Genomic DNA, 57,671 nt, shown 5'->3' on the forward strand with positions numbered 1-57,671 from the left:
CGCGGCCCTGGAAGAAACCGGCGATGTCGGCCAGGACGACATCGACGCGCTGCTGGCCGCCGACGCCGCCACGGCGCCTGCCGGCAAGCGCCTGCCCATGGAAGAATTCGGCAGCGTGCCGAAAAACAACGACCCGGTGACCCTCGACGGCCCCAACCTGGATGTGATTCTCGACATCCCCGTGTCGATTTCCATGGAAGTGGGCAGCACCGAAATCAATATCCGCAACCTGCTGCAACTCAACCAGGGCTCGGTGATCGAGCTCGACCGCCTGGCCGGCGAGCCATTGGACGTGCTGGTCAACGGCACCCTGATTGCCCATGGCGAGGTGGTGGTGGTCAACGAGAAGTTCGGCATCCGCCTGACCGACGTGATCAGCCCGAGCGAACGCATCAAGAAGTTGCGCTGAGATGAAATACTCGATGGCGGGACTGTTGCTGGCGCTGCCATTGAGCGCCCTGGCGGTGGAGCCGGTCGCGCAGGCGGCTGCGGCCCCGGCGGTCGGCAGCGTCGGCGGGCAACTGACGCAGCTGGTGCTGGGCCTGTTACTGGTGATCGGCCTGATCTTTGTGCTGGCCTGGCTGATGCGCCGCGTACAGCGCATCGGCCCGGGCAATGGCCAGGTGATCGAGCTGGTCGGTTCGCGCGCCCTCGGCCCGCGGGACCGGCTGGTGCTGGTGCAGGTCGGCGAAGAGCAGATCCTGCTGGGCATCACCCCCGGCCGCATCACCCCGCTGCATGTACTCAAGACTCCGGTGGACGCGGCCAAGACCGAGACCGCCACGCCAGAATTCGCCCAGCGCCTGATGGAGTTGCTGGGCAAGGATCAGAAGGATAAGAAGTAATGCGCGTTTTGTTGACGCTCATGCTGTTGCTGGCCGCGCCGATGGCCCTGGGCGCCGACCCGTTGTCGATCCCGGCGATCACCCTGGGCACCAACGCGGCGGGCGCGCAGGAATATTCGGTCAGTTTGCAGATCCTGCTGATCATGACCGCGCTGAGTTTTATCCCGGCGTTCGTGATGCTGATGACCAGCTTTACGCGGATCATCATCGTGTTCTCGATCCTGCGTCAGGCCCTGGGCCTGCAACAGACGCCGTCGAACCAGATCCTCACCGGCATGGCCTTGTTCCTGACGCTGTTCATCATGGCGCCGGTGTTCGACAAGGTGAACCAGCAAGCCCTGCAGCCTTACCTCGCAGAAAAGCTCAACGCTCAGGACGCGATCGACAAGGCTCAAGGCCCGATCAAGGATTTCATGCTGTCGCAGACCCGCTCCAGCGACCTTGAACTGTTCATGCGCCTGTCCAAGCGTACCGACATCGCCACCCCGGACCAGGCACCGCTGACCATTCTGGTGCCGGCGTTTGTCACCTCCGAATTGAAGACTGCATTCCAGATCGGCTTCATGATCTTTATCCCGTTCCTGATCATCGACCTAGTGGTGGCGAGCGTGTTGATGGCCATGGGTATGATGATGCTGTCGCCGTTGATCATCTCGCTGCCGTTCAAGATTATGCTGTTTGTGCTGGTGGACGGCTGGGCGCTGATTATCGGCACCCTGGCCGGCAGTTTCGGGGGGGTATAGGGCCATGACCCCGGAAGTTGCCGTCGACCTGTTCCGCGAAGCGCTGTGGCTGACCACCTTGATGGTCGCCGTGCTGGTGGTGCCCAGCCTGTTGGTCGGCCTGTTGGTGGCGATGTTCCAGGCCGCCACCCAGATCAACGAACAGACCTTAAGCTTCCTGCCGCGCCTGCTGGTGATGCTGGTGACATTGATTGTCGCCGGCCCGTGGCTGGTGCAAACCTTCATGGAATACATCCTGCAGTTGTACGGCAGTATTCCGCAGTTGATCGGCTGAGCCGATGCAGTCCTTGCTGGCGTTGACCGACACCCAGATCAGCACCTGGGTAGCCTCGTTCATCCTGCCGCTGTTTCGCGTCACGGCGATGTTGATGGCCATGCCGGTGTTTGGCACCACGTTGGTACCGCGTCGTGTGCGCCTGTATTTCGCGGTGGCGATCACCGTTGTGATCGTGCCGGGCTTGCCGCCGATGCCGCCGGTCAACGCACTGGATCTGAGCGCCTTGCTGCTGATCGCCGAACAGATCCTGATCGGCGCCATGCTGGGGTTTTCCCTGACCCTGTTTTTCCAGGCATTTGTGGTGGCCGGGCAAATTATTTCGATCCAGATGGGCATGGGCTTCGCGTCCATGGTCGACCCCACCAACGGTGTGTCGGCGGCGGTGATCGGGCAGTTTCTGACCATGCTGGTGACCTTGCTGTTTCTGGCCATGAACGGTCACCTGGTGGCGTTCGAAGTGCTGACCGAGAGTTTCACCACCTTGCCGGTGGGCTCGGGTTTGGTGGTCAACCATTTCTGGGAACTGGTGGGGCGCCTCGGTTGGGTACTGGGCGCGGCGCTGTTGCTGGTGTTGCCGGCGATCACGGCGCTGTTGGTGGTCAATATCGCGTTCGGCGTGATGACCCGCGCGGCGCCGCAACTGAACATCTTCTCGATTGGTTTTCCGCTGACCCTGGTGTTGGGCATGGGGATTTTCTGGGTCGGCCTGGCTGACATTCTCAATCAGTATCAACCGCTGGCCACCGATGCCTTGCAGTTCTTACGTGATCTGGCACGGGCGCGCTGAGCCATGGCCGAGAGCGAGAGTGGTCAGGACAAAACAGAAGACCCCACGGAGAAACGTAAAAAGGACTCCAGGGAAAAGGGCGAAATCGCGCGCTCCAAAGAGCTCAACACCTTCGCCACCATGATCGCCGGTGCCGGGGCGTTGTTGATCTATGGAGGAGGCCTGGCGCTGGACCTGCTGGAGATGATGAAGCACAACTTCAGCTTGCCCCGCGAAGTGCTGCTCAACCCCGATGCCATGGGCCAGTACCTGCTGCACTCAGGCAAAATTGCCCTGTTGGCGGTGCAACCGATCTTGATCACCTTGCTGCTGGCCGCGCTGATCGGCCCGGTCGCCCTCGGCGGCTGGTTGTTTGCCGCCGGCAGCATGGCGCCCAAGTTCAGCCGCATGAACCCGGGGGCGGGGCTCAAGCGCATGTTCTCTGCCAAGGCCCTGATTGAATTGCTCAAGGCCCTGGCCAAGTTTTTCCTGATTCTGTTCGTGGCCTTGGCGGTGTTGTCGTCCGACATCGACGACTTGCTGCGCATCGCCCATGAGCCGCTGGAATCAGCGATCATCCACAGTGTGCAAGTGGTGGGCTGGAGCGCGCTGTGGATGGCGCTTGGGCTGATCCTGATCGCCGCCGTAGATGCGCCGATCCAGCTGTGGGAAAGCCACAAGAAACTGCTGATGACCAAGCAGGAAGTGCGCGACGAACACAAGGACCAGGAAGGCCGCCCCGAGGTCAAGCAGCGCATCCGCCAACTGCAGCGGGAAATGTCCCAGCGCAAGATGATGGCCTCGGTGCCCGACGCCGATGTGATCATCACCAACCCGACCCACTACGCCGTGGCCCTCAAGTACGACCCGGAGAAGGGCGGCGCGCCGATGCTGCTGGCCAAGGGCAGCGACTTCACCGCGTTGAAAATCCGCGAAATCGCCGTGGCCAACGACATTCTGTTGCTGGAATCGCCGGCGTTGGCGCGCTCGATTTTCTATTCCACTGACCTGGACCAGGAAATTCCCGCCGGGTTGTACCTGGCGGTGGCGCAGGTATTGGCGTACGTCTACCAGATCCGCCAATACCGCGCCGGCAAGGGCAAACGGCCTGATCCGCTCAAAGACCTGCCGATCCCGCCGGACCTGCGTCGCGACTCCTGAACGCTGCTGCTCACTGTAGGAGCGAGCTTGCTCGCGAAAAAACTCCCCGTCGCCGCGTTCATCCTGACTTCCCGCGTTATCGTTACCCACCTTCGCGAGCAAGCTCGCTCCTACAACCTGTCAACTTTGACAGTAGCCATTACGCCGCCTTCACTGTCTGATACAGCGATGAGGCGCGCAACCGTGCGCGGCTCGGGAGGCGGTGATGGATAGGGGTACGGTCAGGTGGTTCGATGCGGTCAAAGGCATCGGCTTTATTGCCCGGGATCGCGATGGCAACGAGGTTGCCGTTCAGTCGACGCACGTCAAATGCGTGGAAGACCCGCCAGCGCTTCCCAAGCTGCGCAAACCGCGCAAGCGCAAAAAATCAGCGGACGCATGATCCGCAATACTGCCCTGACTACCACCCATCTAAAGCGCGCGTCTACCTGTCAACTCTGACAGTAGCCAAGCGCCGCGTCTCGCTGTTTTATTACTCACCATGTACTGCGCGTATGTAGTAAACGAGATGCAGGGAGGGTGGTCTTGAAGGTGGCTACGGGTACGGTCAGATACTACGTCTGGCTCAGAGGCGATTGGTTGATCAAACCCGATGGCGGGGGAGAGGATGTGTTTATCAATGGCAGGGACTGGCGTTGCACTGCGCTGTGGTTTGGCAAGCGCATGGAGTTCCAAATGGTCCATAGACCCGAGGGTATTTATGCGCTGCCTATCAAGCCGCACAGCCCCAGTGAATCGGGTCTCAAATGAAGTGTAGGGAGAGTGGCAATGGCAACTGGCACAGTGAAGTTTTTTAACGCGGAGAAGGGGTTTGGTTTTATTACTCCGGATGATGGCGGGGCGGATATTTTTGCCCATTACTCGGCACTCCAAGTACAGGGTTATAAAAGTCTGGATGAAGGTCAAAGAGTAGAGTTTGAAATCGTGCAAGGTCAAAAAGGCCTGCAAGCTGTGAACATACGGGCTATTTAAAGCGCACCCAATCATCCCCAGACAGAACTCAGTCCAAATGCGGGAGGGGGCTTGCCCCCGATAGCAGTGGCTCAGTCAATGAATCCATTGCCTGATACACCGCGATCGGGGGCAAGCCCCCTCCTACAGTTTTGACCGTGTCACCCGCCGCTTGCGGCGCCAACGTGCAGGCGATCAGCCAGTTTTTACTGAAAGGGAGATGGTGCTTTTGCTCCTAGGTAATCCGGGCCGCGACGCCCGTCCGCTGCGTTTGCAGCGGTGTACGGAGACTAGAGATCACACTTCCTAGGGGCAACCCCAAATCCATGTCGGAAATTTCCTCGATATCCACGATGTACACAAATCCAAATGTGGGAGCTGGCTTGCCTGCGATAGCTGACTCACAGCAATATCTCAGTGGCTGACACACCGCAATCGCAGGCAAGCCAGCTCCCACACTTGAATCGGTTATCACCCGAAAATCGCCCCAAAAGCAAAGTTGGAAGGCTTCTTGCAACCCCGCCTCCAAGTCGCCCTCCAGCGTCAAAACTTTGCTTCAAGGACCCGAGGAATACCGGTGGTAGATCGCTCTCAAATGCTCAACACGGCCCGTGGCACCCTGACTGATCTGTCGCGGGGCAATCTGGGTGTGCCGTTGTTGTTGCTGGTGATGCTGGCAATGATGATGTTGCCGATGCCGCCGTTCCTGCTCGACGTGTTCTTTACCTTCAACATTGCCCTGTCTGTCGTGGTCTTGCTGGTGTGCGTGTACGCCCTGCGGCCGCTGGATTTTGCGGTATTCCCCACCATTCTGCTGGTGGCGACCCTGCTGCGTCTGGCATTGAACGTGGCCTCCACGCGGGTGGTGATGCTCCACGGCCAGGACGGCCACGCCGCTGCCGGTAAGGTGATCCAGGCGTTCGGTGAGGTGGTGATCGGCGGTAACTACGTGGTCGGTATCGTGGTGTTCGCGATCCTGATGATCATCAACTTCGTCGTGGTGACCAAGGGCGCCGGGCGGATTTCCGAGGTGAGCGCGCGGTTTACCCTGGATGCCATGCCTGGCAAGCAAATGGCCATCGACGCCGACCTCAATGCTGGCCTGATCGACCAGAACCAGGCCAAGTCGCGCAGGGCCGAAGTTGCTCAGGAAGCCGAGTTCTACGGCTCCATGGACGGCGCCAGCAAATTTGTGCGCGGCGACGCCATCGCCGGCCTGTTGATTCTGTTTATCAACCTGATTGGCGGCATGGCGGTCGGTATCTTCCAGCACGGCATGACCTTCGGTGATGCGGGCAAGGTGTACGCCTTGCTGACCATCGGTGACGGTTTAGTGGCGCAATTGCCATCACTGTTGTTATCCACAGCGGCGGCCATCATGGTTACCCGTGCTTCGGGCTCCGAAGACATGGGCAAGCAGATCAGCCGCCAGATGTTCGCTTCGCCCAAGGCCCTGGCCGTGGCGGCGGGTATCATGGCGATCATGGGCATTGTGCCGGGTATGCCCCACTTCTCGTTCCTGAGCATGGCGGCCCTGGCCGGCGGCGCGGCTTACCTGTTCTGGAAAAAGCAGAACGCGGTCAAGGTCCAGGCCCAGCAAGAGATTGCCCGCCAGCAGGATCTGCTGCCATCCCCGGCCCGCGCCCAGGAAACCAAAGAACTGGGTTGGGACGACGTCACGCCCATCGACATGATCGGTCTGGAAGTCGGCTACCGCCTGATCCCACTCGTAGATCGCAACCAGGGTGGGCAACTGCTGGCGCGGATCAAGGGCGTGCGCAAGAAGCTGTCCCAGGACCTGGGCTTTTTGATGCCCACCGTGCATATCCGCGACAACCTCGACCTGGCCCCCAGCGCCTATCGCCTGACCCTGATGGGCGTGATCCTCGCCGAAGCCGAGATCTACCCGGACCGCGAACTGGCGATCAACCCCGGGCAGGTATTCGGCACGCTCAACGGCATTACCGCCAAAGATCCGGCTTTTGGCCTGGAAGCAGTGTGGATCGAAGTCAGCCAGCGCAGTCAGGCGCAATCGCTGGGTTACACCGTGGTGGATGCCAGCACTGTGGTCGCCACGCACCTCAACCAGATTCTTTATAAACACTCCCACGAGCTGATCGGCCACGAGGAAGTCCAGCAATTGATGGGCTTGCTGGCCAAGTCTTCGCCAAAACTGGCTGAAGAACTGGTGCCGGGCGTGTTGTCACTGTCGCAATTGCTCAAGGTGCTGCAAGCGCTGTTGGCCGAACAGGTGCCGGTGCGTGACATTCGCAGCATTGCCGAGGCCATCGCCAACAATGCCGCCAAGAGTCAAGATACTGCCGCTCTGGTGGCGGCGGTGCGCGTCGGATTGTCGCGCGCCATCGTGCAAAGCATTGTAGGCATTGAGTCCGAGCTGCCTGTGATCACCCTGGAACCCAGGTTGGAACAAATATTGCTCAATAGTATTCAGAAGGCAGGGCAAGGCCAGGAAGAGGGTGTTTTGCTGGAGCCGAGCATGGCTGAAAAACTGCAGCGTTCGTTGATCGACGCCGCACAGCGCCAGGAAATGCAGGGCAACCCGGTGATTCTGCTGGTGGCTGGCCCGGTTCGGGCGATGTTGTCGCGGTTTGGACGCCTGGCTGTACCGAATTTGCACGTGTTGGCTTACCAGGAAATTCCTGACAATAAGCAAGTGACTATCGTCGCGACAGTTGGGCCCAATGGCTGAGGTAGTGGGTTATGCAAGTTAAGCGTTTTTTCGCCGCCGATATGCGTCAGGCCATGAAACTGGTCCGTGATGAGCTGGGCGCCGATGCCGCGATTATCGGTAATCGTCGGATTGCCGGCGGCGTCGAGCTGACGGCTGCCCTGGATTACACCCCCCAGGCGCTGGCCCCGCGCGTGCCGAACATGGAACTCGAAGACGAGTTGCGCAAGACCGCCTCGCGCATTGTGTCGGCCCAGGCTGAACTGAGTATGCGTGGCGACAGCGATGCCAGCACCAATCGCCAATTGTTCGCCGGCCTGCCGTTGACCGCCGCCGAGCCGCTGGTAGAGCCAACGTTTGTCGAACCACCGCGTCCAGCTGCGCCAGCCCCGGCCGCTGCTGTGGACCAGCGTGTGTTCGATTCGATGCGCTTTGAACTCAATGGCCTGCGTGAACTGTTGGAAGTGCAGTTGGGTTCGTTGGCCTGGACGCAGTTGCAAGGCAGCAAGCCCCAGCAAGCCAACCTGTGGCGCCGCCTGCAACGCATCGGTTTGTCCGGCCCGTTGTCCCGCGATTTGCTGGCCTTGACCGCCGAAGTCGAAGAGCCACGCCAGGCCTGGCGCATGTTGCTGGCGCACTTGGCGCGCATGATCGCCACCCCGCAAATCGAACCCCTGGAAGAGGGCGGTGTGATCGCCATGGTCGGCCCTGCCGGCATGGGCAAGACCACCACCCTGGCCAAACTGGCCGCACGCTATGTACTCAAGTACGGTGCTCAGAACATCGCGCTGGTGAGCATGGACAGCTACCGCATCGGCGCCCAGGAGCAGCTCAAGACCCTGGGCCGCATCCTCAATGTGCCGGTGACCCACGTCGACCCGGGCCAGTCCCTGGCCAATGCCCTCGACCCGCTGTTGCGCAAGCGCGTGGTGCTGATCGACACCGCCGGCCTGCAAGCCAGCGACCCGGCGCTGCGTATGCAGCTCGAAAGCCTGGCCGGGCGTGGGATCAAGTCGAAAAATTACCTGGTGCTTGCAACCACCAGCCAGAAACAGGTTCTTACCGCCGCGTACCATAGTTACAAACGCTGCGGTCTGGCCGGCTGTATTCTCACCAAGCTCGACGAAACCGCGAGCCTGGGCGAAGTGTTGAGCCTGGCCATCAGTCATGAATTACCGGTTGCCTACCTGACCGACGGGCCGCGGATCCCGGATGATCTGCATCTGCCGCGCCGTCATCAGTTGGTCAGCCGTGCCGTCAGTGTGCAAATGCAAGAAGAGCCTAGCGAGGAAGCGATGGCCGATATGTTCGCCGACCTTTACCACCACCCGGCAAAACGGGTCGGTTGAGGCAGGATGAACACCGTGAAATGTACCTACATCGATGGTCTGCAAGCGCTTCAAGCGGCCAAGCCATGTAGCCTGCGTCTAAGCAAGACAAGGTAAAGAAATAAAATGGGCAGCATGCATCCCGTACAGGTGATCGCGGTGACCGGCGGCAAAGGTGGCGTCGGCAAAACTAACGTGTCAGTGAATTTGTCCCTGGCCCTGGCAGAGCTTGGCCGTCGCGTCATGCTGCTGGATGCTGACCTGGGCTTGGCGAACGTGGACGTTCTGCTGGGGCTGACACCCAAACATACCCTTGCCGATGTGATCGAGGGCCGCTGCGAGCTGCGCGATGTGCTGCTCCAGGGCCCCGGTGGCATTCGTATCGTGCCGGCGGCCTCGGGCACCCAGAGCATGGTGCATCTGAGCCCTGCGCAACATGCCGGGCTGATCCAGGCCTTCAGTGACATCGGCGACAACCTCGACGTGCTGGTGATCGACACCGCCGCCGGGATCGGCGAGTCAGTGGTCAGCTTTGTGCGCGCAGCGCAGGAAGTGCTGCTGGTGGTGTGCGACGAACCCACCTCCATCACCGACGCCTACGCACTGATCAAACTGCTTAACCGCGACTACGGCATGAACCGCTTTCGCGTGTTGGCCAACATGGCCCAGAGCCCGCAGGAAGGGCGCAACCTGTTTGCCAAGTTGACCAAGGTCACGGATCGCTTCCTCGATGTGGCTTTACAATACGTCGGCGCAGTTCCCTATGACGAGTGTGTGCGCAAGGCCGTGCAAAAGCAGCGTGCGGTCTACGAAGCGTTCCCTCGTTCGAAATGCGCACTGGCGTTCAAGGCCATTGCCCAGAAGGTCGATACCTGGCCGTTGCCCGCCAATCCGCGGGGGCATCTGGAGTTTTTCGTCGAGCGTTTGGTGCATCAGACGAGTGCGGGACCGGTGCTATGACATCCAGCGGCTACAACCTTTACAAAAAGTCGGCACGTGACAGCCAGGGCGAATTGATCGAGCGCTATGCGCCTCTGGTCAAGCGCATTGCCTATCACCTGTTGGCGCGCCTGCCGGCGAGTGTGCAGGTCGAAGACTTGATCCAGGCCGGCATGATCGGCCTGCTTGAAGTGTCGACCAAATACGACGCGAGCAAGGGTGCCAGTTTCGAGACGTACGCGGGTATTCGTATCCGCGGGGCAATGCTCGACGAGGTGCGTAAAGGCGATTGGGCGCCGCGTTCGGTACACCGCAATACCCGCATGGTCAGTGATGCCATTCGTGCAATTGAAGCAAAAACCGGTCGTGACGCTAAAGATCATGAAGTTGCGGCCGAACTCCAATTGAGTCTCGACGATTATTACGGGATTTTGAACGATACCTTGGGCAGCCGCCTGTTCAGTTTCGACGACCTTTTACAGGACGGCGAACACGAAGGGCTGCACGAGGACGGCGCGAGTGCACATCTTGAGCCGTCGCGCGATCTGGAAGATGAACGTTTCCAGAAAGCGCTGGCGGACGCGATTGCCAACTTGCCCGAGCGTGAGCGCCTGGTGCTGGCGCTGTACTACGACGAAGAGCTGAACCTCAAGGAAATCGGTGAGGTCCTGGGGGTCAGCGAGTCGCGTGTCAGCCAGTTGCATAGCCAGTGCGCTGCCCGCTTGCGTGGGCGATTGGGAGAGTGGCGCGCGCGCTGACAGGCAGTGTGGGGACACTGCAGACACTACCGCCAAACCGCAGGGTTTTGCGGGTGAGTACCGTGGTGCCCTGGGCAGTCCTTTTTGTGTAACGCCTGTTGATTGAAATGGCGCGTCCAGGTGCTGGGCGCGTTTAAGACTGCTTGGAGGTCGAATTGGACAAGAACATGAAAATCCTCATCGTTGATGACTTCTCAACGATGCGGCGGATCATTAAAAACCTGTTGCGTGACCTTGGGTTCACCAACACGGTCGAGGCGGATGACGGCCTGACGGCGATTCCGATCCTCAACAGCGGGAGCATCGACTTTCTGGTAACCGACTGGAACATGCCGGGTATGACCGGTATCGACCTGCTGCGCCATGTGCGCGCCGATGAAAAACTGCGCAGCCTGCCTGTGCTGATGGTGACCGCCGAAGCCAAGCGTGAACAGATCATCGAAGCCGCCCAGGCCGGGGTCAACGGTTACGTGGTCAAGCCATTCACGGCACTGGCCTTGAAAGAGAAGATCGAGAAAATCTTCGAACGCATCCACGGCTAATGCCATCGCGGGGGAGCTATGGAGCATAACGAAACGTCACAGGGCGACTTTGAGTCGACCCTGAAAAAACATGCTCACCAGTTGGTCGACAGCCTGGAAAAAGGCCAGTTCGCCGATGCGGTGCAGTTGATCCATGAGCTTAACCAGACCCGTGACCGCGGCCTGTACCAGGAAGTGGGCAAGCTCACACGCGAGCTGCACAGTGCGATCGTCAATTTCCAGATTGACCCGCGCATGCCCCAGGCCGAAGAAATTTCCCAGATTACCGACGCCACCGAGCGCCTGTCCTATGTGGTCAGGCTGACCGAGGCTGCGGCCAACCGCACCATGGACCTGGTGGAAAACGCCACGCCTCTGGTCAACGGCATGGCCAGCGAAGCCCAGGCCCTGAGCGTTGACTGGGGCCGCTTTATGCGCCGTGAAGTGGGGGCTGAAGAGTTTCGTGAGTTGGCCCGTCGGGTCGACGGTTTCCTGTCGCGCAGCGAGCAAGAGAACCGCACGGTGGCCAGCAACCTCAACGACATTCTGTTGGCCCAGGATTACCAGGACCTCACCGGTCAGGTGATCAAGCGCGTGACCCAGTTGGTCACCGAAGTGGAAAGCAACTTGCTCAAATTGGTGCTGATGGCCGGCCAGGTCGACCGTTTTGCCGGCATCGAACACGACCGCGAAGCGATCCTCTCGGAAAAAGATCCACAAAAACATCTCGCCAAGGGTGAAGGTCCGCAGATTCATGCCGATAAACGTGAAGACGTTGTGTCAGGTCAGGATGACGTAGATGACCTGTTATCCAGTTTAGGCTTCTAAGGAGCACCCACATGAGCTTCGGCGCCGATGAAGAAATCCTTCAGGATTTCCTTGTAGAGGCCGGCGAAATTTTAGAGCAACTGTCCGAACAACTGGTCGAGCTGGAAAGCCGACCGGATGATGCGAACCTGCTCAATGCAATTTTTCGCGGTTTTCACACTGTAAAAGGGGGCGCCGGCTTCCTCCAGCTCCATGAGCTGGTGGAGTGCTGCCACATCGCCGAGAACGTGTTCGACATCCTGCGCAAGGGTGAGCGTCACGTTGATTCGGAATTGATGGACGTGATTCTCGAAGCACTGGATGCGGTCAACGGCATGTTCAGCCAAGTGCGTGAACGTGCACCGATCACCGCAGCTACCCCGGAACTGCTGGCTGCCCTGGCGCGCCTGGCTGAACCTGCTGCGGCTGCGCCGGTGGCACAAGCCGCGCCGGAGCCGGTGGTAGAAGCCGAGCCGGACGTGACCGACAGCGAGTTCGAACAACTGCTGGACTCGCTCAATGCGGTCAAGGCCGAGGCAGAAGCACCGCCTGCACCTGTCACGACGCCGACCAGCGAAGACATTACCGACGCAGAATTCGAATCCCTGCTCGACCAGTTGCATGGCAAGGGCCAGTTCGCCGCCGATGCCGTGGCCCCTGTGGCGCCGCCGCAAGCGTCGTCTACCAATGCCAGCACCGACATTACCGACGATGAGTTCGAAGCGCTGCTCGACCAACTGCATGGCAAGGGCACCTTTGCGGCCGAAGCCCTGCCGGAAGTTGCGGCCACGGCAGTCGCCCCGGCCGCCAAGGCAGAGCCGGCAGGCGACGGGCTGATCTCCGATCACGAGTTCGAAGCCCTGCTGGACGAGTTGCACGGCAAAGGCAAGTTCACCGAAGTGGCCCCGGCTGCCGCCGCAGCGGTCGCCACCGCAGCACCGGCGGCTGCCAAAGCCCCTGCGCCGGCCGCCAAACCGGCCGCCGCGGAAAAGCCCGCCAGTGAAGCCGAAACCACCGTGCGTGTGGATACCGCACGCCTGGACGACATCATGAACATGGTCGGCGAACTGGTGCTGGTGCGTAATCGCCTGGTGCGCCTGGGCCTGAACAGCGGCGACGAAGCCATGCAAAAGGCCGTGTCGAACCTCGACGTGGTTACCGCCGACCTGCAAACCGCGGTGATGAAAACGCGGATGCAGCCGATCAAGAAAGTCTTCGGTCGTTTCCCGCGCCTGGTTCGCGACCTGGCGCGCCAGCTCAAGAAAGAAATCAACCTGGAACTGGTGGGCGAAGAAACCGACCTGGACAAGAACCTCGTCGAGGCCCTGGCCGACCCGCTGGTCCACTTGGTGCGCAACGCGGTCGACCACGGGGTAGAAACCCCGGAAGAGCGCGAAGCCGCCGGCAAGTCGCGCAACGGCAAAGTGATTTTGGCGGCGGAGCAAGAGGGCGACCACATCCTGCTGTCGATCACCGATGACGGCAAAGGCATGGACCCGACCATCTTGCGCAATATCGCGGTCAAGCGTGGCGTGATGGACAAGGACGCCGCCGACCGCCTGACCGACACCGAGTGCTACAACCTGATCTTCGCCCCGGGCTTCTCGACCAAGACCGAGATTTCCGACGTGTCCGGCCGTGGCGTGGGCATGGACGTGGTGAAAACCAAGATCAGCCAGCTCAACGGCTCGATCAACATCTACTCGACCAAGGGCCAGGGCTCCAAGATCGTCATCAAGGTGCCGTTGACTCTGGCGATCATGCCGACCCTGATGGTGATGCTGGGCAATCAGGCGTTCGCTTTCCCGCTGGTCAACGTCAACGAGATCTTCCACCTCGACCTGTCGCGCACCAATGTGGTGGACGGCCAGGAAGTGGTGATCGTGCGCGACAAGGCGTTGCCGTTGTTCTACCTCAAGCGTTGGCTGGTGGCCTCGGCTGCCCATGAAGAGCAGCGCGAAGGCCATGTGGTGATTCTGTCCGTGGGCACCCAGCGCATCGGTTTTGTGGTCGATCAACTGGTGGGCCAGGAAGAAGTGGTGATCAAGCCTTTGGGCAAGATGCTGCAGGGCACCCCGGGCATGTCGGGCGCGACCATTACCGGTGACGGTCGCATCGCGCTGATTCTCGATGTTCCAAGCATGCTCAAGCGTTACGCCGCACGGCGTATTTGATTCTGGTGGGGCAGGGCGGTCATGCCCGCCCCGTCTAACGGAGTGTTTATGGCAGTCAAGGTCCTGGTGGTGGACGATTCGGGTTTCTTCCGCCGCCGCGTCTCGGAAATTCTTTCCGCCGATCCAACGATCCAGGTGGTCGGCACGGCCACCAACGGTAAAGAGGCGATCGATCAGGCCATCGCGTTGAAGCCGGACGTGATCACCATGGACTACGAGATGCCGATGATGGATGGCATCACCGCCGTACGTCACATCATGCAGCGCTGCCCTACCCCGGTATTGATGTTCTCGTCGCTGACTCACGAAGGCGCGCGGGTAACCCTCGACGCGCTGGATGCCGGCGCGGTGGATTTTCTGCCGAAGAATTTCGAAGACATCTCGCGCAACCCCGACAAGGTCAAGCAGATGCTGTGCGAGAAGGTGCATAGCATCTCTCGCAGTAACCGTCGCAGCCTGTTCAGTACACCTGCGCCGGCCCCTGCACCTGCGCCCGCAGCGGCTGCGCCGACGTCATCGTTTGCACGCCCGGCGCCTGCGCCAGTGGCCCGGCCTGCGGTGGCGCCGGTACGTGTCGCCGCCGCACCGAGCGCCCATTCGCCAGCGCCCAAGCGCAAGGCTTATAAGCTGGTTGCCATCGGCACCTCCACCGGCGGCCCGGTGGCCTTGCAGCGGGTGTTGACCCAGCTGCCGGCCAACTTCCCGGCGCCGATCGTGCTGGTGCAGCACATGCCCGCCGCCTTCACCAAGGCGTTCGCCGAGCGTTTGGACAAGCTGTGCCGGATCACCGTCAAGGAAGCCGAGGATGGCGACATCCTGCGCCCTGGCCTGGCGCTGCTGGCGCCGGGTGGCAAGCAGATGATGGTCGACGGCCGCGGTGCGATCAAAATCCTGCCGGGTGATGAGCGCCTGAACTACAAACCGTGTGTGGACATCACCTTCGGTTCGGCAGCCAAGTCTTACGGCGACAAAGTTCTGGCGGTGGTGCTCACCGGCATGGGCGCCGATGGCCGTGAAGGTGCGCGCCTGCTCAAGCAGGGTGGCAGCGCCATCTGGGCCCAGGACGAAGCCAGCTGCGTGATCTATGGCATGCCTATGGCCATCGTCAAGGCTGACCTGGCTGATGCGGTCTACAGCCTGGACGACATTGGCAAGCATCTGGTGGAGGCCTGCCTCTGATGGATGTCTTGAGCCTGATCGGGATCACCATGGCGTTTGTCGCCATCATCGGCGGCAACTACCTCGAAGGCGGCCACCTTGGCGCCCTGGCCAATGGCCCGGCGGCGTTGATCGTGATCGGTGGCACCGTGGGCGCGGCGCTGTTGCAGTCGCCGTTGAGCTCGTTCAAGCGGGCCATGCAGATTCTGGTGTGGATCATTTTCCCGCCACGGGTCGACCTGCCTGGCGGCATCGACCGCGTGGTCAACTGGAGCCTCACCGCTCGCAAGGAAGGTTTGCTGGGCCTGGAAGGCGTGGCCGATGCCGAGCCCGACAGCTACGCCCGCAAGGGCCTGCAACTGCTGGTGGACGGCGCCGAGCCGGAAGCGATCCGCAGCATTCTGGAGGTGGATTTCTATACCCAGGAAAGCCGTGACATCAATGCGGCGAAAGTCTTTGAAAGCATGGGCGGCTACGCGCCGACCATCGGCATTATCGGCGCGGTGATGGGCCTGATCCACGTGATGGGCAACCTGGCTGATCCTTCGCAACTGGGCAGCGGTATTGCCGTGGCGTTTGTGGCGACCATCTATGGTGTGGCCAGTGCCAACCTGGTGCTGCTGCCGGTGGCCAGCAAGCTCAAGTCGATTGCCATGCGCCAGTCGCGTTACCGCGAAATGCTGCTCGAAGGCATCCTGTCGATTGCCGAGGGCGAGAACCCGCGCTCCATCGAATTGAAGCTTCAGGGCTTCATGGATTGATGCACATGAACACCCGTATTCCCGTAGGAGCGAGCTTGCTCGCGAAGAACCCGAGAGCGCCGCGTGCATCCAGAATGCCCGCGTCTGTATTGACGTTTTTCGCGAGCAAGCTCGCTCCTACAGTGGGGTGGGTGTGTGGAGGGGAGTGCCTGTGAGCCGTCGCCGTCGCGAGCCTGAAGAACACGTCAACCACGAGCGCTGGCTGGTGTCCTACGCGGATTTCATCACCTTGCTGTTCGCGTTTTTTGTGGTGATGTACTCGATCTCGTCGATCAACGAAGGCAAGTACAAGATCATTTCCCAGGCGCTGGTGGGCGTGTTCAACGATACCGAGCGCGCGCTCAAGCCGATTCCCATCGGTGAAGAGCGGCCCAGGACCGTCACCCCGGCCAAGCCGCTGGTCAACGACAGCGATGAAATCGCCGCCGGTGTCGGCGGTACCAGCGACCCGCTCAAAAGCATCGCCGACGACATCAGTGCCGCCTTTGGCGACCTGATCAGTTCCAACCAGATGACCGTACGCGGCAACGAGTTGTGGGTGGAGATCGAACTCAACTCCAGCCTGTTGTTCGCCAGCGCCGATGCGTTGCCCAGTGATCAGGCGTTCACCATCATCGACAAGGTGGCGGCAATCCTTAAACCGTTTGAAAACCCCATCCACGTGGAAGGCTTCACCGACAATTTTCCCATCAGCACCGCGCAGTACCCGACCAATTGGGAACTGTCCTCGGCCCGTGCGTCGAGCATCGTGCGCATGTTGGCCATGCAGGGTGTGAACCCGCAGCGGCTGGCGTCGGTGGGCTATGGTGAATTCCAGCCGGTGGCCAATAACGCCACAGTGGAAGGGCGTGCACGCAACCGCCGGGTGGTGCTGGTGGTGTCGCGCAACCTGGATGTACGACGCAGCCTGACCGGTACCGGCACGGCAAATGCAACACCGGATGCGGCGTTGAAGCGCGCTGGCACACAAACTGCACCGGCCCCTGCAAAGCCGCCGGTACGGGCAAGCTCCGTCAATTCTCCGTCACCGGCTCAATAACCTTATGCAATGTCTCGGTCGCGCCTGTGCCCACCGGGAGGAACCAACCGAATGAGAGTCTGGGCAGTTGCCAATCAAAAGGGTGGAGTCGGCAAGACCACCACTTCCATCGCCTTGGCCGGCTTGCTGGCCGAAGCGGGCAAGCGTGTGGTCGTGGTCGACCTCGACCCCCACGGGTCCATGACCAGCTATTTTGGCTACGACCCGGATGCGCTGGAACACAGCTGCTATGACCTGTTCCTGCACAAGGGCAGCGTGCCGGCGGATCTACCCGGGCAACTGCTGTTGCCCACCAGCAACGAGAGCATTTCACTGTTGCCGTCGAGCACTGCGCTGGCCACCCTTGAGCGTCAGTCGCCAGGGCAGAGCGGCCTGGGCCTGGTGATCGCCAAGACCCTGGCGCAACTGTGGCAGGACTTCGACTACGCGATCATCGACAGCCCGCCGTTGCTGGGCGTGCTGATGGTCAATGCCCTGGCGGCCAGCCAGCAATTGGTGATCCCGGTACAGACCGAGCACCTGGCCGTCAAAGGCCTGGAGCGCATGGTCAGCACCCTGGCGATGATCAACCGTTCGCGCAAACAGGCGCTGCCGTTCAGCATCGTGCCGACGTTGTTCGACCGCCGTACCCAGGCATCCCTTGGCACCTTGCGGGTATTGCGTGATGCCTACCCGGACACCATCTGGAACGGTTACATCCCGGTGGACACACGCCTGCGTGACGCCAGCCGTGCGGGGCTTACGCCGTCGCAGTTCGACGGCAAGAGCCGTGGCGTGCTGGCCTACCGTGCGTTGCTCAAGCATCTGCTGTCACAGCAGCTTGTGGCGCAGGTGGCGTGATGAACCGTCCTGTCGAATTCAAGACCCGACCGCAACTGGCGCTGGAATCCTACCTGGATGCCCTGCTGCAGGATGCGACGGACGAGGAACTGCCGGAACCGATTCTGGTACTGGAACCTGCTGTCGAGCCTGTCAGTACGCTGGACGAATTTCAGCAGGCCGTGATGCAAGAGCAGGCGCGCGATGCGCAGGTGGCGGAGGCTCCAGTCGTGGTGCCGATCACCCCTGCGGTGGTGGCGCCGGTGGTGGTCGAGCCGGTGGTGGAGGTGCACTTGCCGCCGAGTATCACGCCACCGCCGGTTACCGGTGACGGTCGCCCGGCGTGGGCGGCCGAGCCGTTCGAGTGCCTGCTGTTCGACGTCGCCGGCTTGACCCTGGCAGTGCCGCTGGTGTGCCTGGGCTCAATCTATTCGCTCGAAGGCCAGGAGCTGACACCGTTGTTCGGCCAGCCGGAGTGGTTCCTCGGCATCCTGCCCAGCCAGGCCGGCAACCTCAAGGTGCTGGACACCGCGCGTTGGGTGATGCCCGACCGCTACCGCGACGATTTTCGCCAGGGTCTGCAATACGTGATTTCGGTGCAGGGCTACGAATGGGGGCTGGCGGTGCATCAAGTCAGCCGCTCGTTGCGCCTGGACCCCAATGAAATCAAATGGCGCAGCCACCGTGGCCAGCGCCCCTGGCTGGCGGGCACCGTGATTGAACACATGTGCGCATTGCTGGATGTCGCCGAACTGGCAGAGTTGATCGCCAGCGGTGCGGTCAAGGCGATGCCTCAGAACACACGCAGTTGATTGAACAATAAGGGCCGTGCGGTTGCGCGGCGCACTAGTACACACGCCGTCGATAGCGGCACTTGAAGGGGTTACACGAATGAACAAGTCAGCGTCCGCACAAGGTTTGGATGATCCGATTCTGCAATGGGTTACCTTCAAACTCGACAACGAGACCTACGGTATTAACGTGATGCGCGTGCAGGAAGTGCTGCGCTACACCGAGATCGCTCCGGTACCGGGTGCACCAAGCTACGTGCTGGGCATTATCAACCTGCGTGACAATGTGGTGACGGTCATCGACACCCGCCAGCGTTTTGGCCTGGACACGGTTGAAGTCAGCGACAACACCCGTATCGTGATCATCGAAGCCGACAAGCAAGTGGTCGGGATCATGGTCGACAGCGTGGCCGAAGTGGTTTACCTGCGCCAATCGGAAGTGGAAACCGCGCCGAACGTCGGTAACGAAGAATCGGCCAAGTTCATCCAGGGCGTGTGCAACAAGAACAACGAACTGCTGATCCTGGTTGAGCTGGACAAGATGATGAGCGAAGAAGAGTGGTCGGAACTGGAGAGCATCTGATTGTTCCTTGAGGCGGCGGTGATTGTCCTGGCCCTGTTGTGGGCCGGGACCTTGGCGTTTGTACTGCGCTATATGCGTCAGCAACGGGAGTTGGCCTTGCAACAGGCCGAACGCGACGCCGTACGTGACCGGCGCATTCTGGAGCTGGTCAAGCGCGTGGATCATTACCAGCAGAGTGCGGTGCGGGTCGGTGATGAAGTGCACGAACTGCGCGCGATTCTCGGGCCTTTGCCGGATAAGTTGGTGCAGTTGGAACAGCGCGATCCTTCCAACCTGTCGTTTGCCCAGGCGGCCAAGCTGGTGGGGATGGGCGCGACGGTGGATGAGCTGACCCAGTCCTGCGGCTTGACCCAGGCCGAGGCGCAGTTGATGAGTAAATTGCACAAGAGCTGATTCGGTTGGCTGGGTTCAATGTGGGAGCGAGCTTGCTCGCGAAAAACCTCAACATGACGCGTGTTTCCTGATTAAGCGTGGTGCCTGTGGGTTTCTCGCGAGCAAGCTCGCTCCTACAGTCGGCATTGGGGGTTGCCCCTTCTACCTTTTGAGCATCAGTCAATTTTTCTCCTGCGACAGACTTTTCCTGTTCCCCAAGGGTCAACATCCTTCAAGCACCTTGACCCAGGAGATACCCCCAAATGACCACCCCCAAAGCCCTGTTGATCCTCCATGGCAAACAAGCCCTGAACGAGGACGTGCGTGCCGCTGTGCTGGCCCGACGTGAGCAGGGTTGGGAGCTGGCGGTGCGGGTGACCTGGGAGGGCGGTGATGCCCAGCGCCTGGTCCATGAAGCGCTGGCTGATGGTTACACCCACATCGTCGCCGGCGGCGGTGACGGCACGCTGCGTGATGTGGCCGAGGCCATGGCGCAGGCCAAGGCCGACGCCAGCCTGGTGCTGATGCCGCTGGGTACCGCCAATGACTTTGCCAAGGCTGCGGGCGTGCCGTTGGAGCCGGTCGGTGCCCTGGCGTTGCTGGACGTCGAGCCCAGGGCCATCGATCTGGGCCAGGTGGGCGGGCAGATTTTCCTGAACATGGCCACCGGCGGTTTCGGCAGCCAGGTGACGGCCAACACCTCCGAAGACCTGAAGAAAGTCCTCGGCGGCGCCGCTTACCTGTTCACCGGTTTGTCGCGCTTCAGCGAATTGAAGGCCGCCTACGGTGAATTGGAAGGTCCGGATTTCCACTGGAAAGGTGAATTGCTTGCGCTGGGCATCGGTAACGGTCGTCAGGCCGGCGGCGGGCATGTGCTGTGCCCCGGCGCACTGGCCGATGACGGGCTGTTGGACGTCAGCATCCTGCCGGCGCCCCAGGAAGTGGTCGGCACCCTGCGCGAGTTAATGAGCAATGGGTGGGAGCTGGACACCATGTTCGTCCGCGCGCGCCTGCCGTGGGTGGATATCAAGATGGCGCAAGGCTTGTATATCAACCTTGATGGCGAGCCGCTGGAGGGCGACGACCTGCATTTCGAAGCGCTGCCCAAGGCGCTGCGCGTGCACCTGCCGTTGGGTTCGCCGTTAGTCGTCCAGGCTGATGATTTGCTCACGCACGGCGAATAACACCAGGCCCGCCACGTCGAAAATCTGCAAACGCTTCATGATCTGCGAGCGGTGGGCTTCCACGGTCTTGATGCTCAAGCCCAGGCCGTGGGCGATTTCCCGGGTGGACTTGCCGCGTACGATCAAGCGCAAAATCTCCAGTTGCCGCGCCGTGAGGTTATGGCTGTGGGCAACGGGTGCGCTGGGGCCCTGGCTGCGGACCAGCGCCTGGTTGATCACCGTGTGGGCGATGGCGGGGCTCAGGTAGCGTTCGTTGTTACGCAGGGCCAGCAGGGCATGTTCCAGCTCGGTGGCGGTGGTGTCCTTGAGCAGGTAGCCGTGGGCGCCGGATTCCAGCGCGCGCATGATCAGGTCCGGCTCGGTGTGCATCGACAGAATCAGCACTTTGCACTTGGGGTAAAAGCGTTTGAGTTGCTGCAAGGCATCCAGCCCGCCGGTGTGCTTCATCGACAGGTCGAGCAGCACGATATCCGGCTGCAAGGCACTGTATTGCTCCACCAATTGCGCGCCATCGCTGGCTTCACCGATCACGTTGTAGCCGGGAATATCCAGAATCAGCGCACGCACACCGGCGCGAATCAGGGCGTGGTCATCCACCAGGAGTAAATTACAGATCACTCGAGAACCTTAGGGGCGCTGGCCCGTTCGAGAGCGCGCGGCGCCCAGGGGAAAAGTGCGTTGATGCGGGTGCCTTTGCCGGGCTGGCTGCTGATGGAAAAGGTGCCCCCCAGCTGGTGTGTTCTTTCACACATACCGGCCATGCCCCGTTGGCCTTCCCGGCCCGGGTCGGGAGCAGGCGAGAACCCCTGGCCGTCATCGCAGATTATCAGCGACAGGCCTTCAGGCAGACGTTGCAGGCGCACCAGCAGGTTGTGCGCCTTTGCATGGCGAAGCATGTTCGTCACCGCTTCCTGGGTGATGCGAAAGGCCGCCACGGCCATTTCTTCGGGGATGCCGGTGAGCCGTTGCTGGCACTCCAGGCTCCAGCACACCTGGGTGTTTTCCAGGGTCTTGAGCAGGTGCGCGCGCAGGCTGGCTTCCAGGCCCAGGCTGGTCAATTGGCGGGGGTTGAGGATGGCGGAGACGTCGCGCACCTTGGCCAGGGTTTCATTCAGGGTATTGCACAGCACCGAGCAATGGTTGTGCAGATCCGGGGGCAGGCGGCGCTGCAACCATTCGCTTTGCAGTTTGGCGGCGGTCAGCAGTTGGCCGATATCATCATGCAGTTCGCGGCTGAGCCGGTGACGTTCGTTCTCTTGAACTTGCAACAGGCGGTCGGCCAGCTCCTGGGGCTCGAACTTGATGGCCTTGCGCGAATGCCACTGTTGCAGGCCCACCGCTACCAGCGTGGCGAGGTTGAGCAGCAGGATCAGCAACGGCAGCGGCTCGTGCTGCAGATAGGCCCACAAGCTGGCCAGCAATGAGCACAGGCACAGCGCAAGGGTAAGGCGGCGCGCATGGCGGCGGGACACGGACCTGGCGATAAGTAACTTGAGACGGGCGAACATAGCGGATGGAGCCAATGAGGGTTCACTACGGGGAGGCCGGTTGACCGGGCTCTGTGTGGAGTCTGCTGCCAAATCGTCTTTAAACATAGTGAAGTTACATCACTTCGAGAGGGGGCATAGTACCACCCCCGCTTACCGTTGGTCGTCTGATTGGCTTTGGTCCACACAAATACTCTGGGCGTTAATCCCAGAGTTGAAAGTGGTAAGTTGTATTAACGAAGTTGGTTTGTATAGTTTATTGCGTTGATGGCTAATTGAAATTTACCCATTGCCTCCAAGCAGGTCGTTTTTAGATAACCAGGCAGTTAAATACGACCTGCACGAGCGCCTACGACCGGTGATGCACGTGCGGCGGCTTATGGCTCAAATCCTTTTGCGGAATCTGCAAGGCAACCGTGGCGATCAATGAAGTTTGCTCGCTTTCATCCAGGCTTAGTTCGCCGGTGCGTGTGTCGATCAGTTCCAGTTGCCAGGCCAGCAGGGTCAGGCAGTCATGCAGCGCATCCAGCGCTTCGTCATGCAACTGCAGGGGGCTTTGGGCATTGGCGATCAGATTTTGAAGATGCCCCGAGAACTCGCTGATAGCTTGCAGGGCCAGGCCATCGGCTTTTTCAGCCAGTTTGGCCAGGCTGGCTTTCATGCAGTCGATGGCGTCGCTGTCGTTGCGGATCAGATGCAGATGGCTCAAACACTCTTCGGACTTGCCCAAAAGCAGTTGAGCCTCGCTCAAGAAAGCGAGAAGTGCTGTTTGCCATTCGTTTGCGCTATTCATCATGCAAGTCTCCGCAACGTAAGGTCGGGTGATGAGATGTCGCACCGGGTGAATGGCTTAAAACTAGCGCTGAAATACGACTGGGACTTGTAGGTCGCTTCCGATGTTTTAGTAGGATGTTTATTGAAATGCTCACGAAAGTCGTATGTAGCCCCTGGTGTGCGGGATGACACGACTTCAGTTGCCGATACGTGAGTGCCTGAAAGGCCCGTGGGCCAACGGCTGGGGATGGCAAACAAAAGCCTGACTCCATTCATGCAATGAGAATGGCGTCACATTAATGGCTATTAGATATCGCGAATATCAGGTTGGACCTGATTGCGTATAGGGGAATCCCCTATATGGCGGAACTGCACGTTGATTCGACTGTCGCGCAAGGTGCCTTGCAACAGTGGTAAGGCACGAAGCAGTAAAGCATGATGTCAGTGTGACATCAATGAATTTACATGGCATTTTATCGGGGTCAAGGTCTGGCGCTTGCCGCCGATAACGTGCGTATACAACTGCACACCCTCTCAATGCGCCTGCGGCGTGTACACCAGGAGCTTTTAATGGCCGGCATTCTCGACACGGTAGATCAACGCACGCAATTGGTGGGTGAGAACCGCCTGGAAATTCTCATGTTCCGCCTCTTCGGACGGCAGTTGTTCGCGATCAACGTGTTCAAAGTGCAGGAAGTGCTGCAATTACCCAAGCTGACCCTGATGCCCCAGCGCCACCCGTTCGTGTGCGGGGTGGTCAACCTGCGTGGTCAGACCCTGCCGGTGATCGACCTGTCCCAGGCCATCGGTATGCGCCCTTTGGTGCCGGGCCCCAACAGCACCATCATCGTCACCGAGTACAACCGTTCGGTGCAGGCGTTTCTGGTGGGCGGCGTCGACCGCATCGTCAACATGAACTGGGAAGCCATCCTGCCGCCGCCGACCAGCGCCGGTCGCCAGCACTATCTCACCGCCATCAGCAAGGTCGATGACCAATTGGTGGAAATCATCGACGTGGAAAAGGTCCTCGCCGAGATCGTGCCTTATAACGCCAAGGTTTCGCGGGAAAAACTCGAAGACCCGGTGCTCGAACGTGCCCGTGGTCGCGAAGTGCTGCTGGTGGACGACTCCAACGTGGCCCTCTCGCAGTTGCGCGATACCCTCGGGCAGCTGGGCGTGAAGATGCACATCGCCAGCGACGGCCTCAAGGCGTTGAACATGCTCAAGGCCTGGGCCGACAGCGGCCAGGTGATGACCGATAAACTGCTGATGATCTTCACCGACGCTGAAATGCCCGAGATGGACGGCTACCGCCTCACCACTGAAATCCGCAACGACCCGCGCCTGCGCGGCCTCTATGTGGTGCTGCACACCTCGCTGTCGGGCAGCTTCAACGAGTCGATGGTGAAGAAGGTCGGCTGCGACAATTTCCTCTCCAAATTCCAGCCGGACAAGCTGGTGGATGTAGTACGCCAGCGACTGATGTTGGACGAAGTGCCCGCCTGACCTTAGGATGACACTTTGTTTCCCAGGAAGGCAGGCCCATGCTTCGTCTCAGCGCGTTGTACCGTTACCCCCTTAAATCCGGCAAGGCCGAAGCCTTGCAGCACATCGGCCTGGATAAACTCGGCCTGCAAGGGGATCGACGCTGGATGCTGGTGGACGAAGCCAGTGGGCGGTTCCTGACGCAGCGGGCTGTGGCGAAGATGAGCCAATTGTCGGCGCTGTGGAATGACGCAGGCGGCCTGACCCTGAGTTCGCCGGGCTACTCGACGTTGGACGTTGTGTTGCCCGATGGCGCCAGCGAACTGCGCGGCGTGACCATCTGGCGCGACACCCTGCGCGTGCCGGATGCCGGCGATGAGGCCGCTGCCTGGGTCAGCGAGTTTATTGGCAAGCCGACGCGCCTGGTGCAACTGCCACTGGAGCGTGCGCGCACTACCGAAGCCGGCTACGGCAAGGATGACGACAAGGTCGGTTTTGCCGACGGCTATCCGTTGCTGCTGATCGGCCAGGGCTCCCTGGACGACCTGTGTGAAAAGATCGGCCGCCCGATGGAGATGCTGCGTTTTCGTCCCAACCTGGTCATCGAAGGCGCCGAGGCCTTTGCCGAAGATGGCTGGAAGCGCTTGCGCATCGGCGACGTGGAGTTTCGGGTGGTCAAACCGTGCTCGCGGTGCATCCTCACCACCGTCGACCCCCAGACCGGTGAGCGCAGCCCCGACCGCGAACCCTTCGCGACACTTCAGGCCTATCGCAATACCGAGAAGGGCGCGATGTTCGGCCAGAACCTGGTCAACGATGGCATTGGGCATCTGGAAGTCGGTATGCCGGTGGCCATCCTGGAATAAAAAATGCCCGTCTCGCAGGAGACGGGCATTTTTTTGTATCGGGTATCGCTTAGCCGCGGTATTCACACAGGTAAGCGGTGTCCACGGCGACCTTCAACTGGAACTTGCTGTTGGCCGGTACGTTGAACTGGCTGCCGGCGGCGAAGGTTTCCCACTCGGCGTCGGGCAGTTTGACGATCAGGGCGCCGGAGACAACGTGCATGATTTCACGTTGGGCGGTGCCGAATTCGTATTCACCCGGAGCCATTACGCCGATGGTCGCCGGACCTTCCGCGGTGCCGAAAGCGATCGACTTGACGGTGCCGTCGAAGTATTCGTTGACTTTGAACATGGGTGAATCCTCAAAAAAGGGTCAAGGCTTACGCTAACCACTGTAGGAGCGAGCTTGCTCGCGAAGATCGTTAACGATAACGCAGCGCATCCGGTTAAACGCGGTGCTCTCAGGTTTTTCGCGAGCAAGCTCGCTCCTACAGGTGGGCAGCATCAAGGAAAGTGGTTGTCCAGTATGCCCAAGGCTGTGGACGCTGCCTAGACCGGCAAAATCAACGGCAACAGGCGCGCGGTGTTGCGTGCATCCTCCAAGGCCCGATGCTGCTGGCCATTGAACTGCATCCCCGCCAATTGCAGCGCACCATTGAGCCCCAGGGGCTTGTCCAGGCGCCGGGCCTTGGCAAAGCGTTGCTTGAGGTTCACATGGGGCGTTTGCCCCAGTGCGCTGGCCAGGCCATGGCGCTGCCACTCCAGCTCAAGCTGCACGCGATCATAGTCACCCCAGCTGGCCCAGCCTTCCAGGCGTGCCTGGTGCTGGCCCAGCCAGCGTTCGAACAGCGGCCACACCTCGGTGATCGGTGTGGCTGCGTCAATATTGGCCTGGGTGATATGGGTCAGTTGGCGGCAAAAGGGCGTCAGCAACGGCCGTCGCAGTGGCCGCACAAAGCGCTGAAAGTGATCCAGTTCGCGGCCCTGGCGGTTGACCAGGCTGGCGCCGATCTCGATGACTTCCATCTCCGTCACGGGCCAGCCGCCGTCATCCGTTGTGGCTTCAAGGTCAATAATCAGCCAATGAGGCATGGTGCAGGTTCCCGTACTCGTCCCTTTCTGTTGGGGATAGAGCGTAGCCCGGCCCTGTAGTTCCGCCTAGGGGCGTTATTCGATCTGTAGCAAAACCTGACGATTGCGCACTTGATCGCCCGCCATGACCTGTACGGCCTTGACGATGCCGTCGATACCGGCCTTCAGCGGGTGCTCCATTTTCATCGCTTCGAGTACCAGCAACAGCTGGCCCTGGGTGACCGTGTCGCCGACGCTGACCTGGATGTCGACAATCGCGCCATCCATCGGCGCCTTGATCGTGCCGCTGCTGGCATCCACCTGGCGGCTGGCGACTTGCTGGGTGCGGTTGCTCACCTGCACGCCGGGTAGCCACAGCCGGGTAGCGTCGAGAGCGTAGGGAACACATCGGCGAATGCCGTTGAGCACCAGGGTGGCCCAGCGACCGTCGGTGGTGAGTTGCAGGTCATCTGCACTCAGGGTGTGGATTTGGCCATTGACCTCCAGGCGATAAGTGCACGGGACATGGGCGGTGTTACGCCATCCTGCCAGGCCTTGGGGATGCTGGTCGGCGCTGTGTCGGTAAAACAACGCCGCTGCCAGGCTGAGCTGTTCAACCGATGGCGCCTGGGGCGCTATCTGGCCGAAGTGTTCGGCGATAAAGGCGGTGCTGAACTTGCCGGCGATAAAATCCGGCTGTTTGAGCAAATCCACCAGGAACCGCTGATTGGTGGTGACACCCAGTAGCACGGTGTCTTCCACGGCCCGCAGCAACTTTCGGCGGGCTTCTTCGCGGGTGGCGCCGTGGGCGATGATCTTGCCCAGCATCGGGTCGTAGAACGGGCTGATGGTTTCGCCTTCGCGTAGGCCATGGTCGATGCGCGCGCAGGCGGCGGGCTCCCAACGCAACACGTCACCGGTTTGCGGCAGGAAGCCCTGGGCCGGGTCTTCGGCGTACAGGCGCACTTCCATGGCGTGGCCGGTCAGGGTCACCTGTGATTGGGTGAGTGGCAGCGGTTGGCCGGCGGCGATCTGCAACTGCCAGTCCACCAGGTCAAGGCCGGTGATCAGCTCGGTCACCGGGTGTTCGACTTGCAGGCGCGTGTTCATTTCCAGGAAATAAAACCGGCCATTGCGGTCGAGCAGAAACTCCACGGTACCGGCGCCGACGTAGCTCACTGCACGCCCTGCCTTGAGTGCCGCGTCGCCCATGGCCTGGCGCAGTTCCGGCGTCATCACTGGGCAGGGCGCTTCTTCGATGACTTTCTGATGGCGGCGCTGGATAGAACAGTCGCGCTCGCCCAGGTAGATCAGGTTGCCATGGCTGTCGCCAAACAGTTGCACCTCAACGTGGCGCGGTTCGATCAGGGCCTGCTCAAGGATCAGTTCGTCGCTGCCGAACGCGTTCATCGCCTCGGAGCGCGCCGTGCGCAGTTGTTCCAGCAGTTGGCCAGGTTGGTGCACCAGGCGCATGCCGCGCCCACCGCCACCGGCGCTGGCCTTGATCATCAGCGGGAAGCCGATGCGCTCGGCTTCCTGTTGCAGCGTGGCGTCGTCCTGGGCGCTGCCTTGGTAACCGGCGATGCAGGGTACGCCGGCGTCGAGCATGGCGAGTTTGGACAGGCGTTTGCTGCCCATCAGTTCAATGGCCTCGACGCTGGGGCCGATGAAGGTGAGATTGGCCTGCTGGCAGGCGCGGGCGAAGTCGGGGTTTTCCGAGAGGAAGCCGTAGCCGGGGTGGATGGCGTCGGCGCCGGTGAGTTGGGCCGCGTTAAGGATGGCAGGGATGTTCAGGTAGGACTGCTGCACCGGCGCCGGGCCTATGTTTACGGCTTCGTCGGCCATCTGCACGTGCAGGGCATCGGAATCTGCCTCGCTGTAGACAGCTACGGTGCGATAGCCCAGTGCCTGGGCGGTGCGCTGGATGCGGCAGGCGATTTCGCCGCGGTTGGCGATGAGGATCTTGGTGAATGTGGGCATTGGGTTATCCCTTGATGAATGTGGCGTGTGTTGGGGCCTCTTCGCAGGCAAGCCAGCTCCCACATTTGAAATGTGTGCCCCTGTGGGAGCTGGCTTGCCTGCGATGGCGTCATCGAGACCAACTCGGCTTTCGCTTCTGCACAAACGCCTGCGTCCCCTCGACCCCTTCTTCACTCCTCACCGCCTCGGCAAACCACTGCGCCCCACGGTCCAATACGTCGTCAAGCGGTTCATCCACGCTTGCCAGCAACAAGGCTTTGGTTCGCGCATTGGCCCCCGGCGCACACTGCAACACCTGGCCCAACACTTCATCCAGCCGCTGCGCCAGTGCCTGCGCATCGTGCTCGACAAAATGCACCACCCCCAATCGGCCAGCCTCAATGCCATCAAACCGCGCCGCCGTCAGCGCCAGCCTGCGTGCCTGGGTCAAGCCGATGCGCTTGACCACAAACGGCGCAATCTGCGCCGGCAACAACCCCAGGCTGGTCTCCGGCAAGCCAAACTGCGTTTTGTGGTCAGCGATTGCAATATCGCTCACACACGCCAACCCAAACCCACCGCCCAGCACCGCGCCTTGCAGCACTACGACCACCACCTGCGGCAGCGCTTGAACCTCTTGCAGCAAGGTGCCAAACGCGCGGTTCAGCGCTTGTAACTGATCCCCCGCACCGACCAGGTCCTTCACATCGGCCCCCGCACAGAAATGCCCCCCCGCACCGCTGATCACCACGGCGCGCACCTGACTGTCCAACTGCGCCAGTACCGCTCGCAGTTCATTGACCATTTCAAGGCTCATCGCATTGCGGCATTCGGGCCGGTTGAGGGTGATGTGCAGCACGCCGTTATGGGCTTCCAGCAGCAGGGTACTCATGGCTTTTTACCGGGCAGGGTGCCCATCAGTTTGCAGATGATGCCCAGCATGATCTCGTCGGCACCGCCGCCAATCGATACCAGGCGCACGTCACGGTAAGCGCGGGCCACCGGGTTGTCCCACATAAAGCCCATGCCGCCCCAATATTGCAGGCAACTGTCGCTGACCTCACGGCCCAGGCGCCCGGCCTTGAGCTTGGCCATGGACGCCAGGCGGGTCACGTCCTGGCCCTTGATGTATTGCTCGGTAGCCTGGTAGACCAGAGCGCGCAGGCATTCGATTTCGGTGGCCAGTTCAGCCAGGCGAAAGTGGATCACCTGGTTGTCGATCAGCGCCTTGCCGAAGGTCTGGCGCTCTTTGCAGTATTCGATGGTGCTGTCGATGCAGTACTCCAGGCCCTTGATCATATTGGCCGCGCCAAACAGGCGTTCTTCCTGGAACTGCAACATTTGCATCATGAAGCCTGCGCCTTCATGGCCGATGCGATTGCGCTGCGGTACACGCACGCCGTCGAAGAACACCTGGGCGGTTTCGGAGCTGTGCATGCCGAGCTTTTCCAGGGGCGGGCTGACGCTGATGCCCGGGCTGTTCATCGGCACCATGATCAGCGACTTGTTGATATGCGGCTTGTCGTCGGACGTGTTGGCGAGCAGGCAGATAAAGTCGGCGCTCGGCGAGTTGGTGATCCACATCTTGCTGCCGTTGATCACATAGTCATCACCGTCCTTGCGCGCATGGGTCTTGAGCCCGGCCACGTCGGAGCCGGCGCCGGTTTCCGACACGCCGATGCAGCCGACCTGTTCACCGCTGATGGCCGGGCGCAGGAACTCTTCACGCAATTGATCGGAGCCGAAGCGAGCCAGGGCCGGGGTGCACATGTCGGTCTGCACGCCGATGGACATGGGGATGCCGCCACAGCGAATGCTGCCGAACTCTTCGGCGGCGACGATGGAGTAGCTGTAATCCAGGCCCATGCCGCCGAACTGCTCCGGCTTGGAAATGCCCAGCAGGCCCAGGTCACCGGCCTTGCGGAAGATCTCGTGAATGGGAAAGCGCCCGGCTTTTTCCCACTCATCGACATGGGGGTTGATCTCGCGGTCGACAAAGGCGCGCACGGTGCGGCGCAGTTCCTGATGTTCCTGGGTGAAGATCATTTTTATTGTTCTCCTGATTAGAATCGCGCCACGCCAAAGCTGTTCGGTTGCAGTTGCCGTGCTTGCGCCTCATGGCAAATATCCAGCAAGAAGCCCAAGAGTGTGCGGGTATCCCGGGGATCAATCAGTCCGTCATCCCACAGGTTGGCGCTGCCGTAGAGCGCGGTGGACTGGCTGTCGAGCTTTTGCGCAGTGACCTGTTCGAGCATGTCCAGCACCTTGGGGTCGGGCACCAAACCGTCTTTCAACTGCTTGGCCTCGGTGACGATACGCAGCACCTTGCCGGCCTGCGCACCGCCCATCACTGCCGTGCGGCTGTTGGGCCAGGCGAAGATAAAGCGGGGGTCGAGGCCGCGCCCGCACATGGCATAGTTACCGGCACCGTAGGAGCCGCCGACCACCACCGTGAGCTTGGGCACGCGGGCATTGGCCACCGCCTGGATCATCTTCGCGCCGTGCTTGATCACCCCTTGCTGTTCGGACTCGGTGCCCACCATGAAACCGGTGGTGTTGTGCAGGAACAGCAGCGGCGTATGGCTCTGGTCACACAGCTGGATAAATTGCGCGGCCTTGCTCGCGCCCTTGGGCGTGATGGGGCCGTTGTTGCCGATCACGCCGACGGCGCGGCCCTGGATATGCAGGTGGCCGCAGACGGTATGGGCATCGAACTCGCTTTTGAACTCCAGGAAGTGGGAGGCATCGGCCAGGCGCGCGAGGATTTCGCGCACGTCGTAGGGTTTTTTCGGGTCGTCGGGAATCAGCCCCAGCAACTCGTCGATGGGGTACAGCGGCTCCGCATAGGCGGTTTTTGCGGCGGGTGGCAGCCGGTCATTCCACGCCAGCAGGCCGACAATTTCTCGCACGATACGCACGCCATCGGCGTCATTTTCTGCCAGGTATTCAGCGGTACCGGCGGTTTGTGCGTGCATCTGCGCACCGCCCAATTCTTCGTCACTGGCGACTTCGCCGGTAGCGGCCTTGAGCAGTGGTGGCCCGGCCAGAAACAGTTTGGCCTTGCCGCGTACCACCACCACGTAATCCGACAAACCCGGCTGATAGGCACCGCCTGCGGTGGCCGAGCCGTGCACCACGGTGATCTGCGGCAGGCCCATGGCTGACATGCGCGCCTGGTTGGCAAAGCTGCGCGCGCCTTCGACGAAAATCTCGGCGGCATAATTGAGGTTGGCGCCACCGCTTTCGGCGAGAGTCACCACCGGTAGTTTGTTCTCCATGGCGATCTGTTGCAGGCGCAGGGATTTCTTCAGGCCCGAGGGCGAAATGGTGCCGCCCTTGATCGCGCTGTTGTTGGCCACCACCAACATGCGTACGCCGCTGACATAACCGATGCCGGCGATCAGCCCGCCACCGGCGGCGCTGCCGTCCTTGTCGTCGTGGAGTTTGTAGCCGGCCAGGCTGGCCAGCTCCAGAAACGGTGCGCCGGGGTCCAGCAACAGGTTGAGGCGTTCGCGGGGCAGCAATTGGCCGCGCTTGTCGAACTTGGGCCTGGCTTCCTCTGCCTTCGCCAGCAGGTTGTGTTCCAGTTGGTGCAGCTGGGCGATGGCGGCCAGCATGGCGGCGCGGTTTTGCGCGAACTGTGGGCTGTGGGGGTCAACCAGGGTTTCAATCGTCGGCATGGTGTTATTGCTCCGTCTTGAGCACATCCGGCAGGTAGGCACGGTGGAACCCATTGAAGGGTTGGCTCGGCGCTTGCGCCTTGTGCAGCGGCCACGCCCGGCTGCCCAGGCTGGCGGCGCCGTCAATGCGCAAGGTGCTGCCGCTGACAAAGGCCGCAGCCGGGCTGAGCAGAAAAACGATGGCCGCGCTGACTTCCGACTCGGTGCCGATACGCTTGAGCGGCACATGCTCGCGCAAGGTCGGGATCACGGCCTTGAACGCGCCTTCATAGGTATCCATGCCGCTGGAGGCGATCCAGCCGGGCGCCACGGCGTTGACGCGCACCCCGGCATAGCCCCATTCAAACGCGGCGGTCTTGGTGAAGTTATCCATGCCCGCGCGTGCTGCGCCGGAGTGGCCCATGCCGGGCATACCGCCCCACATGTCGGCGAGCATGTTGACGATCGATCCACCGTGCTTGCTCATCGACTGGTTAAACACCTCCCGCGCTACCAGAAAACCACCCACCAGGTTGGTGCGCAGTACGGTTTCAAATCCCTTTTGGTTGATGGCGGCCAGGGGCGAGGGGTATTGGCCGCCCGCGTTATTGACCAGGCCATGGATGGCGCCATGGTCGTGCAGGATCTGCGTGACCAGCGCTTTCACCGCTTCTTCATCACGAATATCACAGACATGCCAATGGGCGACGCCGCCATCTTCGGCAATTTCCGCCGCGACCTTTTGCAGTTTTTCCGGCTTGCGCCCCACCAGGATCACGCAGGCACCAAGGGCCGCCAGCTCATGGGCGGTGCAGCGGCCAATGCCACTGCCGCCTCCGGTGACAATCACGGTTTGCCCCTTAAACAGGTCGGCTTTGAAGATCGATTCGAAGGCCACGGCGACGGTCCTTTAGGTGAGTTGGTCGGCAATGTGTTGCGGCACGGCGATGGGGATTTCCAGCAGTTGCTGAGCGAAGGCTTTGCCTTGCGGGTCGCTGCGCAGGCTGGCGATACCGCCGCCGCCCAGGGCGTTTTCCAGCAGGAAATTCAGGCTGTGGCTGCCGGGCAAGTACCAGCGCTCGACGCGGCCATGGATCGGGTCGAGCACGTGGTCCATCCAGTCGACGATCACCTCCCGGGTCAGCGTTTCGGCGATCCATGGCAGGTAGTCAGGGTGGCGGGCGATCACGCCGATATTGCTGTGGTTGCCCTTGTCTCCGGAGCGCGCCACGGCGAGTTTCACCAGGGGCACACTGGCATCGGCGCGGCCCTGTGGTTTGGGCGGTTCGATGGGGGCAGCGGGTGTGCGTATGGGGAGCGCGGCAGGCAGCTCGACGGCGTGGCGTTGGCCTTGATAATCGATGCTCACTGCACAGGCCGCCTTGTCGATCAGGAATGAAAACAGCCGAATCAACGGGTAGACCGCAGGCCGCCCGCCGACGATGCCGGTGAGCCCGGGCGCCATGCCGGTGGCTGCTTGCGCGATCTCGCGGGCGAACAGTACCAGGGCCTGTTTGCTCGGGTGCCGCACGGCCAGTTTCATCACCACTTCGCGGCAATCCTCACGCCGGGCATGGGCGCCGTAGGTGGCTTCGCTGCCCAGCAGTTCGACATTGACGTCGGTGTAGGGCGCCCAACCGCGCTGGTCGAACAGCTGCGCGGTCTTGTTGATGAGCGCCTGGCTGACCCGTTCGGCCTTGGCCACCGCATCGATCCCGGCGAGCAGGCAACTGGCGGTGCAGCGGAAGCCATCAGGGTAGGTGGCGCTGACTTTGTACTGGTCGGTGGGGGGCAGCCCCTTGGCGCCGTGCACCCGCACACAATGCTTGCCTTGCTGCTGCAATTTGACCTGGCTGAAATCGCAGATCACATCCGGCAGCAGGTAGGCGCGCGGATCACCGATTTCATACAGCAACTGCTCGGCGACGCTGAGTTCACTGATCAGGCCGCCGCTGTCTGCGACTTTGTTGACAGTAAACTGGCCGTCGGCGCTGACTTCGACGATGGGGAAGCCGATGTGCTCGTAGTCCGGTACGTCGCGCCAATCGGTGAAGTTGCCGCCGGTGCACTGGGCACCGCATTCGATGATATGCCCGGCCAGGGCGGCCTGGGCCAGGTGATCGTAGTCTTGCCATGACCAGTTGAATTCATGCACCAGCGCTGCGCTGACCACCGCGCTGTCGACCACCCGGCCGGTGATGACGATGTCGGCGCCGAGCCCCAGGGCCTGGGCAATGCCCGGCGCGCCGAGGTAGGCATTGGCGGACACGCACATGGGGGGCAGCGGGGCGCCGTTGAACATGTCGGTGATGTTGGGCAGGTGTTTGAGTTGGGGTTGCAGATCATCGCCGAGCAATACCGCGATTTTCAGGGCGATGCCGGCCTGGTCGCAGGCCGTTTGCAGGGCGGCGGCGCAGGCCTGAGGGTTGATGCCGCCGGCATTGCTGATTACGCGGATGCCCTGGCGCTGGATATCCGCCAGCAAGGGCGTGAGGACCTCGACAAAGTCCGTGGCGTAACCGGCCTTGGGGTCTTTCATGCGTGCGCCGGCAAGGATCGACATGGTGACTTCCGCCAGGTAGTCGAACACCAGGTAATCCAGAGCGCCGCCGTGCACCAACTGAGCGGCCGCCGTGCAGGTATCGCCCCAAAAGGCGCTGGCGCAGCCGATACGAACCGTCTTGCTCATGAGAAATCCTTCCTCCAGGGGCTGGCGTCGAGACTACCAAGCAAGCGCTTGGTTTGTAAACTATGCGCACAAGTTTTACCCAAGCGCTTGCTTGGGTGACGGCCACGGCCTAAATTGCCGCCCAAGACGTCAGCACAAGTAAAGGAGAGCAGCATGGATGAGCACAAAGCCCTGGGGGTGATGCGCGCCATGGTCGACGGTGGCCGATTGACCGACCCTGAGAGCGCCCGCGGCAAATTGCTGCAAACTGCGGCTCACCTGTTTCGCAACAAGGGTTTTGAGCGCACCACCGTGCGCGACCTCGCCAGCGCTGTGGGCATCCAGTCGGGCAGCATCTTTCATCACTTCAAAAGCAAGGACGAGATCCTGCGGGCGGTGATGGAAGAAACCATTCACTACAACACCGCGATGATGCGCGCTGCCCTGGAGGAGGCGAGCACGGTGCGCGAGCGTGTGCTGGCGCTGATTCGCTGCGAGTTGCAGTCGATCATGGGGGGCAGTGGTGAGGCCATGGCGGTGCTGGTCTACGAATGGCGCTCGCTGTCGGCCGAAGGTCAGGCTCAGGTGCTGGCCTTGCGCGACGTTTATGAAGATATCTGGTTGCAGGTATTGGGTGAGGCCAAGGCCGCCGGCTATATCCGCGGTGATGTGTTTATCACTCGGCGTTTCCTGACGGGCGCGTTGTCCTGGACCACCACCTGGTTCCGTACCCAGGGCAGCCTGACCCTTGAAGAATTGGCCGAAGAGGCGCTGCTGATGGTGTTAAAGGCTGACTGAGGCGCGCGCTATTAATTTGAGGGCGAACGTTGTCTCCCCCGTTAAAAACGCCTAGCTTAGCGCCATCAATCTATTCAACGGTGTGTGCCTCAATGTTTTTGCCATGGCGGCTGGCTGCAGGACTGACTCTTTGGGCACTGGGCACCGCCGTGTGGACGCAGGCGCAGGCTGCGCAGTTGGTGAGGGTCGGCGCGGCGCATTTTCCGCCCTACACCGTTAGGCCTGAGCAGGGAGCCGACACCGGTCTGCTGCCGCAATTGATCGAGGCCCTGAACGCTGCGCAAACCGACTACCAGTTTGTATTGGTGCCCACGTCTATCCCACGGCGTTTCCGCGATTTCGAGCAAGGCCGGGTCGACATGGCTATTTTCGAAAATCCGTCCTGGGGCTGGCGGGAGATTGCCCATACCAGCGTCGACATGGGCCTGGAAGATGCAGAAATCTTCGTCGCCCAACGTCAGCCCGGGCGCGACGAAAGCTATTTTTCCGACCTTGCCGGCAAGCGTCTGGCAGTCTTCAGCGGCTATCACTACGCCTTCGCGGGCTTCAACCCCGACCCCAAGAACATGGCCCAGCACTTCAATGCCACCTTGACCTATTCCCATGACAGCAACCTGCTGATGGTTGCGCGTGGGCGGGCCGATATTGCCCTGGTGACGCGTTCGTACTTGAGTGATTTTATGGTGCGCAACGCGGACATGGCCGGGCAATTTCTGGTGTCCGAGCGCGTCGACCAGGTGTATCACCATTACGCGTTGCTGCGGCCCAGGGCGCCGATCACGGCAGAGGCGTTTGCCGCATTGCTCAAGGGATTGAGGGACAATGGGCAGATGCTGAAGATTTTCGAGCCGTATCGCATTGATCTGACGCCGGTGCCCTGAGGGGGATTTGCACAAGTTTTTGATGGGCCGCGGGACCTTGCTCCCGATGGCGGGCTCAGGGCCGGCCAGGATGCTGGACTTTGATCGAGTGCATATCCGTTATTTGGGTCACGGCTGATATTGGTTCCGCTTTTACAGCGGGTCACTTTTGGAAAAGAGCCCCAAAAGTAACCAAAAGGGCTCTTGCCCCACCACTCGGCACCTCGCTTAGGCTCGGTGTGCCCGTAATCCGCCATGGATTTGGGGGGCCGCCGCCACGCGCCATCCATGGCGCGGGGCGGCTAAACCGGCATCCTTGCCGGTTTACCCCCCAAATCCATGGCGGATTACGGCCAGCGTGGTTTGACGGGGCGCCTAAGATCAAGATCAAAAGCAGATCAAGAGCAAGAGCGGCTCGCTTCGCATCGTGGTTACCGATACCCGCGCCGCTCTTTCCACACTATATGTTTATGCCGCGTTCAAACCCTGCGCGCAAACGTATCGCTATGGCTGCCCGACACTTTGCGGCAATGCACGAGTGCATCGCGAATCATGAAGTTCACCAGCGTCGGCGAAACCCCCAATTCCTTGGCAATGTCTTTCTGCGGCACGCCATGCAGGCGATACATCTCGAACGCATAGCGGGTGCGCTGGGGCAGTTCTGTCAGGGCGTCGGCGATGTTTTCCAGGGTGTTGAAGTTGATGTGGGAGGTTTCCGGTGAAGCGCCGTGAATAACCACATTCAAGCCTTCCTCTTCTGTGCCCGAGTATTTGAGCTCCAGCGCTTGCTTGCGGTAGTGATCGATCGCCAGGTTGCGCACGATCTGGAACAGGTAGCTCAGCTGGGCCTTGAACGATGAAGTGATCGTCGGTGCCGACTGCAAACGGAAGTAGGCGTCCTGCACTACGTCTTCGGCACGGGAGCGGCACCCAGTAATGCGTGCGGCGATCTTCACCAGTATCAGTCGATTGTCTACGAATGCCTGGAGAAGGGGTGAATCGCACCTGCCTGTGGATACTTGTTCCGTCATGGAAATCACCTTGCTGCTAATAGGTTTGGGGAGGGCATCCTTGCTGAGGCCTCCTACACATCGGGCAACAAATTATGCTGAATGATAATGATTGTCAAATGAGAAGGCGAACTAATCTTATGCCTTTGTGGAAGGTGTGAACCACGTCTCGCTCGCCGGCTGCGACTAATTATTTGCCGGGGCCGTCCGTTCTTCTGGGTGACAGGCTTGTTAACAAACGGCCAAGGATCAGCACCCGCAGGAGGACCAGATGGGTTTTTATCGTGCATTGGGCATGTGTCAGTTTGGAGCGCTTGCGTGATGAATACGCCCACCCGGCTGCGTCTGTTTTGCCTGCCCCACTCAGGCGCCAGCGCCTCGGTCTATGCACGCTGGCGCCGCGTTCTGCCGGATTGGTTGCAGGTATGCCCGCTGGAATTACCCGGGCGCGGCAGGCGCATGGACGAGCCGTTGCAGCGCAATATCAAGGCACTGGCGGCGCAACTGGCGGAGGAAATCAGCCGTGACCTCAACGGCCCTTATGTCTTGTTCGGTCACAGCCTGGGTGGGCTGTTGGCATTCGAGTTGGCCCATGCCTTGAGCGCGCGCAATGTGCCTGCGCCGCTGGCGTTATTCGCTTCAGGCACGGCTGGCCCGGCGCGGCGCGATGTCAGTGAATACGCCATCGAAAAGACCGATGCCCAACTCATCGCCCGCCTGCGCGAATTGCAGGGCACTGCCGAGGAAGCCCTGGCCAACCCCGAGTTGATGCAGTTGATGTTGCCGATCCTGCGCGCCGACTTCCTGCTGTGCGGCAGCTTCATCTACGGCGAGCGCGAGCCGCTTGGCCTGCCGATTCATGTGTTTGGCGGCAAGCAGGACAGCGTGCGCGCCGACCAGTTGCTCGACTGGCAACTCGACGCCGCCAGCGGTTTTTCTCTGGACATGTTCGACGGCCACCACTTCTTTCTCGTACAGCACGAAAGCGCCGTATTGCGTTGCCTGCGACGCTATGCCGACGAGCACCTGACGCGCTGGCGCATCGGCGCGGCGCGGCAACTCGCCGCCGGCTGAACCTCACCGACTTCCCGAATTTCCCGTAAGCCGATTTCAGGCAGGAACCCCCATGATGGACGCCTTCGAACTCCCCCGCACTTTGGTCCAGTCCCTTCAACGCCGCGCCGCGCAGACACCGGATCAGGTCGCGCTGCGCTTCCTTGCCGAAAGCGCCGAGCACAGCGTGGTACTCAGCTACCGCGACCTGGACCAACGCGCCCGCACCATCGCCGCCGCCTTGCAAGCCAAAGCCGGTCAGGGTGAACGGGCGGTGCTGCTGTTTCCCAGCGGCCCGGACTACGTCGCGGCGTTCTTTGGGTGCCTGTACGCCGGGGTGATCGCGGTGCCGGCTTATCCGCCGGAGTCCACGCGCCGCCATCATCAGGAGCGCCTGCTATCGATCATCAGCGATGCCGAACCGCGCCTGTTGCTGACAATCGCCAGCCTCAGCGAGGACCTTGCGCAGATTGAAAATGCGCCGCCGGTATTGAGCGTGGACACCCTGGATGCACAGCAGGCCGAGCACTGGGTGGAATCTGAGCTGCAAGCAGACGACATCGCCTTCCTGCAATACACCTCGGGCTCCACCGCCTTGCCCAAGGGCGTGCAAGTCAGTCACGGCAACCTGGTGGCCAATGAAGTGCTGATCCGCCGAGGCTTCGGCATCGACCTCAACCCCGATGACGTGATCGTCAGCTGGCTGCCGCTGTACCACGACATGGGCCTGATCGGAGGCCTGCTGCAACCGATTTTCAGCGGTGTGCCCTGTGTGTTGATGTCGCCAGCCTATTTTCTCGGCCGGCCGTTGCGTTGGCTGGAAGCGATCAGCGAATACGGTGGCACCATCAGCGGCGGCCCGGATTTCGCCTACCGTCTGTGCAGCGAGCGGGTCAGTGAGTCGGCCCTTGAACGTCTGGATTTGAGCCGCTGGCGCGTGGCCTATTCCGGTTCCGAGCCGATTCGCCTCGACACCCTGGAGCGCTTCGCAGAAAAATTCGCCGCCTGCGGTTTCACCCCGAACAACTTCTTCGCCTCCTACGGCCTGGCCGAAGCGACCCTGTTTGTTGCCGGTGGCACCCGTGGATGCGGCATTCCCGCCATGCGCGTGGACGAGCAAGCGCTGGCCGCCAACCGTGCCGAACCGGGGCAGGGCACTGCGATCATGAGTTGCGGCACCAGCCAGCCGGACCACGCCGTACTGATCGCCGACCCCCATACCCTCACCGAGCTTGCCGACAACTGCGTCGGTGAACTCTGGGCCACGGGCCCGAGCATCGCCCACGGCTACTGGCGCAACCCCGAAGCCAGCGCCAAAACCTTTGTCCAACACGCCGGCCGCACCTGGCTGCGCACCGGTGACTTGGGTTTCATCCGCAACGGCGAGGTGTACATCACCGGTCGCCTCAAAGACCTGCTGATCGTGCGCGGTCACAACCTCTACCCCCAGGATATTGAGCAAACCATCGAGCGCGAAGTGGAGGTGGTGCGCAAAGGTCGCGTCGCTGCGTTTGCCGTGAATGATCAGGGCCTGGAAGGCATTGGCATCGCTGCAGAAATCAGCCGCAGCGTACAGAAAATCCTGCCGCCAGAAGCGCTGATCAAGGCGATCCGCCAGGCCGTGGCCGAGTCCTGCCAACAAGCCCCGAGCGTGGTAGTGCTGCTTAACCCCGGTGCGCTGCCGAAGACGTCCAGCGGCAAGGTACAGCGTGCAGCCTGCGCACTTCGCCATGCCGATGGCAGCCTCGACAGCTACGCGCAGTTCCCGGGAGTACAGGAGGCAGCGAGCGGGGCGGCGCTGGCGTGCGAGGTGCAACAACAAATCGCGGCGATCTGGTGCGAGCAACTGCAACTGCCCAACGTGGCCGCCGACGATCATTTCTTCCTGCTCGGCGGTAACTCCATCAGCGCCACCCAAGTGGTCGCCCGCCTGCGCGAAACCCTGGGCCTGGAACTGAACCTGCGCCTGCTGTTCGAAGCGCCGACACTCTCGGCCTTTGCGGCGGGCGTGGCGCAATTGCAGCAGGACGGTGGTGTTGCCCAGGGTGCAATCCAGGCGTTGTCGCGCCAGGAAGACCTGCCTCAGTCGCTGGCACAGAACCGCCTCTGGATCACCTGGCAACTGGACCCATACAGCAGCGCCTACACCATCCCCGGCGCTTTACACCTGCGCGGCGAGCTGGATGAAGAGGCCTTGCGCGCAAGCTTCCAGCAATTGATCCAGCGCCACGAAGCCCTGCGCACACGCTTTTACGAGCGCGAGGGCCAGGGCTTTCAGCGTGTCGAGCCGCAGGTGGATTTTGCACTGCACGTCATCGACCTCAGCGACTTGCCTCACGCCGAGCGCGAAGTGCGTGCGCAGCAGATTCGCGAAGATCAAGCGCATACCCAATTCGATCTGGAGAAAGGCCCGCTGCTGCGGGTCACCCTGGTGCGTCTGGACGATGAAGATCACCAGCTGCTGGTGACGTTGCACCACATCATCGCCGATGGTTGGTCGCTGAATATCCTGATCGACGAGTTCTCGCGCCTGTACGCCGCTGCCGTTCAGGGCCAGCCGCTTGAGCTGCCGCCGCTGGCCCTGCAATACGCCGACTACGGCAGCTGGCAGCGCCAATGGCTGGCCGAAGGCGAAGGCTCGCGTCAGCTGGCGTACTGGAAGGCGCAGTTGGGTGAGGAGCATCCGGCCCTCAATCTGGCCAGCGATCATCCGCGTTCCGCCCAGCATCGGCACAGTGCCTCGCGCCACAGCCTGCGTCTGGATACACGCCTCAGCGCCGCGATTCGCCAAACCGCCCAGGCCCATGAATCGACCCCGTTCATGCTGTTGCTGGCGGCGTTCCAGACTTTGCTCTATCGCTACAGTGGTCAGCGTGATATCCGCATCGGCGTGCCCACTGCCAACCGCCCGCGCCAGGAAACCCAGGGCCTGATCGGGTTCTTTATCAACACCCTGGTGCTGCGTGCCGAGCTGGACGGGCGACTGCCGTTCGACCAGTTGCTGGCAGCCACTCGCCACAGTGCGTTGGGGGCCCAGGCCCATCAGGACTTGCCTTTCGAACAACTGCTGGAAGCCTTCCCACAGGCCCGTGAACAAGGCCTGTTCCAGGTGATGTTCAACCATCAGCAACGTGACCTGAGTGCCTTGCGCCGCTTGCCGGGCCTGCTCGCCGATGAACTGCCATGGCATAGCCGCCAAGCCAAGTTCGACCTGCAACTGCATAGCGAAGAAGACCGCAACGGGCGCTTGAGCCTGTCGTTCGACTACGCCGATGAGCTGTTCGACAGCGCGACTATTCAGCGTCTGGCCGAGCACTACGTCAGCGTGTTGCAAGCGGTCTGCCAGCAACCGCAACAGGCCATCGGTGACCTGCCGTTGATGCCGCCCGGCCAGCAACAACCCTGGGGCGAAGCGCCCTGCGAGCCGGCCCGGCAATGGTTGCCCGAGCTGCTCAGCCAACAGACGTCGGACGCCACCGCCCTGGTCTGGCAGCACGGCAGCCTGACCTTCGCCCAACTGCATACCCAGGCCAATCGCCTGGCCCATTACCTGCGCGACAAAGGCGTCGGCCCGGACGTGTGCGTGGCCATCGCCGCCGAGCGATCGCCGCAACTGCTGATCGGCCTGTTGGCGATCATCAAGGCCGGTGGCGCTTACGTGCCGCTTGACCCGGATTATCCCGCCGAGCGCCTGGCCTACATGCTCAAGGACAGTGGCGTGCACCTGCTGCTGACTCAAACCGCGTTGCTGGAGCAGTTGCCGACGGCCGAAGGCGTGTGCGTGATTGCCATGGACAGTCTGCACCTGGACAGCTGGCCGACCCAGGCGCCAGGCCTGCACCTGCACGGCGATAACCTCGCTTATGTGATCTACACCTCCGGCTCCACCGGCCAACCCAAGGGCGTGGGCAACACCCATGGCGCGCTGGCCGAGCGTTTGCAGTGGATGCAGGCCACCTATCAATTGAATCAAACCGATGTGCTGCTGCAAAAGGCGCCGATCAGTTTCGACGTGTCGGTGTGGGAGTGTTTCTGGCCGCTGATCACCGGTTGCCGCCTGGTGCTCGCGGGGCCGGGTGAACATCGCGACCCGCATCGCATCGCGCGGTTGGTGCAGGAGCATGGGGTGACCACGCTGCACTTCGTGCCGCCGTTGTTACAGCTGTTTATCGACGAACCGCTGGCAGCCGAGTGCACCAGCCTGCGTCGTGTCTTCTCCGGCGGCGAAGCCTTGCCCGCCGAGTTGCGCAACCGCGTGTTGGCGCAGTTGCCGGCGGTGCAATTGCACAACCGTTATGGCCCGACCGAAACTGCGATCAACGTCACCCATTGGCACTGCACCGCCGCCGATGGCGAGCGCTCGCCGATTGGTCGGCCATTGGGCAATGTGATCTGTCGCGTGCTCGACGAGCAGCTCAACCCGCTGCCGGCCGGTGTGCCGGGCGAGTTGTGCATCGGCGGCATCGGCCTGGCGCGTGGTTACCTTGGCCGTGCCGGGCTGACGGCCGAGCGCTTTGTTGCCGACCCGTTGGGCGAGGCGGGCGCACGCCTGTACCGCACCGGTGACCGGGTGCGCTGGAGCGCCGACGGTGTGCTCGAATACCTCGGGCGCCTGGATCAGCAGGTCAAGCTGCGTGGGTTCCGTGTGGAGCCGGAAGAAATCGAAGCGCGCCTGCTGGCCATCAAGGGCGTCGCCCAAGCCGTGGTGCTGGTGCGCGACGCGCAGTTGATCGGCTACTACACCGCCCGCACCCAACTGGATGAACAACAGGTCAAAACCGCACTGGCCGCCGAGTTGCCGGAGTACATGGTGCCCGCGCTGCTGATGCGCCTGGACGCCATGCCCCTGAGCCCCAGCGGCAAGCTCGACCGCCGCGCCTTGCCCGAGCCGGTCTGGCAAACCCGCGAACACGTTGAGCCCAGTACCCCTTTGCAGCTGCAAATCGCCGCGATCTGGCGCGAGGTCCTGGGCCTGCCGCGCATCGGCCTGCGTGATGACTTCTTCGCCTTGGGCGGGCACTCGTTGCTGGCCACGCAGATCATCTCTCGCACCCGTCAGGCGTGTGACGTCGAGCTGCCGCTGCGCACCCTGTTCGAAGCCAGTGAATTGGGCGCCTTTGCCGAACAGGTCGGGCTGATCCAGGCGGCGGGGCAACGTAACCAACAAAGCGCAATTGCCAAAGTCGATCGCAGCGCACCTGTGCCGTTGTCCTATTCCCAGCAGCGCATGTGGTTCCTCTGGCAGATGGAGCCGGACAGCCCAGCCTATAACGTCGGCGGTATGGCACGCCTGCGCGGCGTGCTGGATGTGGGGCGTTTTGAAGCGGCCCTGCAGGCCCTGATCATGCGTCATGAAACCCTGCGCACCACCTTCCCCAGCGTCGATGGCGTGGCCTGCCAAAAAGTCTCGCCACAAACCGGCCTGCGCATGGACTGGCAGGACTTCTCGGGGTTGAGCGAGGCCGAGCGCCAGCAGCGTTTGCAACAACTGGCGGATGTCGAGGCGCACACGCCATTCAACCTGGAAACCGGTCCGTTGTTACGCGCCTGCCTGGTCAAGGCCGGCGAGCAGGAACACTACCTGGTGCTGACCCTGCACCATATCGTCACCGAAGGCTGGGCCATGGACATCTTTGCCCGTGAACTCAGCGCCTTGTACGAAGCCTTTATCGACGAGCGCGACTCACCGCTGGCGCCGTTGCCGGTGCAGTACCTCGACTACAGCGTGTGGCAACGCCAGTGGCTGGAAGCCGGCGAACGTCAACGTCAGCTGGATTACTGGACCGCGCAACTGGGCACCGAACACCCGCTGCTGGAGCTGCCCGGCGATCGCCCGCGGCCTGCGGTGCAAAGCCACCAGGGCGAGCTGTATCGCTTCGATTTGAGCGATGAATTAGCGGCGCGTGTACGGGCGTTCAATGCCGAGCGCGGCCTCACGCTGTTCATGACCATGACCGCCACCCTGGCCGTGTTGCTCTACCGCTACAGCGGCCAGACCGACCTGCGCATCGGCGCGCCGGTCGCCAACCGCATTCGCCCGGAAAGCGAAGGGCTGATTGGCGCGTTCCTCAACACCCAGGTGCTGCGCTGCCAGCTCGATGGGCAGATGAGTGTCGCCCAGCTGTTCGAGCAAGTCCGCCATACGGTGATCGAGGGCCAGTCTCACCAGGACCTGCCGTTCGATCATCTGGTGGAAGCCCTGCAACCTGCGCGAAGCGCCGCGTACAACCCGCTGTTCCAAGTGATGTGCAACGTGCAGCGCTGGGAATTCCAGCAGAGCCGCCAATTGGCGGGCATGACCGTCGAATACCTGGCCAACGATGCACGGGCGACCAAGTTCGACCTCAACCTGGAAGTCACCGACCTCGACCATCGCCTGGGTTGCTGCCTGACCTACAGCACCGATCTGTTCGATGAACCGCGCATTGCGCGCATGGCCGAGCATTGGCGCAACCTGTTGCAAGCCTTGATCGCCAACCCGCAGCAGCGCCTCAGTGAATTACCGTTGCTGAGCGCAGATGAACAGCGCGCATTGCAGGACAGCCTCGGGGTTGAGAAGGGCGAGCATCGCCTCGATCAGTGCATCCATCAGCTGTTCAGCCAGCAGGCCAGCCAGCGTGCCGATGCCCCAGCGCTGACCTTTGCCGGTGTGACGCTCACCTATGCTGAACTGGACGCGCGCGCCAACCGCCTGGCCTGGATGCTGCGCGAGCGCGGGGTGGGCCCGCAGGTACGTGTCGGCCTGGCACTGCCGCGTTCGCTGGAAATGGTCATCGGCCTGCTGGCGATCCTCAAGGCCGGTGGCGCCTACGTGCCGCTGGACCCGGAATACCCGCTGGACCGCCTGCACTACATGATCGAGGACAGCGACATCGGTCTGCTGCTCAGCGATGCGGCAATGTTCGAAGCCCTCGGTGAATTGCCGGCGACCGTGGCGTGCTGGTGCCTGGAGGATGACCTGCCGGTGCTGGAGAATTACCCTGCCGATGCGCTGCCGTTTGCCAGTCTGGCGCAACACCAGGCGTACCTGATCTACACCTCCGGCTCCACCGGCAAGCCCAAAGGCGTGGTGGTGTCCCACGGTGAAATTGCCATGCATTGCCAGGCGGTGATCGAGCGGTTCGGTATGCGCGCCGATGACTGCGAGTTGCACTTTTATTCGATCAACTTCGACGCCGCCACCGAGCGTTTGCTGGTACCGCTGCTTAGCGGTGCCCAGGTGGTATTGCGCGCCCAGGGCCAGTGGGATGCCGAAGAAATCTGTGAGCTGATTCGTACCCATCGCGTCAATGTTCTGGGCTTTACCCCCAGCTATGGCAGCCAGCTCGCGCAGTGGCTGGCGACCCGGCAGCAGACCTTGCCGGTGCGCATGTGCATCACCGGTGGCGAAGCCTTGACCGGCGAACACCTGCAACGCATTCGTGCGGCGTTCACCCCCGAAGTGTTCTTCAACGCTTACGGCCCCACCGAGACCGTGGTGATGCCGCTGGCCAGCCTGGCGCCGCAGCAGTTGGAGGAGGGCGCCGGCAGCGTGCCGATTGGCAGCATCATCGGTGCGCGCGTGGCGTATATTCTCGACGCCGACCTCGCGCTGGTGCCCCAGGGTGCAAGCGGTGAGTTGTATATCGGCGGTGCCGGTCTGGCTCAGGGTTATCACCGCCGGCCAGGGATGACGGCGGAGCGGTTTGTCGCCGACCCGTTTGCCGCCAATGGCGGGCGCCTGTACCGCACTGGCGATCTGGTGCGCCAACGCGCCGATGGCCTGGTGGAATACCTGGGGCGTATCGACCATCAGGTGAAGATTCGCGGTTTCCGAATCGAGTTGGGCGAGATTGAAACGCGCTTGCTCGAACATGCCGCCGTGCGCGAAGCGGTAGTGCTGGCCCTGGATGCACCGAGCGGCAAGCAGCTGGTGGCGTACCTGGTCAGCGATGCCGAGCCTGGTGCCTTGCGCGAGGCGCTGAAGGCGCACCTCAAGGCGCAACTGCCGGACTACATGGTGCCTGCGCATCTGATTGTGCTGGACAGTATGCCGCTGACCGCCAACGGCAAACTCGACCGCCGCGCCTTGCCCGAGCCGGATCCGCACGCCAATCGCCAACAGTACGTGGCGCCACGCAACGCGCTTGAACACAGCCTGGCCGCCATCTGGTGCGCGGTGTTGAATGTGCAGCAAGTGGGCCTCGACGATAACTTCTTTGAACTGGGCGGTGACTCGATCCTGTCGATCCAGGTGGTCAGTCGTGCGCGCCAGGCCGGGATCCATTTCAGCCCCCGTGACCTGTTCCAGCACCAGACCGTGCAAACCCTGGCCGCCGTCGCCACCCGCTCACAGCAAGTCACCGCCGAGCAGGGTGTATTGACCGGCAGCTCGGGGCTTACGCCGATCCAGCATTGGTTCTTCGACACCGATATTGCGGCGCGCCAGCACTGGAACCAGGCGTTGGTACTCAAGCCATTGCAATTGCTCGACCCCCATCGCCTGGAGCAGGCGTTGCTGGCGGTGCTGGAACATCACGACGCGCTGCGCCTGAGCTTCACCCGGCGCGATGCACAGTGGCATGCCGAACACCTGGCCGTACCGCAAGGCGGTGTGCTGATGCAAGCGCAGGTACGCGACATGGAGCACTGCACCGCGCTGTTCACCGACACCCAGCGTAGCCTCGACCTTGAGCACGGGCCGCTGTTGCGTGCGTTGCTGGTGGACGGGCCGCAAGGCCAACAGCGCTTGCTGATCGCGATCCATCACCTGGTGGTCGATGGCGTGTCGTGGCGCGTAGTGCTGGAGGATTTGCAAAACGTTTATCGCCAACTCAGTGACGGCCAGTCTGTCAGCCTGCCGGCCAAGACCAGCGCGTTGCGCGATTGGGCTGCACGTTTGCAGGCGTACGCCGGCAGTGAATCCCTGCGCGAAGAGTTAAGCCTGTGGCAGGACCAGTTGGCCGGCCCGGTAGTGCCACTGCCGGTGGCGCGTGCGCAGGGCAGCCTGCGCAATCGTGATGCCGAGACGGTCAGCGTGCGCCTGGAGGCAGAGGCCACCCGCCAACTGTTGCAGCAAGCGCCGAGCGCCTATCGCACCCAGGTCAACGACCTGCTGCTGACGGCCCTGGCCCGCGTGCTGTGCCGCTGGAGCGGCCACGACTCGGCGTTGATTCAACTGGAAGGCCACGGCCGCGAAACGCTGTTCGATGAGATCGACCTGACGCGCAGTGTCGGTTGGTTCACCAGTGCCTACCCGTTGCGTCTGACCCCGCTGGCCGAGCAGGGCGCCTCGATCAAGGCGATCAAGGAGCAACTGCGCGGCGTACCGCACAAGGGCCTGGGTTACGGCGTGCTGCGCTACCTGGCGGACGACCTGTGCAAACGCAGCATGGCGGCATTGCCAGGTGCCGACATCACCTTCAACTACCTCGGTCAGTTCGACCAGAGCTTTGGCGCCCAGGCGCTGTTCCACCCGCTGGATGAGTCCGCCGGCCTGGCCCACGATCCGGATGCACCGCTGCCCAACGAACTGAGTGTCGACAGCCAGGTGTACGGCGGTGAACTGGTACTGCGCTGGACCTTCAGCCGTGAGCGCCACGATGCGCACACCATCGGCAACCTGGCCGACGCCTACCTGGCCGAACTGCGCAGCCTGATTGCCCATTGCCTGCGGGAGGATGCCGGTGGCCTCACGCCGTCCGATTTCCCTCTGGCGCACCTGACCCAGACGCAGCTGGATGCCTTGCCGGTTCCAGCGAGTGCCATCGAAGACGTCTACCCGCTGACCCCGATGCAAGAGGGCCTGCTGCTGCATACCTTGCTGGAACCGGGCACCGGCCTGTATTACATGCAGGACCGTTACCGCATCAACAGCGCTCTGGACCCCGAGCGTTTCGCCCATGCCTGGCAAGCGGTGATCGCCCGCCACGAAGCCCTGCGCGCCTCGTTCTGCTGGAACGTCGGCGAAGACATGCTGCAGGTGATCCACAAGCCCGGCAGCACGCCGATTGAATACCTGGACTGGAGCGCCGACCCCGAGACCGAGCAGGAACCGCGCCTGCAAGCCTTGCTCAAGGCCGAGCGCGAAGCCGGTTTCGATCTGCTCAACCAGGCCCCGTTCCACTTGCGCCTGATCCGCGTGGGTGAGGCACGCTACTGGTTCATGATGAGCAACCACCACATCCTGATCGATGCCTGGTGCCGTTCGCTGCTGATGAATGATTTCTTCGATATCTACATGGCTCTGGGCGAAGGCCGCGACGCGCAATTGGCGACGCCGCCGCGCTACCGCGACTACATTGCCTGGCTGCAACGCCAGGATCTCAATGAAGCGCGTCAGTGGTGGCAGCAAAACCTGCAAGGCTTCGAACGCGCCACGCCGATCCCCAGCGACCGCCCCTTCCTGCGTGAACACGCCGGTGGCAGTGGCGGCATGGTGGTGGGCGACTGCTACACCCGCCTGGATGCCCGCGACGGTGCGCAACTGCGCGAACTGGCCCAGGCGCATCAACTCACCGTCAACACCTTCGCCCAGGCAGCATGGGCACTGGTGCTGCGGCGCTTGAGTGGCGATCGCGATGTGCTGTTCGGTGTCACCGTGGCCGGGCGCCCGGTGGAAATGCCCGAGATGCAACGCACCGTCGGGCTGTTTATCAACAGTATCGCGCTGCGGGTGAAACTGCCCGAGGATGATCAGCCTTGCAGCGTGCGCCAGTGGTTGAGCGCTTTGCTCGACAGCAATATGCAGTTGCGCGAGTACGAATACCTGCCGCTGGTGACGATTCAGGAACACAGCGAATTGCCCAAGGGCCAGCCGCTGTTCGACAGCCTGTTCGTGTTCGAAAACGCCCCGGTGGAAACCTCGGTGCTGGACCGTGCGCAAAGCCTGAATGCCACCTCGGATTCCGGGCGCACCCACACCAACTTCCCGCTGACGGCCGTGTGTTATCCGGGGGATGACCTCGGTTTGCACCTGTCCTACGACCAGCGTTACTTCGACGAAAACACCGTGCAAGTTATGCTCGCCGAGTTCAAGCGCCTGTTGCTGGCGCTGGTGCAGGGTTTCCATGGCGACATGGCCGAGCTGCCGCTGATTGGCGAGCAGGAGCGTGAATTCCTCGTGGACGGCTGTAACCAGAGCGCACATGCCTACCCGTTGGAGCGCAGCTACATCGAGTTGTTCGAGGAGCAGGTCGCGCAGCATCCGCAGCGTATCGCCGCCAGTTGTCTTGACCAGCAATGGAGCTATGAGGATCTGAATCGCCGCAGCAATGGTCTGGGCCACGCGCTGATTGCGGCGGGTGTCGGCCTGGACCAACCGGTGGCGTTGTTGGCTGAACGTGGGCTGGATTTGCTCGGTATGATCATCGGCAGCTTCAAGGCCGGCGCCGGCTACCTGCCGCTGGACCCGGGCCTGCCGGGCCAGCGCCTGAGCCGCATCATCGACCTGAGCCGCACGCCGTTGCTGGTGTGCACCGAGGCGTGTCGCGAGCAGGCTATCGCGTTGCTCGAAGGCGTCGATTGCCAGTTGCTGGTGTGGGAAGACATTCCCGCTCGTGGCGAAAACCCAGGTGTCTACAGTGGCCCGGACAACCTCGCCTACGTGATCTACACCTCGGGTTCCACCGGTTTGCCCAAGGGTGTGATGGTCGAACAGCGCGGGATGCTCAACAACCAGTTGAGCAAGGTGCCGTACCTGCACCTGACTGACGCCGATGTGATCGCCCAGACCGCTTCGCAAAGCTTTGATATTTCCGTCTGGCAGTTCCTCGCCGCACCGCTTTTTGGTGCGCGGGTGGACATCGTGCCGCCTGCCATTGCCCACGATCCGCAAGGGTTGCTGGCGCACGTTCAAGCACAGGGCATCACGGTGCTGGAGAGTGTGCCGTCGCTGATCCAGGGCATGTTGGCTCAGGAGCGTATCAGCCTCGACGGCTTGCGCTGGATGTTGCCGACCGGGGAGGCCATGCCGCCGGAGCTGGCGCACCAGTGGTTGCTGCGCTATCCGCAGATCGGTCTGGTTAACGCGTATGGCCCGGCGGAATGTTCGGATGATGTGGCGTTCTTCCGCGTCGACCTGGCCTCGACACGTGGTACTTACCTGCCAATTGGTACGCCGACCGACAATAACCGTTTGTACCTGCTCGACGGTGCGCTCGACCTGGTGCCCCAGGGTGCGGTCGGTGAACTGTGCGTCGCTGGCACCGGTGTGGGCCGCGGTTATGTCAGCGATCCGCTGCGCACCGCCCAGGTATTCGTGCCCAACCCATTTGGCGCACCTGGCGAGCGGCTTTACCGTACCGGCGACCTGGCGCGGCGGCGCAGCGATGTTGTGCTGGAGTATGTCGGGCGTATCGACCACCAAGTGAAAATTCGCGGCTACCGCATCGAGCTGGGTGAAATCGAAGCGCGCCTGCACGAACAACCGCAGCTGCGTGATGCGGCGGTTGGCGTGCAGGAGGGCGTCAATGGCAAGCATCTGGTCGGCTACCTGGTGGCGGCTGATGCAACGCTGAACCCTGGCGAGCGCCTGGACCGCATCAAACAACGCCTGCGTGCCGAACTGCCCGAATACATGGTGCCACTGCACTGGTTATGGCTCGACCGCCTGCCGCTCAACGCCAACGGCAAACTCGACCGCAAGGCCCTGCCGGCCCTGGAGATCGGCCAGTTACACAGCCAGGACTTTGTGGCTCCGCGCAATGAACTGGAAACCACCCTTGCCGGAATTTGGGCCGAGGTGTTGAAGGTTGAAAGGGTTGGGGTGCAAGACAACTTCTTCGAACTGGGTGGGCATTCGCTGCTGGCTACGCAAATCGCGTCGCGGGTGCAGAAGACGTTGCAGCGCGACGTGCCGCTGCGGGCGATGTTCGAGTGCAGCACGGTAGCGGAACTGGCCGAGTATATCGACGGGTTGGCGGCCAACGAGATCAGTGCCGAGAAGGTGGATCGGTTGAGTGATTTGATGGCGGAGCTTGAGGGGCTTTAAGGCATGAATGGGGGCTGCCCGTTGGTCGGGCAGCACCGTTTTTTCCGTGAGAACTGTCAATTCTGACAGTAGGCGAGGGCGAAAAAATAGGACTCACTTAAGCGAGTGCCTTGGCCGGACTCGGCTGGTCGAGGATATCTACCTCTCTTGAACACGGAGTTCTGTTAATGGCCAAGCAAACATCCGCACCTGAAACCACCTCAAGTAAAGACAATACGTCAGCGCCTCAAACCCTTGAATCAATTGCGCCACAGCCGCAGGCGCTGGAAGTCGATGCGCCACTCATCTCCAGTGAGCTGCACGGGACGATTTCGCCAGAAGCGATGGAGAAGGACTCAATCCTGACTGTCGACCCACGCATGGACAGGTCGGATATCACCCTAAAGTTCAGCATCAAGGAGAAACCAGAGCTGCGATTAAATGATGTTGTCGACCAAAGCGGGCAGCCGGGTGCCAGGGAAATCCTGATTCCGCTCAAATACCTGACCATGTCCATGGGGTACACGCTGATCGTATGGTACGAGGGCACAGTGAGCGGTAAACCCGCTGTTTCACTGACCAAGGAAGTGGGGGTGACTTTTTACTCTGCAGAACAAAGCAAAGCGCTGGCGCCTCGATTAAGAGATGAAAAGATATTCCAAAATACGCCAACCTATGACATGCACGATCACAAAGGCGATGAGATAGTTGAAATACCGATTCCTCCACTTGCTCAGGTTGGAGATGAAATTTATTGCAGTGTCGTTCTTGAGCAATTCAGTGGAAGACCCGTTTTCTATATCGTGGCTTACGGCTATGCATTAACGCTCGGAGATATAGCATCAGGCGAAAAACTTGAATTTCCGATTCCTCGTGGCTGGCTGGCACGTCAAAAACCACGCTACGAATCAATTACCTGTCAGGCTGCCTGGATCACCAGTGGCGAGGAGCCCCAACCGCCGGCTGAAGTTGAAAATCCTGATGAAGAGACCCGTCTTCCCAGGAACGCTCTTCAAATCCAACATCGTCGTACTGCTGCTTTCATTGGGGATCAAGGCCTGGAGAATTTGCAGCCGCCCCATTTGCGGCAATCTGCGTTTTTCGATGACAAGTGGTGCCTCAACCCGGAGCTCACTAAAAACGGGGGAGATATAGATGCGCCGGAGCTGGACACTTATGCCGGTGATCAGATCTGCTTCTACGTAAGCGGTCCCGGCTACGGATCGAAGTTACTGGGTTGTGTAGAGATTAAAAACGATGGGGACCCGGCGTCCGTCAAGTTACCGCGCTGTGTGGTTGCTTGTTTCTTTAATAAGCCGATGACGCTGAGCTATACCGTTCAATTTCCTAATCTGATGGGACCAAAGCCTCAGTCGCCGGAGCGGGTGGTCGATGTGCTGACGCCTAGACTTTCCAAGTCGGAAATTGCAGAGGCCACTCACGGCAAGGTTAACCTCAATATTTTCTCGGAGGACGCAACGGCTTTTGTCCATATTGGCGACTATGCCACATGCTCAACGTTTTGCTGGATGTGGATCACCGGCGAACATGAGGACGGAAGTAGCTACCAATCGGAAATTTTGACGAAGGCGCCTGTTACCGAGGACTGGAAAAATAAAGGCGTTGAGACGTTTATCTTGAGAGACGAACTGCAACAACTGGCTGATTGCAGTGATTTTGAATTGCATTTTGCCGTGAGTTTCTGCGAGGCCTCTGACCGATCAGAAGCTATCGAGGCTCCGGCGGCGACATTCCATATCGTCCAGGAAGACCTGGTGCTGCCCACGCCCGAAGTCGACAAGGCTGAGGGCGACGAATTGGAACCCTGGAATGCGCGAGATGGCGTAGACGTGGTGGTGAGTTATCTACGTATGAGCGACAGGCAAACCATCGAGCTTTGCTGGAAGGATGATGAAAACAATTGTTGGCCGTTGGATCCTCAAACCGGTGATAAAACAGGCTCTGTCACCTTCCGTTTGCCGGCGTCAGCGGTGATTGCTTCCATCGGTACCTCCGTGGAAATCAAATACACAGTGACCACCCGCTGTGGGATTAAAACGTCCGAAAGTCTGCTGTTGAAAGTCCTTGTGCCCCATCGTTTACCGACTCCTGTGGTACGGCAAGCGACCCCGATCGCTACTCAGGATGGTGTTCTGAATCTAAGTACGTTTGCTGGCAACGCTGATATCGATGTAGAGAAGTGGTGGTTTATCCTGCTACAGCAGAAAGGCAAGATGCGGGCGGAAGGCACTCGACAAAACGGTGGTCTCTACACCTTTGATGTGTATCTGAAAAAGCCAGTGACAGATACCAGCGCAGGATTATCAGATATCGTGAAGCGATCTGACTTGGCGGCTTTGAAGAATAACTCTGCGCTAACATTTACATTTTTCGCCCGGCCAAACCCTCGTTCCGATCAAGGTTACGAGGTCGAGTTTCCGTCGTTAAGGCTGAATTTCCGCTCTCAGTACAGAGATTTCACTCCGTTTACAGGCGGCAATCGAAACGGCTGGCTAGACGGATCGGCATCTCAAGGCGAAAACAAAAGCGCCACGTTTTTTGGTAAGCCCTGCATCTCCAACGGCACGGCCTACACGGGCACCGCTGGCATCATTCTGTACAAAAATTTGACTGGGCTTGAGGTGGGGCGTAGCTATCGCTTCAGTATGCTCGGCTGTACCTACAATGGAGCTCCCCCGTCACCACAGTTATATCTGCGTACTGAAGCAGGTAACGCTAGCGCGATAACAACGTTCACAGCCATGGCCTGGAAAAGAATAGAGTTGGTTTTCGTCGCTTCCCGCTCTTCGATGCAGATGCAAATTTTATCTAACCTCAGTTCGGGAGCCAGCGGTAACGACTTTGCGATGACGGATTGTTTGATCGAGGACTTATAAACTCGATAAAAACCCGGTTGAAAACGCTCCCGTCATTGGCGGGAGGGTTTTTCATTGGTTGATTCATACGGGGTCTAACCTATTCCACCGTTTATCCGGCAACGGTGTTCCTACTGTTGTTGCAGTCGGTGGGTTGGAGAACTTCGTTGGTCCAGGGATAACTGTGAATTCTGACAGTAGAAAAATCAGGGCTTTTTCGATGTGATGACACAGTGTCGATTAAGGCTAGTACCTATATGTCGGCATTCCCAGCCTAATGAAAAGGAACTCTCACCATGTCAAACTTACTACAAGATGCTCTTGATTTGCCCAATCCAACGCTGGTTGAGGCTGACGAAAATGGCCGTGTCGATTCACTCAAGCTGCTAAACGGAGGCAACGTCAGCATCTGCTACGACGACATGCGGAAAACTGACCGCATCACTCTGAACTGGCCATTGGCAGGCAGCCCTTATCCGCCGATAGAACCCCGCAATGGCGACGACGCAGGTTGTATTAGCGTTTATATCCCACCCGAATATATAGCATTGTGGTTGGACAACTTCGTGTTGTTTACGTACACCGTTACTAGAGACGGTGAGAATCAAACATCTTTACAAGCTGACGTGTGGATCAGCCTGCCCTCGAACCTGCCTCAGGTGCAAATTCTCAAAGCAACCGATGGCAAGCTGGATCTTTCTTTGTTGTGCTGTAAAGATCCGATTCTTTACCTTCCTCCCTGGGTATTTGCCGACACAATCCAGACGATCGAGTGCTATATAGGCGGCATCTATCCCGATGGGTCCAAGGCCAGACTCTACCCATTCAAGGATGAACCGGTTACTGACGAAGACATACGCCTGGGCTGGCGTCGGGCAATCCCTCGGGAGTTGTTCCAGCAACTTAAACATGACAGCGAACTTTTTATTTTGGCGTCCGTGCGCTTCAGCCGGTCTACTCCCTATAGATCGTTCCCCTCGCTACTGTTGACGTTGCTCACCGAGCCTCACCTGGAACTGTCGCCACCTGACCTCAAGGAAGCAGTACACACCGAGTTCGACGGTTGGGTGGTCAATCCCATAAACACGGTTAACGGTGCGCATATCATAGTGGGGTATGAGGGCATGTGCGCCGGTGACACGGTATGCCCGAGCTTTTCTGGGACGCCGGGGTCAGGAACGCCGGTGCTGGAGTGTCGCCAACCGGTTGAAGGTGAAACCAGCCTGGTATTTGCGGTACCGCCTTCTGCGATTCGCGCCAACTTTAAGCAAGCCATTACCTTGACGTACGACGTCACGCGTTGCGATGGCAGCCAATGGCCGTCACCCGAACGCAGGGTGAAAGTGCTGGGCATCACGGGCTTGCCGAAATCGAATATTGAACAGTCCACAGGCACCCGTCTGGACCTCAATACCTTTCGCGGCGACGCAACGGGCGTGGTGCCCATTTGGAGTTATGCCATTGAGCAGGACTGCTGCTGGATGTGGGTGACCGGTACGCTTGAGGATGGCAGCGACTATTGTTTTTATGTGTTGGAAGGCATGCCGCTTGATGCTGCCTGGTTACACGATGGGGTCGATACGCCGATTGACAGGACCCAGTTGCAAAAGCTGGCGGATTGCAGCGAGTTTGAGCTGCATTTTGCGGCGAACTTCGATGGTCAGTGTGCGCTGGAAAGCGCCGTGGAGTTCCCTGTTCGGACTTTCAGCATCGAGCAAGAGGCTTTGACACTACCGCCTCCAAGGGTGTGTGAAGCGATGGATGATCAACTGACCATCTGGAATGGCCGGAACGGTGTAACGGTGCGGGTGGAGTATGAGCGGGTCAGCTCCAGTCATGAGATCGAGGTGAAGTGGGTCAAACCGGACGGTACGAGCCTGCCGTTGGAATCAAAACCGGGCAATAGCGATCCTGGCTATGTGGATTTTGCGGTCCCGCGTGAGGCGGTGATCCAGGCAGCAGGTAAAACCATCCTGATCCATTACATAGTGACCAGTACTTGTAAGTTGGCGCCGTCGAAGACCCTTGCGTTGAAGATCAGTGTGCCGACCCGGTTGCCGACACCCGTTGTGCCAGAGGCTACGCCACCGGCGACCAAGGGGGGCATTTTGGACCTGAGGAGCTTTACAGGGGATGCTCATATCACCGTGGAAAAATGGTGGTTCATCCTGGCAGGCCAGGTGGGATGGCTGGAGTGTCGAGGCACTCAGGAAGATGGCTCCCCCTGCATTATTAGGGTGATGCCCAACGAGCCAATTACCGCAGGTGATGTGGCCGATGGGATATTGCGGGTGCTCAAGCGCGAGGACCTGGAAAAGTTGCGTAATAGAACCGCGTTGGATGTGGTGTTCAAGTGCACGGCAGAGATTGGTGGGCATGAAGCCAGCGCGATTGAGTTTCCGGTCCTACACCTGGAGTTTCGTAAAGCGTTTTACGACTACACGGACTTCAACCCTGCTGGAAAAGACTGGAATAGCTGGCAAAGAGGCCCGGGAGCCACCGATTCGAGAGATTTAAGGCTGAAACAAGGTCAAGTGCCGCCTGATTTTGCGAATGGATATTATCGGGAAGACTGGGGATACACCAATACGACTAATCCCGCTACACAGCGCGAGAAAATGTTCAAGAACTTTACAGCGTTGGAAGTCGGGAAACAGTACGAATTCAGTGCCTGGATTCGTGACAGTTATCCGCCAGGCACCGGTAGGAAGCCCGCGTTGGTACTGGTAGTTCAAGGAGTAGACATTACTTCGATAACGCGGCCGGGCACTGCCTGGGAATTGCTTAAAGGCACCTTCCAGGCCAGTTCAAGTTCCTTGAGACTTTCGCTGGATAATATGGAAATGGGCATCGACCCGGTAAATGACTTCGACGTAACAGGTATCACCGTGAAGGAGATTTGATCAGACGTTGCCTAGTCAAAAAAAGGCCTCCGATTCAGGAGGCCTTTTTTGTAGGAAAAATCTTTATTTCGGCCCGAGAATCTTCACCAACTTCTCCGGCGAAGGCGCCCCTTGCTGCTGCTGCAACCCACCCTTGTCATCCAGATAGAAAATCGCCGGCGTCGCCGACAACTCCAGTTCATCCATCAACTTCATATTCGCATCGAGCTTGGCCTCGACATCAGCCGGTATCTTCTCCAACGCCTTGAGCTTGCTGCCCTTGCCGGCCGCTTCGTGGTCTTGCAGGGCTTTTTGCGGGTCTTTGGCAGCGAGCAGGGCGGCGGATTTGCCGGGGCTGTCTTCGCGAATAATGCCGACCATGATGTGGCGCAGTTGCACCTTGCCGGCTTTTACCCATGGCCGCGCCTGTTCCCAGAACATGTTGCAGTACGGGCAGTTGGGGTCGCTGAACAGGTACACGGTGCGCGGGGCGTTTTTGTCGCCGTCCTGGATCCAGCTGCTGTGTTCCATCTTGGCCCAGACTTCCTTGGCCATCGGCGCGTACACCAGTTTTTCCAGGGGGGCGGTGCTCAGGTCATTGCCCTGGGCGTCGTACAGGTTGCCGGCGA

At 60.7% G+C, this 57,671-nt stretch carries 44 protein-coding genes (2 of these 44 running past the window's edge); 31 read left to right on the plus strand and 13 right to left on the minus strand.

The features are described from left to right. The 23 genes from fliN to yegS all read left to right on the plus strand — a co-directional run. Positions 1–409, plus strand: the 3' portion of a protein-coding gene (gene fliN / locus JFT63_RS00265) for a flagellar motor switch protein FliN (RefSeq protein ID WP_057700902.1). 59 nt of this gene lie to the left of the window's left edge; the window shows 409 of its 468 coding nt (coding positions 60–468); the start codon falls outside the window, past its left edge; the stop codon is at positions 407–409. 1 nt (position 410) lies between these two features. Then, the gene (fliO, locus tag JFT63_RS00270; protein ID WP_186558446.1) at positions 411–845 is read left to right on the plus strand and encodes a flagellar biosynthetic protein FliO; all 435 of its coding nucleotides are present in this window, start codon (positions 411–413) and stop codon (positions 843–845) included. Beyond that, positions 845–1,588, plus strand: coding sequence for a flagellar type III secretion system pore protein FliP (fliP, locus tag JFT63_RS00275; RefSeq protein WP_057700900.1), 744 nt, complete (start codon positions 845–847; stop codon positions 1,586–1,588). The genes fliO and fliP overlap by 1 nt, the downstream gene beginning before the upstream one ends. A gap of 4 nt (positions 1,589–1,592) precedes the next feature. Next, positions 1,593–1,862, plus strand: a complete 270-nt coding sequence (gene fliQ, locus JFT63_RS00280) for a flagellar biosynthesis protein FliQ (RefSeq protein ID WP_003192936.1) — start codon at positions 1,593–1,595, stop codon at positions 1,860–1,862. A gap of 4 nt (positions 1,863–1,866) precedes the next feature. After that, positions 1,867–2,652, plus strand: a complete 786-nt coding sequence (gene fliR / locus JFT63_RS00285) for a flagellar biosynthetic protein FliR (RefSeq protein WP_057700899.1) — start codon at positions 1,867–1,869, stop codon at positions 2,650–2,652. A 3-nt stretch (positions 2,653–2,655) separates the two neighbouring features. Beyond that, complete coding sequence (flhB, locus tag JFT63_RS00290) at positions 2,656–3,792, plus strand: flagellar biosynthesis protein FlhB (RefSeq protein ID WP_057700898.1); 1,137 nt, start codon at positions 2,656–2,658, stop codon at positions 3,790–3,792. A 205-nt stretch (positions 3,793–3,997) separates the two neighbouring features. Then, entirely contained in the window at positions 3,998–4,174 is a 177-nt protein-coding gene (locus JFT63_RS00295) for a cold-shock protein (RefSeq protein WP_157243897.1), read from the plus strand. A gap of 386 nt (positions 4,175–4,560) precedes the next feature. Further along, entirely contained in the window at positions 4,561–4,764 is a 204-nt protein-coding gene (locus tag JFT63_RS00300; protein ID WP_186558448.1) for a cold-shock protein, read from the plus strand. Between the two features lie 574 nt (positions 4,765–5,338). Continuing rightward, positions 5,339–7,453, plus strand: coding sequence for a flagellar biosynthesis protein FlhA (gene flhA / locus JFT63_RS00305; RefSeq protein ID WP_057700895.1), 2,115 nt, complete (start codon positions 5,339–5,341; stop codon positions 7,451–7,453). A gap of 11 nt (positions 7,454–7,464) precedes the next feature. Further along, positions 7,465–8,781 carry a flagellar biosynthesis protein FlhF gene (gene flhF, locus JFT63_RS00310; protein ID WP_057700894.1) on the plus strand — a complete coding sequence of 439 codons (1,317 nt, stop codon included), beginning with the start codon at positions 7,465–7,467 and terminating at the stop codon, positions 8,779–8,781. A gap of 105 nt (positions 8,782–8,886) precedes the next feature. After that, positions 8,887–9,720, plus strand: coding sequence for a flagellar synthesis regulator FleN (gene fleN / locus JFT63_RS00315; RefSeq protein WP_003192912.1), 834 nt, complete (start codon positions 8,887–8,889; stop codon positions 9,718–9,720). Continuing rightward, positions 9,717–10,457, plus strand: a complete 741-nt coding sequence (gene fliA / locus JFT63_RS00320) for an RNA polymerase sigma factor FliA (protein ID WP_005790042.1) — start codon at positions 9,717–9,719, stop codon at positions 10,455–10,457. Before fleN ends, fliA begins: the two co-directional genes overlap by 4 nt. A gap of 167 nt (positions 10,458–10,624) precedes the next feature. Then, a complete protein-coding gene (locus tag JFT63_RS00325; protein ID WP_003192908.1) occupies positions 10,625–10,999 on the plus strand; it encodes a chemotaxis response regulator CheY in 375 nt (124 codons plus the stop codon). A gap of 18 nt (positions 11,000–11,017) precedes the next feature. Beyond that, positions 11,018–11,806, plus strand: a complete 789-nt coding sequence (locus tag JFT63_RS00330; RefSeq protein ID WP_005790038.1) for a protein phosphatase CheZ — start codon at positions 11,018–11,020, stop codon at positions 11,804–11,806. 11 nt (positions 11,807–11,817) lie between these two features. Then, positions 11,818–13,959, plus strand: a complete 2,142-nt coding sequence (locus JFT63_RS00335) for a chemotaxis protein CheA (protein WP_198843166.1) — start codon at positions 11,818–11,820, stop codon at positions 13,957–13,959. 48 nt (positions 13,960–14,007) lie between these two features. Continuing rightward, entirely contained in the window at positions 14,008–15,138 is a 1,131-nt protein-coding gene (locus JFT63_RS00340) for a protein-glutamate methylesterase/protein-glutamine glutaminase (RefSeq protein ID WP_186558452.1), read from the plus strand. Beyond that, positions 15,138–15,878: a flagellar motor protein gene (locus tag JFT63_RS00345; RefSeq protein ID WP_005790033.1), complete on the plus strand. Its 741-nt coding sequence runs from the start codon at positions 15,138–15,140 to the stop codon at positions 15,876–15,878. The genes JFT63_RS00340 and JFT63_RS00345 overlap by 1 nt, the downstream gene beginning before the upstream one ends. A gap of 151 nt (positions 15,879–16,029) precedes the next feature. After that, positions 16,030–16,917, plus strand: coding sequence for a flagellar motor protein MotD (gene motD / locus JFT63_RS00350; RefSeq protein ID WP_198843167.1), 888 nt, complete (start codon positions 16,030–16,032; stop codon positions 16,915–16,917). Positions 16,918–16,968: 51 nt separating this feature from the next. Beyond that, entirely contained in the window at positions 16,969–17,757 is a 789-nt protein-coding gene (locus tag JFT63_RS00355) for a ParA family protein (protein WP_014719332.1), read from the plus strand. Then, positions 17,757–18,548, plus strand: coding sequence for a CheW domain-containing protein (locus JFT63_RS00360; RefSeq protein ID WP_057700890.1), 792 nt, complete (start codon positions 17,757–17,759; stop codon positions 18,546–18,548). The genes JFT63_RS00355 and JFT63_RS00360 overlap by 1 nt, the downstream gene beginning before the upstream one ends. Positions 18,549–18,627: 79 nt before the next feature. Continuing rightward, positions 18,628–19,110 carry a chemotaxis protein CheW gene (locus tag JFT63_RS00365; protein WP_198843168.1) on the plus strand — a complete coding sequence of 161 codons (483 nt, stop codon included), beginning with the start codon at positions 18,628–18,630 and terminating at the stop codon, positions 19,108–19,110. Continuing rightward, positions 19,111–19,503: a DUF2802 domain-containing protein gene (locus JFT63_RS00370; RefSeq protein ID WP_005790023.1), complete on the plus strand. Its 393-nt coding sequence runs from the start codon at positions 19,111–19,113 to the stop codon at positions 19,501–19,503. A gap of 242 nt (positions 19,504–19,745) precedes the next feature. Further along, complete coding sequence (yegS, locus tag JFT63_RS00375; protein WP_198843169.1) at positions 19,746–20,666, plus strand: lipid kinase YegS; 921 nt, start codon at positions 19,746–19,748, stop codon at positions 20,664–20,666. On the opposite strand, the gene JFT63_RS00380 is transcribed toward yegS, so the two are convergent. From JFT63_RS00380 to JFT63_RS00390, 3 genes are all read right to left on the minus strand, one after another. Beyond that, the gene (locus tag JFT63_RS00380; RefSeq protein WP_057700888.1) at positions 20,625–21,284 is read right to left on the minus strand and encodes a response regulator; all 660 of its coding nucleotides are present in this window, start codon (positions 21,282–21,284) and stop codon (positions 20,625–20,627) included. The genes yegS and JFT63_RS00380 overlap by 42 nt on opposite strands. Beyond that, positions 21,281–22,174, minus strand: coding sequence for a sensor histidine kinase (locus JFT63_RS00385; RefSeq protein ID WP_186558460.1), 894 nt, complete (start codon positions 22,172–22,174; stop codon positions 21,281–21,283). Before JFT63_RS00385 ends, JFT63_RS00380 begins: the two co-directional genes overlap by 4 nt. Positions 22,175–22,502: 328 nt before the next feature. Continuing rightward, entirely contained in the window at positions 22,503–22,949 is a 447-nt protein-coding gene (locus JFT63_RS00390) for a hypothetical protein (RefSeq protein WP_186558462.1), read from the minus strand. A gap of 548 nt (positions 22,950–23,497) precedes the next feature. Between JFT63_RS00390 and JFT63_RS00395 the strand changes: the two genes are divergently transcribed. Further along, the gene (locus tag JFT63_RS00395; RefSeq protein WP_057700886.1) at positions 23,498–24,433 is read left to right on the plus strand and encodes a chemotaxis protein CheV; all 936 of its coding nucleotides are present in this window, start codon (positions 23,498–23,500) and stop codon (positions 24,431–24,433) included. A 38-nt stretch (positions 24,434–24,471) separates the two neighbouring features. Beyond that, complete coding sequence (locus JFT63_RS00400) at positions 24,472–25,278, plus strand: MOSC domain-containing protein (RefSeq protein ID WP_198843170.1); 807 nt, start codon at positions 24,472–24,474, stop codon at positions 25,276–25,278. Between the two features lie 49 nt (positions 25,279–25,327). Here the strand turns inward: JFT63_RS00400 and ppnP are convergent, their stop codons facing one another. The 8 genes from ppnP to JFT63_RS00440 all read right to left on the minus strand — a co-directional run bounded on the left by ppnP (position 25,328) and on the right by JFT63_RS00440 (position 34,635). Next, positions 25,328–25,609, minus strand: a complete 282-nt coding sequence (gene ppnP / locus JFT63_RS00405) for a pyrimidine/purine nucleoside phosphorylase (RefSeq protein ID WP_017527650.1) — start codon at positions 25,607–25,609, stop codon at positions 25,328–25,330. A gap of 197 nt (positions 25,610–25,806) precedes the next feature. Further along, positions 25,807–26,349: an exonuclease domain-containing protein gene (locus JFT63_RS00410; RefSeq protein WP_057700884.1), complete on the minus strand. Its 543-nt coding sequence runs from the start codon at positions 26,347–26,349 to the stop codon at positions 25,807–25,809. A 75-nt stretch (positions 26,350–26,424) separates the two neighbouring features. Continuing rightward, entirely contained in the window at positions 26,425–28,308 is a 1,884-nt protein-coding gene (locus JFT63_RS00415) for an acetyl/propionyl/methylcrotonyl-CoA carboxylase subunit alpha (RefSeq protein ID WP_198843171.1), read from the minus strand. Positions 28,309–28,417: 109 nt separating this feature from the next. Continuing rightward, positions 28,418–29,179, minus strand: coding sequence for an enoyl-CoA hydratase-related protein (locus JFT63_RS00420; protein ID WP_057700882.1), 762 nt, complete (start codon positions 29,177–29,179; stop codon positions 28,418–28,420). Further along, positions 29,176–30,333 (minus strand): citronellyl-CoA dehydrogenase, encoded by a 1,158-nt coding sequence (gene atuD, locus JFT63_RS00425; RefSeq protein WP_198843172.1) that lies wholly within the window; start codon positions 30,331–30,333, stop codon positions 29,176–29,178. The genes JFT63_RS00420 and atuD overlap by 4 nt, the downstream gene beginning before the upstream one ends. 17 nt (positions 30,334–30,350) lie before the next feature. Continuing rightward, a complete protein-coding gene (gene atuC / locus JFT63_RS00430) occupies positions 30,351–31,967 on the minus strand; it encodes a geranyl-CoA carboxylase subunit beta (protein WP_198843173.1) in 1,617 nt (538 codons plus the stop codon). Between the two features lie 4 nt (positions 31,968–31,971). Then, the gene (locus tag JFT63_RS00435; RefSeq protein ID WP_057700879.1) at positions 31,972–32,844 is read right to left on the minus strand and encodes an SDR family oxidoreductase; all 873 of its coding nucleotides are present in this window, start codon (positions 32,842–32,844) and stop codon (positions 31,972–31,974) included. A gap of 12 nt (positions 32,845–32,856) precedes the next feature. Then, positions 32,857–34,635: an acyclic terpene utilization AtuA family protein gene (locus JFT63_RS00440; RefSeq protein WP_057700878.1), complete on the minus strand. Its 1,779-nt coding sequence runs from the start codon at positions 34,633–34,635 to the stop codon at positions 32,857–32,859. Positions 34,636–34,788: 153 nt separating this feature from the next. On the opposite strand from JFT63_RS00440, the gene JFT63_RS00445 reads away from it, so the two are divergent. Beyond that, positions 34,789–35,412: a TetR/AcrR family transcriptional regulator gene (locus JFT63_RS00445; RefSeq protein ID WP_057700877.1), complete on the plus strand. Its 624-nt coding sequence runs from the start codon at positions 34,789–34,791 to the stop codon at positions 35,410–35,412. Positions 35,413–35,504: 92 nt separating this feature from the next. Continuing rightward, positions 35,505–36,293: a substrate-binding periplasmic protein gene (locus tag JFT63_RS00450; protein ID WP_198843174.1), complete on the plus strand. Its 789-nt coding sequence runs from the start codon at positions 35,505–35,507 to the stop codon at positions 36,291–36,293. Positions 36,294–36,751: 458 nt separating this feature from the next. Here the strand turns inward: JFT63_RS00450 and JFT63_RS00455 are convergent, their stop codons facing one another. Then, positions 36,752–37,303 (minus strand): RNA polymerase factor sigma-70, encoded by a 552-nt coding sequence (locus tag JFT63_RS00455; RefSeq protein ID WP_005789991.1) that lies wholly within the window; start codon positions 37,301–37,303, stop codon positions 36,752–36,754. A gap of 300 nt (positions 37,304–37,603) precedes the next feature. Between JFT63_RS00455 and JFT63_RS00460 the strand changes: the two genes are divergently transcribed. From JFT63_RS00460 to JFT63_RS00475, 4 genes are all read left to right on the plus strand, one after another. Further along, entirely contained in the window at positions 37,604–38,356 is a 753-nt protein-coding gene (locus JFT63_RS00460) for a thioesterase II family protein (RefSeq protein ID WP_198843175.1), read from the plus strand. Between the two features lie 52 nt (positions 38,357–38,408). After that, entirely contained in the window at positions 38,409–51,305 is a 12,897-nt protein-coding gene (locus JFT63_RS00465) for a non-ribosomal peptide synthetase (protein ID WP_198843176.1), read from the plus strand. A 167-nt stretch (positions 51,306–51,472) separates the two neighbouring features. Then, entirely contained in the window at positions 51,473–54,181 is a 2,709-nt protein-coding gene (locus JFT63_RS00470) for a hypothetical protein (protein ID WP_198843177.1), read from the plus strand. A 275-nt stretch (positions 54,182–54,456) separates the two neighbouring features. After that, a complete protein-coding gene (locus tag JFT63_RS00475) occupies positions 54,457–57,063 on the plus strand; it encodes a hypothetical protein (RefSeq protein ID WP_198843178.1) in 2,607 nt (868 codons plus the stop codon). Positions 57,064–57,126: 63 nt separating this feature from the next. Here the strand turns inward: JFT63_RS00475 and dsbG are convergent, their stop codons facing one another. Further along, positions 57,127–57,671, minus strand: partial view of a thiol:disulfide interchange protein DsbG gene (gene dsbG, locus JFT63_RS00480; RefSeq protein WP_198843179.1) — the 3' portion only. The gene runs 217 nt beyond the window's last position; the window shows 545 of its 762 coding nt (coding positions 218–762); its start codon lies beyond the right edge, outside the window; it ends in the stop codon at positions 57,127–57,129.

This window comes from Pseudomonas sp. MF7453, assembly GCF_016405455.1.
GTDB classification, from domain to species: Bacteria; Pseudomonadota; Gammaproteobacteria; order Pseudomonadales; family Pseudomonadaceae; genus Aquipseudomonas; species Aquipseudomonas paralactis.

Coding starts and splice junctions, on each gene's coding strand:
- JFT63_RS00475 (WP_198843178.1), top strand. CDS start 54,457: ATGTCAAACTTACTACAAGATGCTCTTGATTTGCCCAATCCAACGCTG.
- atuC (WP_198843173.1), bottom strand. CDS start 31,967: ATGCCGACGATTGAAACCCTGGTTGACCCCCACAGCCCACAGTTCGCG.
- JFT63_RS00470 (WP_198843177.1), top strand. CDS start 51,473: ATGGCCAAGCAAACATCCGCACCTGAAACCACCTCAAGTAAAGACAAT.
- JFT63_RS00400 (WP_198843170.1), top strand. CDS start 24,472: ATGCTTCGTCTCAGCGCGTTGTACCGTTACCCCCTTAAATCCGGCAAG.
- JFT63_RS00300 (WP_186558448.1), top strand. CDS start 4,561: ATGGCAACTGGCACAGTGAAGTTTTTTAACGCGGAGAAGGGGTTTGGT.
- JFT63_RS00415 (WP_198843171.1), bottom strand. CDS start 28,308: ATGCCCACATTCACCAAGATCCTCATCGCCAACCGCGGCGAAATCGCC.
- JFT63_RS00295 (WP_157243897.1), top strand. CDS start 3,998: ATGGATAGGGGTACGGTCAGGTGGTTCGATGCGGTCAAAGGCATCGGC.
- JFT63_RS00395 (WP_057700886.1), top strand. CDS start 23,498: ATGGCCGGCATTCTCGACACGGTAGATCAACGCACGCAATTGGTGGGT.
- JFT63_RS00330 (WP_005790038.1), top strand. CDS start 11,018: ATGGAGCATAACGAAACGTCACAGGGCGACTTTGAGTCGACCCTGAAA.
- JFT63_RS00385 (WP_186558460.1), bottom strand. CDS start 22,174: ATGTTCGCCCGTCTCAAGTTACTTATCGCCAGGTCCGTGTCCCGCCGC.
- fliP (WP_057700900.1), top strand. CDS start 845: ATGCGCGTTTTGTTGACGCTCATGCTGTTGCTGGCCGCGCCGATGGCC.
- JFT63_RS00420 (WP_057700882.1), bottom strand. CDS start 29,179: ATGAGTACCCTGCTGCTGGAAGCCCATAACGGCGTGCTGCACATCACC.
- JFT63_RS00440 (WP_057700878.1), bottom strand. CDS start 34,635: ATGAGCAAGACGGTTCGTATCGGCTGCGCCAGCGCCTTTTGGGGCGAT.
- JFT63_RS00340 (WP_186558452.1), top strand. CDS start 14,008: ATGGCAGTCAAGGTCCTGGTGGTGGACGATTCGGGTTTCTTCCGCCGC.
- flhF (WP_057700894.1), top strand. CDS start 7,465: ATGCAAGTTAAGCGTTTTTTCGCCGCCGATATGCGTCAGGCCATGAAA.
- fliR (WP_057700899.1), top strand. CDS start 1,867: ATGCAGTCCTTGCTGGCGTTGACCGACACCCAGATCAGCACCTGGGTA.
- JFT63_RS00365 (WP_198843168.1), top strand. CDS start 18,628: ATGAACAAGTCAGCGTCCGCACAAGGTTTGGATGATCCGATTCTGCAA.
- JFT63_RS00465 (WP_198843176.1), top strand. CDS start 38,409: ATGATGGACGCCTTCGAACTCCCCCGCACTTTGGTCCAGTCCCTTCAA.
- yegS (WP_198843169.1), top strand. CDS start 19,746: ATGACCACCCCCAAAGCCCTGTTGATCCTCCATGGCAAACAAGCCCTG.
- JFT63_RS00460 (WP_198843175.1), top strand. CDS start 37,604: ATGAATACGCCCACCCGGCTGCGTCTGTTTTGCCTGCCCCACTCAGGC.
- JFT63_RS00345 (WP_005790033.1), top strand. CDS start 15,138: ATGGATGTCTTGAGCCTGATCGGGATCACCATGGCGTTTGTCGCCATC.
- JFT63_RS00355 (WP_014719332.1), top strand. CDS start 16,969: ATGAGAGTCTGGGCAGTTGCCAATCAAAAGGGTGGAGTCGGCAAGACC.
- JFT63_RS00360 (WP_057700890.1), top strand. CDS start 17,757: ATGAACCGTCCTGTCGAATTCAAGACCCGACCGCAACTGGCGCTGGAA.
- flhB (WP_057700898.1), top strand. CDS start 2,656: ATGGCCGAGAGCGAGAGTGGTCAGGACAAAACAGAAGACCCCACGGAG.
- atuD (WP_198843172.1), bottom strand. CDS start 30,333: ATGATCTTCACCCAGGAACATCAGGAACTGCGCCGCACCGTGCGCGCC.
- JFT63_RS00335 (WP_198843166.1), top strand. CDS start 11,818: ATGAGCTTCGGCGCCGATGAAGAAATCCTTCAGGATTTCCTTGTAGAG.
- fliA (WP_005790042.1), top strand. CDS start 9,717: ATGACATCCAGCGGCTACAACCTTTACAAAAAGTCGGCACGTGACAGC.
- JFT63_RS00410 (WP_057700884.1), bottom strand. CDS start 26,349: ATGCCTCATTGGCTGATTATTGACCTTGAAGCCACAACGGATGACGGC.
- JFT63_RS00455 (WP_005789991.1), bottom strand. CDS start 37,303: ATGACGGAACAAGTATCCACAGGCAGGTGCGATTCACCCCTTCTCCAG.
- ppnP (WP_017527650.1), bottom strand. CDS start 25,609: ATGTTCAAAGTCAACGAATACTTCGACGGCACCGTCAAGTCGATCGCT.
- JFT63_RS00390 (WP_186558462.1), bottom strand. CDS start 22,949: ATGATGAATAGCGCAAACGAATGGCAAACAGCACTTCTCGCTTTCTTG.
- JFT63_RS00325 (WP_003192908.1), top strand. CDS start 10,625: ATGAAAATCCTCATCGTTGATGACTTCTCAACGATGCGGCGGATCATT.
- JFT63_RS00445 (WP_057700877.1), top strand. CDS start 34,789: ATGGATGAGCACAAAGCCCTGGGGGTGATGCGCGCCATGGTCGACGGT.
- fliO (WP_186558446.1), top strand. CDS start 411: ATGAAATACTCGATGGCGGGACTGTTGCTGGCGCTGCCATTGAGCGCC.
- flhA (WP_057700895.1), top strand. CDS start 5,339: ATGCTCAACACGGCCCGTGGCACCCTGACTGATCTGTCGCGGGGCAAT.
- JFT63_RS00450 (WP_198843174.1), top strand. CDS start 35,505: ATGTTTTTGCCATGGCGGCTGGCTGCAGGACTGACTCTTTGGGCACTG.
- fliQ (WP_003192936.1), top strand. CDS start 1,593: ATGACCCCGGAAGTTGCCGTCGACCTGTTCCGCGAAGCGCTGTGGCTG.
- fleN (WP_003192912.1), top strand. CDS start 8,887: ATGGGCAGCATGCATCCCGTACAGGTGATCGCGGTGACCGGCGGCAAA.